The sequence below is a fragment of the Vibrio sp. St2 genome (genome assembly GCF_947311885.1).
In the GTDB taxonomy this organism is placed as follows: domain Bacteria; phylum Pseudomonadota; class Gammaproteobacteria; order Enterobacterales; family Vibrionaceae; genus Vibrio; species Vibrio coralliilyticus.
The window spans coordinates 806,407-864,077 of the sequence record NZ_CAMZNA010000002.1; the positions used below are offsets into that span (position 1 = coordinate 806,407).

Sequence of the window (57,671 nt, forward strand, 5' to 3'; positions counted from 1 at the left end):
CACTTCAGAGACAAACTCATGAATGTCGTGTGCCTTGAGCTTCTGTGCTGGCAAAAGCTCACGCCAGAACAGGCTTTGTGTCGCTACTTGGTCATCCGTGCCACCTTTAACGTAGGCCGCTTGAATAGAGCAGCTATCTGGGAAGTTGCCTTTAAAGTGCGCTGTATCCACCACAACACGGTCAATGTTGCCAGCATGGCCCAGCGCAACGATCACCCAGTCATTCCCTGGAGTACGTCGACGTGCGGTTTCCCAGCCATCACCCATATTTTCGCCTCGGCCAGGGCCAAGAATGTTTGATTTATTACCATAGTGCTCGTCACTACATGCCAACGCACGACCACCATTTTCAACAGCGGCTAAGTCCACTTTCTGCTGAGCATCAATGCGGTCCCAATCCACGCTTGGTCGGCCGTAAACACGAAGACGTGCAACACCGCCATCTGGATAGATGTTAAGACGTAAGTGAGTGAACACTTCGTCGCTTTCAATTTGCTCAAGGTGATGATGGTCGCCTTGCAAGCTCATTGACGGCAGAATTTCTTGCCACTCAGTGGCATCCGTTGGGTCGCCATCTGGTGAGTAACACGCATCAATAGATGCCGATGGTGGGAAGTTGCCCGTAAAGAAAGAGGTATCGATATCAACGCCTGCAATTGTGCCAGCTAGGCCTAGACGAATCACACAATAGTCGTAGCCTTCACCACGTTTACGGCGGCTTTCCCAGCCATCCATCCATTTACCATTATCGTCATAAACACCCTCCTTCCACTCCGGCGCTTCACGGCGCAAAAGGCGGCTTTTATCAGCAAAGAAATCGTCGGTCGCGTAAATAGCTTGAGCGCCCAGTTTGTCATCAGCGAGGTTTATGTATTGTTCAAAATCTAAGGACATTTCCTTCATCCTTCCAATTAATCAAAAATAGGTTAAGTGAGTCAGTTATCTGCTCTCTAGAGAGCGTTATTACGGGATAGTCGCCAGCTCTGTGACTTACATATCTCGCAGGCGAAACAGCGCAATCTTGTTGATTTCCTGAATCGCAGTAGCAAACTCAGTTTCACTATCATTTCCTAATCGCATCTCGAACGACTCAAGAATTTGGTAACGATTGGCCCCTTTCACAGCCATAATGAAGGGAAAATTGAAGCGACTTTTGTAGCTGTTGTTATAAGTGGTAAATTTCTCGAACTCGTCCGCAGAGCATTGGTCAATGCCCGCCCCCGCTTGTTCAGCAGTCGAGGCTGCGGTCAGTTCCCCATTAACGGCAGCACGTCCGGCTAAATCCGGGTGAGCGTTAATCAGATCCAGTTGTTGATCTTTCTCTGCACCCAGCAAGGTTTTAGCCATACGCAGGTGCAAGTTTTCAATTTTGTTGTCTTCGGTATTAAGCCCTTGATCGAATACCGATTCGGCCACCCATGGGCTGTGCTCATACACATCACCAAAATGCGAGACAAATTCCGCGCGAGCCATCTCTGATGGTTTACAAGTACGAAATTCAGTCATATTACTTCTCCTTTTTTGGTGTGTATGGGTGGTGCTCATGCCAGTGGTGAGCAATATCAATGCGGCGACATAGCCACACATCATCATGTTGTTTTACGTAATCGAGAAAACGCTTGAGTGAAGCAAGACGACCGGGTCGACCAATCAAGCGACAATGCAATCCGACCGACATCATCTTCGGGGCGGATTCCCCTTCTTCATAAAGAGTGTCAAACGTGTCTTTCAGATACTGGAAGAATTGCTCACCAGAGTTGAACCCCTGAGCGGTAGCAAAACGCATGTCATTAACATCCAAAGTGTATGGAATCACCAACTGAGGACGACCCGCTTCAGTGTGCCAATACGGCAAATCGTCATCATAGGCATCGGAGTCGTATAAGAATCCGCCTTCTTCCGCCACCAAACGACGGGTATTTGGCCCAGTGCGACCGGTATACCAACCGAGTGGTCTGCTACCTGTGATCTCTTTGATGATTTCAATCGCTTTTGCCATGTGGTCACGCTCTTGTGACTCATCCATGTACTGATAATCAATCCAACGATAACCGTGGCTACAAATTTCATGGCCTGCTTGCACCATGGCTTCTGCCACGTCAGGGTGTCGCTCAATCGCCATAGCCACCGCAAAAACGGTGAGTGGAATTTCGTATTCGTCAAACAGGCGTAAGACACGCCACACACCAGCACGACTACCGTATTCATAGATAGACTCCATGCTGATATGGCGCTCACCCTTAATAGGTTGAGCGGCTGGGATTTCAGATAGAAAGGCTTCGGACTCGTCATCTCCATGCAGAAGGCAACGCTCACCACCTTCTTCATAATTCAATACAAATGACACTGCGATACGAGCACCGCCCGGCCATTTGGGATGCGGAGGATTCGCCCCATAGCCAACCAGATCTCGTGAATAATCCTTATCCATTCAGGCTCTCCTTAAAAAGCTTGGCGCGATTGTAACGCCACATCAACTTCATGCATTCATTGTATACAATAAAATATCTTAATGTAAAGATTTTGTTGCTAAAGTTACTTTTTACAAACATAAGCATATTAATCAATTAGTTACAAATAAATGCACTTCAATACAGACGAAATTACACTTCACATAATTCATTTTTTAATTTATCCACTAGTAACATTTTTATAACAACGAGCTTTACTATATGAATATTTTGTGTACATATATAGGTATCCAACAAAGTTTAAAAACAACTTTGTATACAATTTAAAATAACCTCAAAGCTAAGGAGAGCGCGACGCGCGAACAGGAATTATGGGAAAACTAACCACACACGTATTGGATACAATGCATGGCCTGCCAGGTGCAGACATCGAAGTTGAACTGTTCCGAGTGGAAGGTGACAACCTAACCAAGATTAAAACCGTCACGACTAACTTTGATGGCCGCACTGACGCGCCTGTTTTAGAAGGCGAAGCTTTTGAACTTGGAAAGTATCAGCTTGTTTTTCACGTTGCCGATTATTTTCGCAACAAAGACGTCGACCTGGGCGACATTGCCTTTCTCGATGACGTCGTGATCCGTTTTGGATTGGGTGAGAAAGATTCGCACTATCACGTGCCGCTACTGGTTTCACCGTATAGCTTCTCGACTTATCGGGGCAGCTAACGCAATAACGATAAGCGTCACCTAACAGCGTCATATAACTATTCAATCGGGATAATTGAAGTTCGTCTGAGACAGAGACGTCCGGGCGAAGTGCGGTCTTCAATTGATGAAACACCAAAATAAAAGGACTTGCTGACATGAATGAAAGCAAAGCAGAAGTGCTTAATACCGAAGGTCAACCTAGTGGCTTTTTGGAGCGCTTTTTCAAACTGAAAGCACATGGAACCAGTGTCAAAAATGAAATGATTGGGGGCATCACCACCTTTGCCACAATGGCGTACATCATTTTCGTAAACCCTCAGATCATGGCCGCTTCTGGAATGGATTCAGGCGCCGTCTTTGTCGCAACCTGTATCGGTGCAGCCATCGGCTGTCTGTTAATGGGGCTGTTTGCTAACTGGCCTGTCGGTCTGGCACCGGGTATGGGCCTCAACGCGTTTTTCTCATTCACCGTTGTCAGCGAAATGGGTTACAGCTGGGAAGTGGCACTAGGTGCGGTGTTCCTCTCTGGCATCCTGTTTGTCGGGATGAGCTTCTATAAGATTCGTCAGTGGATCATCGAAAGTATTCCTGAAAGCTTGCGCTTCTCTATGACAGCCGGTGTCGGACTATTTCTTGGTCTGATTGGTCTTAAAACCGCAGGCATTGTAGTCGAAAACCCAGCAACTTTGGTCTCACTAGGCGATTTCACCAAGCCAGATGCCATGCTCGCTGCCATCGCATTCCTTATCATCGCTGTGCTCAGCGAACGTAAAATCTTCGGTGCTGTTCTTATCGGCATTCTGAGTGTGACTCTGATTGGCATGATGCTAGGGCTGGTGCATTACAACGGCTTCTTCTCTGCACCGCCAAGTATTGCTCCAACCTTTATGGCAATGGACATTTCTGGCGCATTTAATATCTCAATGGTGAGCGTGATTCTAGCCTTCTTGTTCGTCAATATGTTCGATACTGCAGGTACCCTGATGGGTGTGGCAGAGCGAGCACACTTGATCAACAAGGAAACAGGTAAGATTGAAGGCCTAAGCAAAGCGTTGAAAGCCGACAGTATCTCTAGTGTGGCAGGTGCGTGTGTAGGTTGTCCTCCGGTAACTAGCTATGTTGAAAGTGCCGCTGGTGTAGCTGCGGGCGCTCGTACAGGTCTGTCTGCCATTGTGGTTGCTGCGCTTTTCCTCGCGGCAATATTCCTATCGCCTCTGGCGGGGATGATCCCATCGTACGCAACCGCTGGCGCACTGATTTATGTAGCCTTTGTGATGATGAGCAGTATGCAGCACGTCGACTGGAAAGACTTCACTAATGGTGCTCCTGCTGCGATTACAGCACTGATGATGCCACTGACCTTCTCGATTGCTAACGGTATCGCGTTAGGCTTCATCACTTACACTGTGCTCAAAGTTGCCACGGGTAAAACCAAAGACGTCTCTATCTCGATGTACATCCTGACGGTCATCTTCGTTGCCAAGCTGATTTACATCTAATTCATCTCCACCACCTCGTCTGAGCTTCTGCTCAGGCGAGACTGTTACACGTAAAATCCATCGACCCTACGCAGTTTGTAGAAGTCTGCCACCTGTTTAGTGGGAGCACTCCCCACTCAACGAGAGATAACCAATTACGCCAACTCTCTCTGAGGTAAAACAAATGAAACTTCTGTACACGCTTGACCAAAAACCGCCTCATGGCATCACTTTACTCCTTGCACTCCAGCATATGCTGGCGTCGATTGGCGGCATTGTTGCCGTTCCCCTCATCGTCGGCGCCTCTATTGGGCTGCCCAACGAAGAAATTGTTTCTCTGATTAATGCAGCCTTGCTCGCATCAGGCATTGTCACCATTGCTCAGTGTCTCGGCTTAGGTCCGATTGGTATTCGCTTACCTGTGGTAATGGGTTCCAGCTTTGCATTTCTTGGCGTCGCCATTGCGATAGGCCGCGAAGGTGGTGTGGCCAGCATCATGGGGTCGGCGTTAATCGGCTCACTGGTGGTGATTCTCGCCAGCTTCTATATGGATAAGGTACGCAAGCTCTTCCCGACCGTGGTCAGCGGCGTGGTCGTCACCTTGATCGGTTTGACCATATTGCCAGTCGCAATGAACTGGGTCGGCGATGCGCCTGCCGCCAGTGAAAACTTCGCAACACTACCCAAGCTTTTCCTCGCCATAGTGTCATTGGGCATCGTGGTCGCTGTATCGGTTTACTGCAAAGGGGCCATAGCAGCGTCTGCCATCGTGATTGGTCTGGCAGGCGGTTATATCGTTGCCCTGTCCATGGGCATGGTTAATCTGGACGACGTATCGACCGCTGCTTGGGTCGGTGGCCCAGAACCGCTTAAATACGGTTTAAGTTTTCACGCCAGCGCGATTGTCAGTATGAGTTTGGTTTACATTGTCGTGATCGCAGAAGCTACAGGCGACTTCATGGCGCTCGCCAACAACTGTAACAAGCAAGTATCAGGTAAAGATTTGCAACGTGGCTTGCTGGGTGATGGCCTTGGCAGTACGCTTGCCGCAATTCTTACTGCGATGCCACTGGCCTCGTTCAGTCAAAACGTCGGTATTGTCGGCATTACGGGCGTTGCCAGCCGATTTGTCGTCGCTGCAACCGGTGGCTTGCTCATCCTAGGCGGACTCTTCCCGAAACTGGCTGCGATTGCCGTCACCATTCCTAAGCCGGTATTAGGCGGCGTCGGTTTTGTGATGTTCGGTATGATCGCTTATGCTGGGATTCGTATGCTGATCACAGCCGCAGACACCAAACGTAACGCTCTGGTGATTTGTGTTGGCCTTGCTTCAGGTTTGGCGGTCACGTTTGAGCCGCGTCTGCTACAGCACTTACCACATGATATTGCTAACTTCCTTCACTCAGGTATCACAACAGGCACCATCGCAACCGTTCTTCTGCATCAACTGCTACCTAAATCGAGCCGCAGAGAAGAGCGCGACGCACTCAAAGAGAGCCGCGATCAAGTGCAAGAGGAGCTGGCACAGTCTAAGAAAGAAGAGCAGACACCAGACGCACAAAGCCCGTTGAAAGCTCAGCAAGAATAACGACTGTTTCGGTTGCTCCTCTCTAGAAGCAACCGAAACACACTTAGCGTCAGACCAGTCTGGCAATAACTCAACCTAAAATCGATCAAGACCCTCTCCCCTGAAATGGCTGAGATGGCTAAGGATTACTATGAATGGAAACCATCTGGATTAAGAATCCACTGGCAATTTACACTGCAAATCATCAAGACGCGCAAGGCGGCTTGGTGGTGCAGGGAAACAAGATTGTCGAACTTATCGCAAAAAACGAGACGCCGTCTCATCAGATAGATTACGTCGTCGACGCCTCGCACCATGTGGTGACCCCCGGATTAATCAACGCTCATCATCACTTCTACCAGACTCTGACTCGCGCCTATCCTGATGCCTTGAACAAAGAATTGTTCCACTGGCTGCAAAGCCTGTACCCAGTGTGGGCGAATCTAGACGAAGAGATGATGAGTGTGGCGACTGAATTGGCACTGGTGGAACTGATGCTATCTGGCTGCACCACGGCATCCGATCATCACTACCTACTGCCAAACGGACTCGAACATGCGATTGATCTTCAGGTTGAAGCGGCGCAAAAACTCGGCGTACGAGCCATCTTTACCCGCGGTTCAATGAGCCTCGGCGAAGATGAAGGTGGCCTTCCGCCTCGTCACACCATTCAGACAGAACAAGCGATTGTCGATGACAGCCAACGCTTGATCCGCCAGTACCACCAGCATCACGATGGTGCCATGACGCAAATCGCCCTAGCGCCGTGTTCTCCCTTCTCTGTAACCACAGATCTGATGAAGGAAACTGCTTACATTGCCGCGCAGGAAAACGTCATGATGCACACGCATTTGTGTGAAACACTCGACGAAGAAGATTTCTGTCTGCAGAAATTCGGCCTGAGACCCGTCGACTATCTCGAAGACGTTGGTTGGCTGATTGATAGAACCTGGCTGGCACACGGTATTCATTTCAATCAAGAAGAGATTCGCCGTCTTGGCAAAGCAGGCGTGGGGATCAGCCATTGTCCGACATCGAACATGATGTTGGCATCGGGGATCTGCAAAAACAACGATTTGGAGGCCGCTGGCGTCAAAGTCGGTTTAGGTGTCGACGGTTCGGCATCCAACGACGGCTCTAACATGATTGCCGAAGTTCGTATGGCGATGTACTTGCAACGATTGCAATACGGCTCAGCCAATGTCACCCATTTCGACGCCCTTCGCTGGGCCACACAGGGCTCTGCTCGTGCCATGGGCCGTAGCGATATCGGTGAGCTGGCCGTCGGAAAACAAGCCGATCTTGCCATGTTCAAGCTCGATGAAATCCGTTTCTCTGGCAGTCACGACCCGTTAGCCGCTCTGATCTTATGTGGCGCACAGCAAGCAGACCGAGTTATGGTCGCGGGCCACTGGCGCGTGCTAAATAGTGAAGTGATTGGTGTCGACTTGCATCAGCTACTCGAGCGGCATAAGCACGCCGCCGCGCGTTTGGCGAAAAAAGCACTCGGTGAATAAACCTAATTCAGCCCTAGCATCACGCTAGGGCTTTTTATAAGATAGACTCAATTCCATTATCAGAAAATCCCCTAATGAAACTGATCCGTTGACGCTTTTTCCTCTTTCTATTTAAACAACCACTTTGTTAAATCTGAAGGGGTCGCTTGCGACCTGAAAAAGGAACAATATGTACAACAAGACGACAAGTTTTATTCAAACAGATGGGTTCAGACTAAAAGTCATTGAGCAAGGCCAAGGACCAACACTTCTGATTATCGGCAGTGCAGATTATTACTACCGCATTATGCCTGCCGATATCTATCAACATTTTTGCTGCGTATTTATTGATCACAGAGGTTTTGCGCACTGCGAAAGGCCTGTGAATTTAAATGACGTGTCATTGGAACAGATATCGCAGGATGTTGAACTAGCCTGCAGACAACTCCACGTAGAGCGTTGTTGGGTGATGGGACATTCTGGCCATGCCTATATGGCTCTCGACTTCGCCTACCGATTTCCAACTCGCGTAAAAGGGTGTGCTTTAATCGGCGCGGCGCCAAGCTTATCAGAGGAAATGCGAACTCTGCAGATGGCTAATTGGGAAAAACATGCCTGTCAGGATCGCAAAACGGCCTTTGAGAAAAGCATTGCGTTATTGGAAGGCGATATTCAGCTTGAGCCCCATCGAAAGTTTTCCCATCTCTGTCGGAGATTAGGTCCAATGCGCTGGTTTAATCCAGACTTCGATGAGCTCCCATTGTGGCGAGATATTCCAATGCATACCGCATTGCTCGATAAACTATGGGGCAATGAGTTCGCTTATTTGGACATCAGCGCCTACACGCAAGCGATTATGCTACCGACGCTGGTGCTAGGAGGTCTTCAAGATTTCAGCATCGCGCCACTTTCAGCGTGGTCAGACGTTCACCCTCCTTTCTGCAACGCAGACTTTATCAGTCTACCAGAGTGTGGTCACACCCCGATGTTGGAACAGCCAGACGCATTCATTTCCGTCTTAAGGGACTTTATCACTCACTAAAACTTGGCCTCGGGATACTTCCGAGGCTTATCTTTTGTTGATAACTCGATCTTCCCCTCCGAATGCTTCGAGCGCTTCCATTACACTGGTGCATCCAATTTACACTGCAAATCAGACTCTCACCCACCCGAGTAGGTAGATACAGGATTCACTCTCAGTATGGAAACACTCTCAATTGCACAGGCTCAGAAGCTCGCGCTACTCTCTCAAGGTTTGCCACAAAGCCCGAAATCAGGCGGCGCGTTACAAAACACGCTGTCAACATTTGAGCGTATCGGTTATGTGCAAATCGACACTATCTCGGTCGTCCAGCGCGCCCACCATCATACCTTGTGGAGCCGCAATTCGAAGTATCAACCCAATCACCTCGATAAGCTGGTAAAAAATCGTTCTGTGTTTGAATACTGGTCTCATGCCGCCGCTTATTTGCCCATGCGAGATTATCGCTTCACTCTGCCACGTAAAGAGGCCATAAAATCCGGAGACCAGAATCATTGGTATCGCCGCGATAACCAGTTGATGAATAACATCATCAGTCGAATTGAGCACGAAGGGCCATTAATGGCAAAAGACTTTGAGTCTGCGGGCGTCAAAAGGCAGGGCTGGGGAACCAAACCCACTAAGCAGGCGCTGGAGAATCTCTACATGCAAGGTGATTTAATGATCACTGAGAGGCGCAACTTTCATAAGGTTTATGACCTGACAGAACGAGTCCTACCGCAAGGAATAGATACCTCAATGCCGAGCGATGAAGAATATGGTCGCTATCTGGTAATGAATTACCTCAGAGCGCATGGTTTTGGTCATTTTTCGGAAATCAATTACCTGCTCAAAAACACTAAGCAGTTGGTCAGCAACACGATGAAGCAATTGTGCCAACAAGGTGAAATTTTCCCTTTTAAGGTCGACGGCCATACCTATTACACGTTCCACGGCGCGTTGGATTTGCTCGGTAAGCGCCTCAATCGCCAGAAGGCCAAAATACTCTCTCCGTTTGATAATCTACTGATCCAGAGAAAACGCGCTCAGAAGATTTTCAACTTCGATTACCTGCTTGAGTGCTATGTGCCAGCAGATAAACGCCAGTTTGGTTACTTCTGCCTACCTGTCATGTGGGATGGAAAGTTAGTCGCTCGTGTTGATTGCAAAGTAGACAAGCCAACCTCGACACTTCAGGCGCTAAGCTTACATATCGAACCCACACTGAGAAAGCGAGATGACTTTCACTCTGCCCTCGAACAAGAGCTGTCGGAGTTTGCCCAGTTCAACCAGTGTGAGCAGTTTAAAATCCAACAGATTCACGCTTAACCTTCAGATACAAACAAACCCCGACCAGTGTCTCTGGTCGGGGAATTGAGTTCACTCAAAGGCAGTGGTTAACTCAAATTAGAACACTTTTTTAATTGCGGCATCAGCGCATTGCACATCTAGGTGACCACCCGGTGCTCCACCTACACCAACTGCACCGATTAGGTTGCCATCAAGCTGAACAGGAACACCACCCGCTAAGAACAGCAAGTTGTCATCCATATTTTGCAAAGGCTGCATAATTGGCTTGTCAGCAATCAGCTTCATCAGGTTGCCTGACGGCTGTTTCATGCTGGTCACAGTAAAGGCTTTCTTACGTGAACTGTCTAAGGTGTGGATGCCTGCGCCGTCTGAACGAAGTTGAGCCAGTACATTGCCCGATAGGTCAACCACTGTCGCGGATACTTTGTAGCCTTTCGCTTCACATTGATTAACGGCTTCTTTTGCCAGACTGAAAGCGGACTGAGACGAAATTTGCGTCACTGATACGGTGTGGCCTTTATCTGCGGCTGACGCATTGAAAGACATTGAAAGGAAGCCAAGAGACGCTGCTAGTACGCTAAGTTTGATAGTTTTCATGTTCACTCCTGTAAGGTAGACCTTGTTTGATTCGACAGGTACATCCTAACTAAGGCTCTATTACTGAAGACTTTCCCAATCATTACAAAGCTGTAATGTTGGTTAAATTCATGAAAGGTTGTTGGTAGAGTATGAAGGACTGTTTAGGGAGAGTGAGGAAATGGACAGCTGATGAAAATACTTTTGATTGAAGATGACACCCACATAGCACGCTTTCTTATCAATGGCTTCCAGCAGGAAGGCTGTACAATAACACACGCCACCAACGGCGTTGACGGATTGCATGAAGCCATCAGTGAACCTTACGATGTGATTGTACTCGACATCATGCTGCCACAAAAAGACGGCTTTGAAGTTTTAGCTCAACTGAGAGGAGAAGGCCATGCAACACCAGTTCTCATCCTGAGCGCAAAACACTCTGTAGATGAAAGAGTCAAAGGGCTGCAATCTGGTGCGGATGATTATCTGGTCAAGCCGTTCGCCTTTCCGGAACTGCTCGCTCGTTGTCAATCACTGGCCCGCCGAGGTCAACAGAACCCTGCCCAAAGTTATCAATTGAGCTACAGTGAGTTATCGCTGGATCTGCTCAAACACTCACTTGAAAGAAATGGCGCCTCGATTCAACTCAATCAACGAGAGTTCATGTTGATCAAGCTGATGCTGGAAAACCCTGAAACCGTCATTTCAAAAACCGCCATTCTTGAGCAAGTCTGGGGGCATCAGTTTGATCCGCAGACTAATGTGGTGGATGTACTGGTATGTCGTTTACGCAGCAAAGTGGATAAAGGCTTTGATACCCCATTAATTCATACACTCAGAGGGGTTGGCTATGTCCTCAAGTCACAACATTGAGCAGGCACTGGCTAAGGCACGCAACACACTACTGATGCGGTTTATGGCGATCTTATTGCTGTGTCTGATACTGGTTGAAATAGTGGTGGGGGTGATGTTCTTCTTCGATTTATACCGCACCGAAAAGAAAATCCTCAACTCAATGGCCACTGAATACCAGCGTATTCTTACCTACGATTCAGCCGATCAACTGATTCACGTCATGACTGCCAATCCGCATCGCCTGATTGAAAACAATATCGCGGCCTTTTCTATTTCGAAAGAGCCTGCGGCCAGCCCCAACTTTGTCGCTGGTGATAACAACTTGCCAGCCGACATCCTACTCAATGATTACCTTACTGACGATAAATCTTGGTTTACGGCTTTCATTATTAACCCATATATGTCGCTGAAGATTGAAGGAGAAACGCTGGATTTTTGGTTAGTTCTCGACAATCAACCGCGTTACGCCATCGCCTACAAACAATGGCTGATGACTTTATACGCCTTAATAGTGTTGGTTGCTATCACTACTTTGTTCACTCACCGCATTATTCGCAGCGCGATGTCACCACTGGTTATGCTCGGAGATTCGCTGGATAAACTCAGCCAAGGCAAGTTAGAGATGACGGACAAACCAGCCGCCACACCGCAAGGTCTGAGCGTCATCAGTGCCAGTGTGCATGACGCTATCGCCCGACTGCACCATGTTACTACTACACTCAATACGACTGTGGATGCCATTGCTCATGATATCCGTACCCCCTTGTCACGGATTACGCTCTCTTCACAATCCGCGCTGTTAGACAGCAAAGACACCCAGCAGATGGAGCACGCTTTATCTGATTGCGCTGAATATGCAATGCAAGCCAGCAATATGCTTACCGCTCTAATGAAGCTCAACGATGAAGTCACTGGTAAACGTCAGCAACAAAGCACCTCAACCAATGTCTCTGAGGTTCTGAAAACCGTTGTGAGCTGGTATGAAGACGTAGCGGATGACAAACAGATTCAATTGCAGGCAATAGCTGACGACAATCTCATCATTCAATCAGACCCAGAAAAACTCACACAGGCGCTGGTGAACTTGGTCGATAATGCAATTAAATACACCGAAACAGGCGGAAAAGTTAGTCTAAAAGCCGATAAAACCAGTGATCATCACGTTCAGATTCTTGTCTCAGATACAGGTATTGGTATCGACAAACAGTATCAGGATTTGATTTTCGAGCGGCTCTACCGCGTTGATGCGAGTCGCAGCAATATTGAAGGCTATGGACTGGGCCTATCACTTGCCGCAGCCATGGTTGATAACTTAGGTGGCAATATTCAACTGGTGTCTGAACCGAATCAAGGCAGTACATTTACGATTACGTTGAGCGCGAACTCAAACAGTAATTGATAAAAAAGGGGACAAGCGTCCCCTTTTTAAATATCACACAGTTCATCGACTGTAGCGCCATAGGCGGAACTTCACCAACAAATTAAACATCTTATTGTCCCATGGGGCAGCAATCATACTCGCGAGATCGATTTTCCCTTTCTTCACCACACCTTTTGCTTTGCTGAAATTCAGAAAGCCCTCTTTACCGTGGTAGTGGCCCATTCCTGAAGCGCCTACACCGCCAAAAGGAATATCGTCTGCCATCACATGAATCATAGAATCGTTGATGCAAGCACCGCCAGAATGAGTCGTATCAAGGAGCTGATTTGCCCGGCGCTGATCATCATCGAAGTAATACAGTGCCAGTGGTCTCTCGCCCGCTTGAACGTACTCAATCACTTCCGACATATCCGAATAGGTGATGACCGGAAGAATCGGACCGAAGATCTCTTCCTGCAGCACCAACATGTCGGTAGTTGGATTAAGCACAAGCGTCATTGGCATTTTTCGAGTGCCCGAGAAGTCTTCATTTGCAGGGTTTATCTCAATTAAAGTGGCGCCTTTGTCCTCTGCATCTTGCAGATACTGCTGAAGTCGGTGTAGCTGGCGTTCATTAATGATCGCGGTGTAGTCCTGATTGTTTTTCATGCTTGGATAGCGGCTGGAGAACACTTCACTGAATGTCTCGCAAAACTCTTCCACTTGAGAGTGATGACAGAACACATAGTCAGGAGACACACATACCTGACCGGCATTAATCGCCTTACCAAATGCGAGACGTTTGGCCGCTTCTTTGGCAGAGTAGCTATCGTGAACAATAGCGGGCGACTTCCCTCCAAGCTCCAGTGTTACAGGCGTTAGGTTCTCTGCCGCAGACTTCATCACCAATTTACCCACGCTGGTTGCTCCCGTGAACACCAGATGGTCAAAAGGTAATTTGGTGAACGCGCTGCTGACCTCAACATCGCCTTCCACGACTGCTACTTCATTCTCATCAAAAATTGAACCCAACATCTCTTTCATTACCGTAGATGTCTTCGGAGCAAATTCTGAGGTTTTGATCATGGCTCGATTACCTGCCGCCAGAGCACCGATAAGAGGTGATAAGCCAAGAAAAATCGGGAAGTTCCAAGGGACAACGATGCCAATCACACCGAGTGGTTGATATCTCACCTCAACCCGAGACGGCTTGAGGGAAAGAGGCACATGGCGCTTTTGCGCTTTCATCCATTTGCGTAAATGCTTTTTGTTGTAAACAATACCTTCCAATGCAGCAAGAATCTCCACCATCATGGTTTCCGCCGAACTACGGTTACTGAAGTCGGCGCTGACAGCCTCAATAAGCTGATCTTTGTAGTCCAACACCGCGTAGTTCAGCTTCTTCAGCTTAGCGATACGCTCATCTGCATTTGGCATTGGATTTTCTGCAAATGCTTGTTTCTGAAGGTCAAGCACCTTGCTTAGGTTGTCAAATGAAGAGTGTGTGTGGTCTATCATTACGGCTGTCATAACTCTGTCCTCCAATCTGATTTACACAAATTATACGAAGAGAACGGTAACAAAATAATTGAATATTTTTCTTATCCGTTACAAAAAATTGGAATAACAAAGTTTATACTGGAGCTATGCGCAAAGTTTGTCGGTGTTAGAAAGATCCTTCATTAGCCAAACTGTACCAGTGGCATACAATCAATAGCCATGAAACCTGATATCGACCCACATTGACTGATTTCCTAATGTGCTATGTGGTAGACAATTAAAGAGAAGAACTATGCTTGATGTTTCGGATATAAAGCTACTACAGAAAGTGACAGAATTGGGCAGTATCAACAAGGCTGCTGACGAGCTTTATATGTCGCAGCCAACTTTGAGCAAACGTATTTCACGACTGGAACAGGCTCTGAATGTAAAGTTGTTTTTCCGTCATAGCTCAGGAATGCAGCCGACTGATGTGACTAACTACCTGATAAAAAACGGACAGTTGGTGCAGGCCAAATTGGATTCAATGTGCCGACACGTTGAACGACTTGCCTCTCTTGAAGGCGGTAAGCTGAATATCGGTGTTGGGCCTATCATTGAACAACTTTACTTTCCCAAAGTCCTATTGGACTTTGTCGAGCAAACCAGTCAGGTCAAGACGTTACTCAAAACCGCGAATGCGAGTGAACTGCTCACGATGACAATGGATGGTCACCTCGATGTCGCTGTAGGGCCATTTAACATTGATGACTTACCCAATGAGCTTATTTCAGCCCCTGTGCAAGGTGCGCCCATTGTGTTTGTCGCTCGCCCAGAGCATCCATTGTTTAGCGACAAGAAACTCAATTGGGATAAGCTTAAACAGTACCCAGTGATTGCTCCTGATGCTGGCAACACACTTAAAAGCTATCACTCAAGTCAGTTCAACAGCGATTTCGTCCAGATAACCTGCGACAACTACACCACATCGAAATCTCTGGTGAGGACATCAGACTTTCTCACCGCGGGTCCCAGATTGCTCTTTTCCCGCGAGATTCAAGAACAACAGTTAGCTGAGATCCCTCTAGAATCAAACATTTACTGGCAGTCATCGTGGATAGCACGGCGAGAAGCGGTCTACACCCCAACGGTCAACAAATTCATTAAGATTCTGGAAGCTAACGCGCTCGCTGGAGGCTAAGTTCAGCCATACCATAAATACTGGCCTGAGCGTAAATGCTTCAGGCCAAATCGTTACGCTGCAAAGTTAACGCATTGCTTCAAAGCTAAGTGGGTCCGCGTTACCATCACAATCAAACTTAGCGACATGCTCGTACCCCTCTAACGTCATCGGTACACCACTTTTCGCATTCCATTCAAAACCGCATTGCTTGCTCTCAATCAGGCTGTAAATGTAGCTGCTACTAATAGACAACGGGTCGCCGTCATTGCTGCAATCAAACTTAGCTATATGCTCATTACTGCCCATTGGGCTTGGCGTACCTTTGGCGGCATGCCATTGCAATCCGCAGGAAGAGCCATAAATATTGGCATAGATGTAACCGTCTTCTATCTGCACAGGATCAGCTGAGCCATTACAATCAAATTTTGCCACATGCTCGTAACTGGCTAGCGCTATCGGTGAGCCCTTGTCTGCATCCCACTCCAAACCACAACGCTTACTTTCAATCGTCGCGTAAACTTTTTGTGCCTCTATATCACCAACAAGAGGAAAACCATCAAGGCGTAATCGGTTTTGCTTGATACCGAGAAACTCTAAAATCGTTGGTACAATAAAGGTTTGAGCTGGCAGGTTATACAGGCCGTCAAAGTCTTGGTTCACCACGGAAACATAAGACTGATAGCGGCTGTGCAGAGGTTGGTTGGAAGCAATAAAAATGGTCTTTTCACTCGAGGTTTGGTTACCATGGCCACTGCCTGTTCTCGCATTGCGGCCATGATCGGTAGTGACCAGAACCAGCCACTCCTCGTCTTTCTCAGTCTGGCGTTTCTCAACCGCATCTAGCAGCTTACCCAGTCTAGCATCGCTGTCTGTAATTGATTTGTCGTACTCATCACCCCAGCCATGGCTATGACCTGCACCATCAGGCTCATCCAAGTGAACAAAGATGAAGTCAGGGCTTTGAGAGCCCAGGACTTCCAGGGTTCGATTCACACTGTAATCGTCACCGCCCCCTTCAGAATGGGCTGCTAACAAAGCCATATCTGCGGGGAAATAGAGTGTATTGATGGTCCCCCAGGTAGAAAATGAGTACATCTGAGCTTGGTCATTGGCATTGTGAACCTGACGAAAGATACTCGGCCAGTCGGCATCGGCGGGGCCGACACTATTACTCGAAATGCCGTGTTTGTTGGCCCAAACACCAGTAAGAATCGTTGTCCAACCCGGGCCACTACTAGTCTTCTGTTCACTAAATCGCCCTTTAACACCTCCAGCATAAGCTTTCGTGATCTGGAGACGATCAAAAGCAGGGGTCGGCAATTTAGCGATATGTTCAAACTGCATGCCATCAATGCCAACCAGCAATACCTTCTTATTGCTGGCCTGCGCAGTGGTGGCAAAGATGAAGAGTAGCGGTAGCAGCCAACGTAACGTTATTAGTCCTTTTGTCATGATTGTTGTTCCTGTGGAGTTAAACACGCGGACGATTTAACACAGCATTCATGACATCAATGTTATCTGGTGATGAATTTTAATAGGCAATAAAGTCAATAAGATGGAGGCAATTCCATCTACATATGTGGCCTCATCGCAGTAAGGTTATATTCTAACGCGGAGCTGATCAGTTTCGGGGTCGGCAGCTTTGGGTTTCCCGCGCTAGGCTGATGAACAGAGCCCTGATCGTGCAATTCATCACCAAGCGTCGTCTTATAAACCAACTCATCTGGGCTGCTTGGTTCGTTATGACACAGGTACACTTCGGTCGAGTCTTTGAGTTCATATATCTTAGATAATGACTCAAATGTCGGGTCGCTATCTTTAGCCGAATCCCCTTCTCCAGAATGAAGATGTGAATCACCCACGAATAATGCATCACCAATTTTAAAGGTAAGATCAGATGGTGGATGACCGGGAGTTTCTAATACTTCAATATGAGAATGACCAAAATCCAGTTGTTCATTTTCCAGCAGGAAATGCTCAAAATGATAAAGATCGGTAAGTGACAAATCATCCTTGCAGCTAGCGTATACCTCTTTGACATGATCAGAAATGTAGATTGGCGCTTGTAGTACTTTGCTGAGGTAGAACGAACCCGACAAATGATCAGCATGAATATGTGTTTCAAGAATCGCGGTGACATGAAGTTGATTTTGTTCAACGTGGTCAATGATTTGCTGCGCGGATTCAAAACTGATCTTACAGTTTTCCTCATCATAATCAGCAACAGGATCAATCACTATCGCCTCATTGGTGTCCGAATCTGCCACTACATAACTCAAGCTACCGGATTCAGGATGAAAAAAGTGCTGAATGTTCTGGGTTGTCATTATGCCCTCCCGCAAAGACCGCTTTTCATTGAACGTAACTTTGAGTTTAGTCGCGATTGGCGTTTAACGAGAGGTACATAGACCATAATTTAATCTCCTTTTTAGGGAGAAAAAATACACTGAGATTTTTTCTGTTTAAGAATCAGGCCAGTACCAATTTGGAGATGAAAGAGGGTCCAAACCCGGAATAATCGTCTGACCAAACTCCTTGTCTAGCTGAATAGCATTGCATTCTGGATGCTCGGCCAACGCCGCAATCAAACGTGGAGCATGAGACACAACCCAGACCTGAGTATTCTCGGCCGCGTGAGAAATTAGACGCGCTAAAGCAGGCAACAAATCTGGATGAAGACTGGTTTCTGGCTCATTAAGAATCATCAAGCTTGGTGGTCGAGGCGTAAGAAGAGCGGCCACCCACAGCAAGTAACGTAAAGTCCCATCTGACAACTCAGCACCACTCAATGGTCTGAGCAAACCATGCTGGGAAAATTCCAACGAGAATCGACCATCAGCCTGATTCACAATACGGATGCTGGCGCCGGGAAACGCATAGTCGATTGCTTTACAAAGTACCTCTTTGTCACCAATTTCGATAATGGTCTGTAAAGCAGCGGCCAGATCGCGGCCGTCATGGTGTAAAACCGGAGTACGAGTCCCAAGTTGAGGTTGTCTGGCGGGGGCATCTTTATCAGTTCTGAAATGATCGTAGAAGCGCCAGCCGCGAATCGTTTCCCGCAGCATAAATGCCTCTGGCGTTGCCATTGGGTCGGCAATTTGATCAAACAGGCTATGATAAGTGGCGATGTGGCTTGATATGACTTGCCATTTTCGTCCTTCACGCGCTTTAATCGCAGGCCCATTTCGGTCTATCAGTGCACTGGCAGGTCGATATAAAGGACCATTCCAAATACATTCACGTTTAATCTCTGGGTCAAAGCCAAACATTGACATCGTCGGCGCTGGTAAACCTAATGAAATCGCGTAGCTGAACTCTTCAGTGGCAAAGCCAAGTTTGAGGCGTTTGACCTTCTGCCTTACTGTCGCTTCAATGGCATGTTCGCCTCGCTTCATCGAGTTGGTTATCTTTTCCGGCCCCGCCCAGAAAGTTGAATCTAGGCCACCTTCAGTCGCGAGCGCAGACACCACACCACCTTGCGCTGTATCCGCCAACAAACGAAGTGCTTTATACAAGTTGGATTTACCGGTGCCATTGGCGCCCGTTATCACATTCAATCTGCCTAGTGGAATAACCAGATTTAGAATCGAACGATAATTATTGATCGCCAACGCTGTAATCATATTCACATCTCGTTTAAATAAAATAAAACATATATTGAAAAACTATTAATCGAACGTTAACATTCGATCGTCTACATGTCATGCGGCCCCCAGTATTGACGAGCTCCACAGTGTGGACCCTACCTTTTTGTGAGACATTCAGCCAAAACCTTTCAATTTAGTTATTTAGAACGGTAAACCATTCATTTTAACTAACCTTTTGGTTAGATTGATGTGCGCTTTATTTTATATCATTGCTTATCTTTTTTGTTGATTCAGGTTACATCATGGGTGTCACAGTTTGCGCAAATGGGCTGAGCGTGGTCCACAAGGGATCGGGAGGAGAAGCAAATGCGACTCTCCCCGACGTTTGTTTGACGACAGTAGGTAATTCCGTTGTACCAATTCCATATGGTAACAATGCGAAGTCGGCAGATCTTGTCGGCGGGACCACAACGGTATCTATGGATGGTGGTAATAGTATTGCCATCAAAGGCAGCAAATTTGCAGCAAGTACTGGTGACGCCGGTGGTGATAAAAAAGGCGTGTCATCTGGCACGATTGAGTCCGAAGCTGAATTTATCTCTGCTTCCCCAACCGTCACAATGGAAGGGATTGGTGTTTGTCGCCTGACGGACCAGATGACCATGAATATGGCTAACACCATGTGCCTTGGTGGTGTACAAAACCCTTCCGTCTCTGTCACTGAGGATCAGGAAGGCACCTACACACTCGAACTCACTTGCAAATACCCCAATGGACAGCCTTACGCGAATGCACCATTTGAACTGAGAGAGTCAGGCGGTGGCCCAATTGGCGCAGGTGTACTGGATGCAACAGGTTGTGGCACCGTCAGCGGCTTACCTCTAAAAGAGTGTATTTTGGTGCTAAAAGAGACCGCAGACACTTATACCCCGAACGCAACCTTGCCAGAAAACGCCCCAACAGAAACATACGAAGATTCTCATGACTTTTGTACTTTTGTTGCGGGAAGAAGAGCGCCGTTTTGGGAAGACAAAGTCGGTGTTGCCAATGACTGGGGCATCTTGCTCTCACCTTCTTTTAGCGATGATGATTTCAAAGCTATGGTCTACGAACAAAGCCGAATCTTGTCACCCCATGTCGTCAGCAAAAATCATTCTAACGATTTCTCCGAGTCTTTCGTTTCATCCCTTTTCCACATTCAGGAAGATCTTAAATCACTAGAAAAGTACGAATCACTACTTGAACTCCTTTTCGAGAAAGTGCATGAGAACGGCGATATCCTGCGCATCCTGTTCCAGGCGGATCTTCTGGACCCGCCTTCTGAACTGCTTGCCAAGCTACGTTTGTTGGGTACAGGTAATACCATACAGCACCTTCAACTGGTTCTTTGGACACTCATCAACCAACAGCTTTGTGGCTTTATTGATGACTTGATTGCCGCATTGGACATGCGATTAGAGTTTATTCAGGCGCAAGCTGAGGCTCGCTCTCTGACTGCAGTTCAAGAAGGCGTTCAAGGCTATCGAGATGGCATGAAAGTGATGTCTCGTGCACTTCCTGATGTCTTCAGTGAAATCCTCACCCAGACTAACGATAAGCTTTTGACCATTTCGGGCATGGCGATTGGCACCATAGTGAATGTCACGGGTCAATCAGGTTTCGCAACGAACTCAGGTGAAATCAACGCCGTTGTCTACACCAAAGCCAACAACCTCAACCGTCCTTCTTTCATTGTCTTTGACGACGTTTTCTCAGATTAAGGTATGACCTCATGGATGCAGTTTTTCCTATAACACAAAGAAATGGCGAGCCCTATCATACACTTAGTGATTTCACTAAACTGTTCGACCAAGTTAAGAGCGGCCGTTACCTCTTAGGGCAAGGTTATGGTTGGCACAGTGGTGTCCACTTGACGTCCAAGATGGTGCCTTGGGGTAAAGGATTAAGACCTATCCAGGCAATGATGGACGGGAAAATTGTCGCTTATCGTATTCACGCTGACTATCAAACCACCATATACAAAGACCAAGAGCTCAAATACAGTAACAACTTCGTTCTGCTGGAACATGAATACAAAAACCCAGAAAAGGATGGCGACGTCTTTAAACTGTACTCTCTCTACATGCATCTTGCTCCGCCATCCGATATCGGGGCTAATTCATCGCTGACGACTCGTTATAAGTTGGTTGACGATGGGTGGAACGTCCGAACGTTTAAACTTGGTGGTGATCCTAAAAAAGGGCAAGTGGAAAGCAAAGTCTCTATGTCAAGCGGTATGGTTTTGGAGTATTTGCATGCAGAAGAGCAAGAAACGGTAAAATTTGAAATTGGGGATCACACTTATAAGATGATTAAGTGCCGCGTTGTTCAATTGGGTGACTCCCCTTCATCTAGCGAAAAGAAAATGAAAGGCAAAATCGTCTGGTTTGCGGCGGGCAAAGACAGCGATTTCGATATTCTTAACGACACTTCTGTGATGGTCCCTGAGCCTGTCTCTGAACCAGAGTGGATGTCTAAAAATGCCGCCTCATTGCGCGATGGCAGCGTCGTAACACTGGGCCTCCCCTTACCACTCAACATCGACTTTGGCGCTATCGAAGTGAAAGCGGGGGATGAACTGGGCTATATGGGGCTTCACGAGTACAGTAACGATGCCCACGCCACCAAGAAAGAAGACAACCGAGTCCACATAGAGCTATTTTCCATAGAAAAACCGCCTGAGTTTTTCTTAAAAAAGATTGCCCCAAAAAATGCAGAAGAAAGCCCCCTTATCACCATTGACGGCAGTGGGAGTGATGGCGCTCTGAGCGTATCCAATGCGTTCTATAGCCAACTGCTCGAAGAGCTATCCAAAGGTGAAGAGGTTGATTTCTCGGCATTCAAACCAAGAGAAGCCAAAGTTTACTTAGAAAACAAACGTAAACACTTTGAGCGCGTTATCGCAAAGCACCCTTCTGACTGGTATACAGACGTCACTAAAGATAGCTATTCTATGATTCATCAACTCGCCAAAGAAGTGATGGATGAAAAGTACATGACAGGTTTTGTGTCTGAAAAGGACTACCTAGAGTCACCTTGGCGTAGTGAGGTCATGAACCATCACGACATGTTTTCACAGCATGAACGAGAAAGAGCGGATAAGTTTTCTTGGATGCAAGACACACAAAGCAAGATTACGCTCCCGGACGATAAAAGTGTCTGGCATTATTGGCCTTTTACAATGAATCAATCAGGCTTCTTGATTGATATAGAAAAGTTCATTATTTTATACAAATCTAAGTTTCCTCGCCTAATACAACCCTTTATTTTTGGTCCACATTCAGAGACTAACCTGAGGAACCTTCTAAAGTCTCTTAATAACTACTATTCAGATACCACGAATGATTATCGCTTCCACAAACAAAAGCTTGCTTACATGCTGGCAACAGCTCAACATGAATCTTATCACTATTTATCAATGGATTACTTTAGCTTAAAGCCAGAAATAGGGAGAAAGGAATATTTCAACCAATATGATCCTGTTTTAGCTGAAAGTGAATCCTTAAGAGAAAGAGCAAAAAAATATTGTAATACTAAGGAAGGGGATGGATACAAATATAGAGGAAGAGGTTATGTTCATTTAACATGGAAAATAAACTATCAAAAAGCCAAAGATAAATTTAATCTTGACTTTATTAACAATCCAGACTTAGCAATGACCTTGGAAAATGCAGTTAGTATAATGATATGGGGTATGGAAGAAGGTATTTTTACAGAAAAAAAACTAGATGACTACATTAACAAATCCACTGATTATATTAATGCAAGATATATAATAAACGGTCGACTTGATAAGGCTGAATTAATAGCTTCATACGCTAAAGAGTTTGAAATTATATTGAGTGAAACGATATGAAAAAAACAATTACACTTCTTATATTACTAGCATCATTTAAATCTTTATCATCAGATGAAATATATAAAAACATTGACGGCGAACTTTGGATTAATAATAATAAATTCCCAGGAATCTTACTTTCAAATCACGTTGAAAGTGTTAGCCTTATGACTTTCAACAACAAACCAGCTCTTGAGTTTAGTAATAGCAACAATAGAAACACAATTTTTACTTTTAGTAAAAAAAATCCAGAAAAAATAAGCTGCATGTACAATAACTCAAGATATATCATCAATGGTTTTACCAATAGAAATGCAATATGTGGTTTGAAACTAGGAGTCAGTGATGCAATAAAAAGCTATTCGAATTATATACCGAAAGTTAGTATTAAAGAAGAGAGATTCTTGTTATCAAGGGATGAAGAAGGTAACATAATAGAACCATTCCCATTAATATTAGAAAAATATAAAAATGAAAATGATTATATAAACATTAAATATAAAACCTTAGATGACTATATAAATTCACGTCCTTTATTAGAATTTAAAATAAAAAATAAAAAGTATCGAGAGAATAATTATTACATTGTATATAATAAAAAAGGGGAAATAGACCATTTATTGATTAAATCAAATACTGAAGAATCTTGGCGTAAGATTATAGTAGAACCGATAAAACAAGATAAATTTTCAATGTGTAGTAATAATAATAACACTGTATTTTCTTGTACTTTAGAAAACAATAAACAAGTATCATTATGTGCCCTTGGCTCTAGTTTTATTTATCGATATGGAACTCCAGATAATATTGAGCTTGAATATCCGAATGATGGTGAAAAACCTCTAGATTGGCGATTAATTCAAGGCCCTAGCCTGAAGCAAGAAGTATTTTTCAACAGAGGAAAATATAATTATGCTCTCAGCTACTCAATGGATGTTGTGGATTTACTTTCTGCTGAATTTCAAGATACCTATGCTTTGGACGTTGAGCATAATGGAAAATCAATATTTTCTAGAACATGTAAAGAAGTATCAAAGCCATTTCCTCCCCATTTTGGAGCGAGCTTTCAATAACAAACTTTTTATCACTTTAAGGATAAGTAAACTTTGGTCAGATCTTGGATAATAATCGGGAGCAGTCTTTTGCTAAGCTGCACTACAACCTATCGGTTGGAAGACGTAACCCAAAAAGAAGGGGTAACAATAGATAAGCAAGCTTTTTCTCAAGGAAAGATCCAACCGATATCCGGTAAGGTGCAGTCAATAAAAAATGATCAAATATCTACTAATTGGTTTAAAGATGGCAAGCTAACAAGAGAACAGCTTTACACTGGATCTGAGCAATTAATAAAGGATGCCAGCTATGATGATAACGGCTCACTCCATGGTTTCTTCTACTCTAAAACTGACTCAACTGGAGGTGGTAGTGAAGGAAAATATATACATGGTGTAAGGCACTATACTTGGAAAGATTGGAGTAATAGACGGACAACGGCCTCCAAATTAGATGTAGAATTCGAGTTTGGTGTCCAAAAATCAAGTATTGATATCATACGTAAAAAAATGGGGATAGATCTTCCATGGAAGTTTACATTTAACGAAAGCACCACATTCTCTAATCTATATTCTCAAGATATATTCCATCATACTTTTTCAGAGACCCTCAACGGATGGGCCGAAAGTAAAAGTAAATATGGTATTACTAGGGCTTTCTTCAATAATGGTAAGTTCATTGCTTACTGGAAGTTTGATCGAAAAGGCAGGGCTCAACGTTATACGGAGCTAGATGGTAATAATGGAAAAAAGGTTTGTAGCTTTAGTCTAGGAAAAATTTATAACTGTAAAAGTGAAAACTCAAAAGGAGTTATACAAGGGTTTCAGTTAAAGACTAATGGAACAAAACGTACATATACTACCTATCACCTTGATAATGGTGTATTAAATGGGCAGTTTCTCGAATGGTCAGAGCGAGATAAAAAACTAATCCGTGATGAATATATAGATGGTGTTTTTTCTTCATCAACTACAGCCATATCTAATAGTTTCTCTATAAATTATGACTGGCACGGCAAAAATCCCGCCAAGGAAAATATAAAAATATTCGAAGATAAACGCCAAATAGACAAAAAATTCAGCGGCTGGGCAGAGATATATAATATCTATGACTTACTATATTTTCGTGGGAAATACTTAAATGGGAAACAGGTAAAAACTTGGGAGTTTGACTATTACGGTAAATTACGTAACTACAACGAATATAGTGAAGATGGGAAAAAAACTAACTTTTACTTCAATAATGGAAAACTTGAACGTTACACCCAGTATGACTCTAACGGAAAAATGTATGGTACAAGGCTTACATTAATTGCATTGAGAGAACAAGAACCATACTACTTAAAAACTGATGTAGATTTACAACTCAAGAAACCAGAAAAATACTTCTGGAATGCGCCACTAAAACGCTACACATTACTTAGCGAGTTCCAGCAGCAATAAAAAAGCGCCCCGTCCTTTCTCTGCTTACACAAACATGCCGGTATCGGATATCTCAGGCATAAAACCGTTATCGGCTTAGCAGGTTCAGGAAGGAGCGCTTAACTCTTTAGATGGGTAGTGGAATCAGCTCCAGACCCAGTACACCACTGATGCTCATCACCACCAGCAGAGAGACTTTAAACACCGATTTCGACCATTGAATGTAATCGCTGTAGTCAACCTTGCGAAACGTCACCTGTGTCCACATAAAGCACACAACAGCGGCAACCGCTAGGTACTCATAGCCAGCCTCTCCCAATAGGAATAGAGACAGTGAGACAGCACCAAAAGCCACAACATACGCCTTCATATGGCGATGTGCTTTGTTGATACCTTCTTTCACTGGCAAAACCGGAATGCCCGCGTCACGGTAATCCTGCATACGGAACATCGCAATCGCGTACGAGTGCGGCATTTGCCATAAGCAGAACATGGTAAACAGCAGAATCGCCTCAAGGCTGATGTAGTTTGTTACCGCCAGATAGCCCACCAGAGGTGGCACTGCACCGGAAATGCTACCCACTAACGTGCCGTACACAGACGTACGCTTGTACCACATGGTGTAGAAAAATACGTAAAACACGTAGCCTAGTAGTACTACTACTGCTGACAGTGGATTGGCGAGCTGAAACAACAAGGCGGTCCCGCTGAGCAGCATCACCAAGGCGTAGACAAACGCAACATCGATATTGATGTTACCTTTGACTGTTTCACGATTCTGAGTGCGCTTCATCTTTTGGTCGATATCTCGGTCAAAGATGTTGTTCACTACGCAGCCTGAAGCAATCACAAGCCCGACACCAGCGAGTGTCGCCAGTAACAAGTTCAGACTCGCGTGCTCTGTTTTTGCGGCAAGGAAAAACCCCGCCGCAACAGATATCAGGTTGCCGAAAATGATGCCCGGTTTGGTAATAGACAAATAACTTTTCAGCATACTCTGGCCTACAGCTTCATGTTGACGTTCATGTTGTAGATGATCCACACCGAGCCAGCGATAAGAATCAAGACAACGATAGCTGTAAACATCAGTGACACTAGGTTCCAGCGGCCATCGGAAGTTTTTACTTCCATATGCAGGAAGTACTTAAAGTGCACAAAGATTTGCACCAGAGCACAGCCAAACAGAAGAACATATGTTGTCGTGTCAGGCAGCGATTGCGCCCACACAAAGTAGAACGGAATCACGGTCAAAATCAGAGATGCAACGAAACCTTTAACGTAATCCGACGCACCCGTTTCCAGATGTTGATCCATTACATAACCCCCAACAAGTAAACGATGGTGAAGACACAGATCCAAACAATGTCTAGGAAGTGCCAGAACAGGCTCAGGCAGTTAAAGCGCATCGCCATGTTGTCGTTAAGACCTTTCGTCGACAGTTGGTGATAGCACACCGCCAGCCAGATAAGACCAAACGTCACGTGCAGGCCGTGAGTACCCACCAGCGTGAAGAACGCAGAAAGAAATGCGCTCGCCTGTGGGCCGTAGCCCTCAGCAATCAAGTGATGGAACTCGTACACTTCCATGCCGATAAAGCCAAGCCCAAGCAAGAAAGTCACTTGCAACCAACGCTTTAAACCCGCGACATCTTTGCGTTTCATCGCAATCATGCCAAAGCCAAACGTGATACTACTGAACAGCAGCAGCATGGTTTCAACGAACACAAATGGCAGTTCGAAAATATCTTTACCTGTCGGCCCGCTAATCGAGCCGCTTTCTAGTACTGCGTAAGTCGCAAACAGGGTCGCAAACAGTACGCAGTCACTCATCAGGTAAACCCAGAAACCGAACAGCTTGTTGCCGCTGGTATCGTGGTGATCATGAGCGTGAGACGCGATGTTAGCTTGCATACGTCACCTCCAGATCGTCTTTCTTATTATCATCTTGCACAGGTTTTTTATTTGCTTCTTCAAACTGAGCACGGCGCTCAGCTTCAATCGCTTTTATCTCTTCGACTTCAACGTAGTAGTCCACGTCATCGTTGTAGCTGTGTTGGATACAAGTGACGATGATGCCGACGAAACTCGCTGCTGCCAGCCACCAGATGTACCAAATCATCGCAAAACCAAATACCAGTGCCCAAGCAGACACATAAATACCTGTCGGCGTGTTTTTCGGCATATGGATGCGTTCGTATTCCACTTCCTTGGTTGGGTCGAACTCACCGCTCTGCTTCTGATACCAGAATGCGTCCAGTTCGTCGCCTTTTGGTAAATGCGCGAAGTTGTAGAACGGCGGAGGTGACGACGTTGCCCACTCAAACGTACGGCCGCCCCATGGGTCACCTGTCAGATCACGGTTTTGTTCGCGATCACGGATACTGACGTAGATCTGGATGAACTGGCATACGACGCCCATCGCAATCACAGCAGTACCTGCCGCAGCAACAGCCAGCAGAGGGAAGTACTCTGGGCTAATGTCTTGGCTCAAGCGACGTGTCATGCCCATAAAGCCCAATGCATACAGTGGTAGGAAGGCCATCAGGAAGCCCACAATCCAAAGATAGAATGCACGCTTGCCCCATGCTTCGTTCATCGTGAAGCCAGTCGCTTTCGGGAACCAGTAAGTGATTGCCGCAAAGCAACCAAACACCACACCACCGATTATCACGTTATGGAAGTGCGCGATCAGGAATACTGAGTTGTGAAGAACAAAGTCAGCACCCGGAACCGCCATCAGTACGCCAGTCATACCACCGACTGAGAAGGTGATCAGGAAGCCCACCGTCCACATCATTGGTGTGGTAAAGCGAATGCGGCCTTTGTACATGGTGAACAACCAGTTGAAAATCTTCACCCCGGTTGGGATGGAAATGATCATGGTTGCGATACCAAAGAAGGCGTTAACGTTCGCACCCGACCCCATAGTGAAGAAGTGGTGCAGCCATACGACAAACGCCAGAATAGTAATCACAACCGTTGCCCATACCAGCGAGGTGTAACCAAACAATTTCTTGCGAGAGAAGGTCGCGGTCACTTCCGAGAACACACCAAAAATTGGCAGGATCAGGATGTACACCTCTGGGTGGCCCCATGCCCAAATCAAGTTGACGTACATCATCACGTTGCCGCCAAGATCATTGGTGAAGAAATGGAATCCGAGGTATCGATCCAGTGTCAGCAATGCAATCGTTACAGTCAGGATTGGGAACGAGATGATGATAAGGATGTTGGCACATAGAGACGCCCAAGTGAAAACTGGCATCTTCATCATTGGCATAGACGGGGTGCGCATACGCAGGATAGTGGCGAAGAAGTTCACACCCGTTAGCGTGGTACCAACACCGGATATCTGCAAGGCCCATATCCAATAATCGACCCCAACTCCTGGGCTAGCATCAATACCCGACAGAGGCGGATATGCTAGCCAGCCAGTACGACCAAATTCACCTAAGCCTAGCGACATATTGGTCAGGATGACACCAACAATAAACAACCAGAAACTGAGGTTGTTCAGATACGGGAAGGCAACATCACGAGCACCAATCTGCAACGGAACAATGATGTTCATCAGGCCGATAACCAGAGGCATCGCGACGAAGAAAATCATGATAACGCCGTGCGCGGTGAAAATCTGGTCATAGTGATGAGGCGGTAGGTAACCGGCTTCACCCGCAGAAGACAGCAACTGCTGACTGCGCATCATGACGGCGTCGGCAAATCCGCGCACAAGCATCACCATCGCAACTGCGATGTACATAAAGCCGAGTTTTTTGTGGTCTACTGATGTAAACCACTCGTTCCACAGGTACTGCCATTTCCCTGCTTTGGTCACCGCGACAACCACTGCCAAACCAACCAAAGCGACAATCGCTAAGGTGATGACGATGATGGGTTCGTGGTATGGAATTGAATCGAGAGTTAATCTTCCAAACATTACGATTGTCCTTGGTTTTCAGGCAAACAGTTCATTGAACCGGGATGCTGGGTCACGACATCAGTAAACAAAAACGGTGGCACACTGGAGAACAGCGTGACTGGCTCAGCGACACTTGGTTCTGCCAGCAAGCGGAATTGCTCCCAGTCTTCGATGCGATCTGGGCTGGCTTTCACCTTCTGCACCCAGTTCAGGAATGCCGCGCGATCAGGCATAGCGGACGCAGTAAACTTCATCTGCGAGAAACCTTTTCCGCTGTAGTTTGAAGCAAAGCCTTTGTAATCGCCTTCATGGTTAGCAATCAGGTTCAGCTTGGTCACCATGCCTGGCATCGCGTAGATCTGTGTCCCAAGGCGTGGGATAAAGAACGCGTTCATAATGTTGTCTGACGTCAGTTTGAAATTGACCGGGACATCTTTAGGAAACGCAACGTAGTTAACCGTTGCAATGTGTTCTTCCGGATAGATGAACAGCCATTTCCAGTCGAGTGACACCACTTCAATCGTCATGGGCTTCACATCACTCACCAGAGGCTTAGACGGCTCCAGTTCGTGCGTTGAACGCCATGTAATGGTGGCAAGAATCGCGATGATGATGATAGGAATCGTCCATACCACCACTTCGATCTTGGTCGAGTGAGCCCATTCAGGCGCGTACTCTTCGTCGGTGTTAGTTGCGCGGTATCGGTAGGCGAAGTAAATCGTCATCAGAATCACTGGGATCACAACGATCAACATCAGCAAAAGAGCGGTGATAATCAGCTCTTTTTCCTGGACACCAATAGCACCTTTCGGGTCAAGCAAAGCAGAATTACATCCTGAGAGCAGCAGAATGGCGGTCACCAAACTTCCCCTCGACAAGATGCGTTTATATCTTGAGGCTTCCATTAACTTTCTCGATGTTTGTCCGGTTGCAGGGCAATGCCTGAAGGCCGGTTGTTATAGTCATTAGAATGTTTATGTGTTGAGCATGTGCAGCATCGCAAAGCAAAGTGTGGGGTTATCAAATAAGCAATCCGGTTAAAAACCATGCTGCTAATATGGTTTAATTGTTACACTTCGAAATACAATGTTACATTCTGCGCATTATGCTTAGATCGAAATTGAAGCTCATCTGTCGAACTTGGAAACTAACCTTCCATTAATGAAATTGACGTATTGATGAACAGCCGCTTATCGCCCACAACGCCGTTGACGTGCCACATAAGAAAGCCATGAAAGATAAGGGATAGCTGCCGATTAGCAGTTCAATTGAGCAATAAGTCATTTGCTCACCTTTAACTGGCTAAACAGATCGATCTACATATAGATAAATGTGACATTTATCACATTAAGGAATTCACGTAGTTTTTGATGGGTATTCACAGCAAAAATCACCCGCAGCACCAATGCATTCATCAATGGAATCATTACGACCTTATCGACGCTATGATGAGCAAAGCGACTGCGCGCCAAGCAGAGAAGGTAAAAAAATCCCCATCATAGGACGGGGATTGGAGATGAAAATGAAGTGAGCGAAAAGCTACTGAAAGCGTTCTCCCGCCACAGCAACAAACGCCATTTCGACCAAGAGATTGGGATTCGCCAGTTCGACTTTTACACATGCACGGCTCGGTGCTGCTCCTGGCGGAAACCAGTTATCCCACTCTTGGTTTAACGCATCAAAATGAGAAAAATCAGTCACATATATGGTGACTGATAAGATGCGGGACTTATCACTGTCGACACTGCTGAGCATCTGCTCTGCCTGAGCGAAGATCTGTTGCACCTGACCTTGCATGTCAGCAGAAGTATCGCCCTCTGCGACTTCGACAAAATGCGCGATACCGTTAAATACGGTCACGTCGGACCAACGTTTGGTCGGGTTAATTCGGTGTACTTGTTTCATTTGATTCTCAATATTAGTGCTCAATCAGACAAACAGGCGCATCAATTTGGCACTGGTAATTTGCTGGGCTGAGGAGACCTGTTGATTGGCAACGTAGGTAACTAGCGAGATTATTAGAATGTTGATTGGCAACAATTAGCCAGTTGCCATCAGATGATAACGTAAAGTCTCGCGGAAATTGGCCCTGACAATCTTGCGCCGCTAACCACGAAGGTAACCCATCTACCAACTCGAAAATGCTAATCGCATTCTGCTGACGACAAGAAACGTAGATAAAGCGCTCATCACAAGACAGCTTGATCGCTGCGGCAGCCTCTCCTTTTGGCTGGCCGGGCAGTAAGTCACACTGGTCTACCATACGCCAGTGGCTACCTTCCTTAGTCAGCGTAATCAGCGTTTCCGCTAGCTCGCATACAACGTAAGCCATGTCTTCATCGCCATTCATCACCAGATGCCTAGGGCCACAGCCGGAGGGCAGTGAGATGGTTTGATGAAGTTGGAACTGGTCACTTTGTGTATCAATGTCATAGAGATGCAGCGAATCACTACCCAAATCGACCACAGCCAACTGAGGTGTGTGATTTAAAAACTGCACCTGATGAGCATGCGGCGATTGCTGACGCTCACTGTTCGCGCCTTTACCATCCACAAACAGGTCCGCGACGAGTTTGAGCGGCTTTCCATCGCCATCCAGCACGTAGACATTCACATTTCCGGAACCATAATTGGCCACCGCTACATATCGCTGCTGGCAATCCACATCAATATGACAAGGGTAGTCACCTTCAATGGCCAACACGCCAGAGCGAGCATCCGACTGAAACACCAAAGCAGCGCTGTCGGAGCGGGAAACTTCAGAAAATGTATAAAGGCCAGAGGAAGTATGAGTGAGGTAAGAGGGATTGCGTATCACCATGGCATCATCAAGTCGCGTCAGTTCCCCTGAAGAGGTGTTTAGACTCACTTGAGCAATACCCTGGCTCTGACTGGGATCGTCGGTATAGGTACCAACATAAAAATGTAAGTGATTACTTGCTTTCATTATTGACCAGATAAATAAAACATTAGACTCTTAATACATTGCCGCCAACATACGTCGACGGCAATGCCAAAAGTCAATTAGTTGGCCAGTTTGTGAAGTAACATCTCGGTCGGTTTAACAATCGCCACAATGGTTTCATCAAGAATAATGGCGTTATCATCGATGATGCGTTGATATTCAGCCACATCACTCACACGCAGTGTTTGTCCTTGCTTTGCTGCTTCTATCAAAGTCAGAGCTAACTCAGAAACTCGCACTGTCGCATCTGACACCACCACGGTATCCACTGATGCCACATTGGCAGCAAAAATCGGTTTTGCCTGCTGCGCCGCAAGCTTGGCAGTCTGGTAATGAAGCGCTAACTTATCCAGCGCAAGAGTGTCACCTTTAGCGAACGCTTCAACCAAATCGTTCATCTCGTACATCGTGAGGCTTTCCATCGGTAGCGCATCCGCAAAACGATTTAGACGCTCGTACTTGTTATACAAGTCACCTTTGTTTGGCGTGGAGATCCACTTCTCCCAATGACGTGCGTAGTACTGCGCGGGTTCGATGTAGTTCGACAACGTTTGCAACGGTGCAACATCAGCACCATTCGCCAGACGCTTGAGCATCATGTTGGCATCCGCGTGATGACGAAGGCCCAGCGAGATTTCAGACCAAGTATCCATCACTTTCATGCGCTGATACATGCTGCACTCATCGGTCAGCTCCTGACTAGACCAAAGACGCTCTGCAATCGCATAGCTACGAGGCCACAGTCGATGTTCGATGGTGGTTGAATCCAGATTCTCACCCCAGACGGTAATCTCACCACCTAAAATCAAATCCTTCTCATCACCTTCTAGTACTGCTGGATAACCACCGTTTGGAGCAGGAATCACGCTGCCTTTCACGTCGCTACTTGCCACTAGCTCACCCGTTGCAGGCCAGCGCACGTTACCAATCAACTGGTAGCTGCCCTCTTTAAGCTTGCCGCCTGCAAACTCATAGTTGAACTCGGTGTACGACATAAAGTTATCGAAGTGACCACGGAATTTCACACCCGGTACGTATTCAAGAATATGCACTTCCTGTCGTGATTTGCCGTTGTAGTCGGTAAAGGCTCTGAATGAACCGTCTGCCGCTTCAATAATGGTCAGGTTACCCTTACGCGGACCGCCCTTATTACGTGGTTTAACCCAGTCGTAGGTGGCAAACTTTTCACCTTGATGTAACTTGTCGTCAACGGTGATGCCGCTTGGCATTGGGTCATTGCGATAGTGGTAGCTGGTCGGTTGTGGTTGATCCAGATAGTAACCTGTCGAAAGCACACCCTGATAGCCCTGCTTCGCCGCGCGGCCAATGCTGTCGTGACCACGCCAGCTCTGGATGACAATCGATGTAGGCAGATCTTTATGCCAGATCTCATCCCAGCCCGTCATCTTCTTACCACGCTCTTCAAGCATCTTTTCAACTTTGGTGTTGAGGTAAGATTGCAGGCCACGCTCACCATCCAGCTCGTTATCAGTGATAAACTGCTGAATGCGTGGGTTTTCTTGCCACTGTTTATAATCCGGCTCATCACCACCGATGTGGAAATACTCGTCTGGGAACAGTTCAACCACTTCATCGAATACACTGGCCAACATCTTGTACAGCTCTGGGTTGGTTGGATCCATCAGCGGTTCAAACACACCCCAGCCACGTTGCTGCGGGTAGGATTGCTCACCAAGGCCAGACATAAGTTCAGGATAGGCATGCGCGACAGCAGAAGCATGACCCGGCAGGGAAATTTCAGGAATGACACGAATACCAAGGTTGCGCGCGTAATTCACCACATAACGGATTTCGTCTTTGGTGTAGTAATCACCGTCAGCCGTCTCTTGCCACAGTTTCTGGTAGTTATCGAGCTGAATACGAATTCCTTGGTCATCCCAAATGTGCCAGTGGAGTACGTTCATCTTCGCGGATGCCATTGCATCAAGTTGACGCAGAATCACATCTAACTCAATGAAATGACGCGCAGTGTCGTAAGAGACACCACGCCATTTGAAGCGCGGTTCATCCTCGATCTCCACATTCGGTACAAAGTAACCAGAGGCGTCTGTGGTCACCAGTTGTAGAAACGTCTCTAGACCATGCAAAGCGCCGTATGGGCGCTCGGAATCAATACGGATTTGGCCATCTTTGATCGACAGCTGATAAGACTCATCACTCTCAACGTTCTGTACTTCGTCTTTCGGTGCCTTACTGATATCGATCACTAAGGTAGCCTTGTCTTCCGATTCAGCTTGCCAGTGGAGCATTGGCAAACCCGTCTGACGATAGAGGCGATCCACCGTTCGTTTGGCGTTGAACTGAACACGTTCAGAATCATAGCCTTTGATGTAAATGCTGAAAGATTTGTCGATTGCGACCTTGCCCTCGCCCAATTCCACTGTTTGAGGATAAGGCATCAGATTAAGGTCTGTGTTTGGAGCCATAGCCATTGTCATAGGGGCCGCCATTAAACCAGAAATAACCAGTGCTAATGTAGCTTTCTTCATCCGTATTCACCCACTGTTTGCTTTTATTCGTTATTGTTTTCGATTCACATCACGCTACGTGCGCGACCGCTTCACGAACCAGTTGACCAATTTCTTCCCATTGTTCGTTCTCAATCAGCTTTGATGCGACCATCCAGGTGCCACCACAACAAACAACGCGATCGATCGCTAGGTAGTCGTTCACATTACCCTTTCCGATCCCACCTGTTGGCATCAGGCTGACATCCACATACGGCGCCAGTAACGACTTAACCATCGCGACACCGCCAGACGCTTCTGCTGGGAAGAACTTAAGGAAATTCAGACCAAGTTCTAACGCTTGCTCAACCTGACTCGGGCTGTTAACACCTGGTACGATTGGCATGCCAACTTCCTGACAGCGACGTACCGTATTAGGATTAAGACCCGGTGCTACGACAAATTCTGCCCCCGCTTGTTGCGCCTGTTCGATTTGCTCTGCATTCAGCACCGTGCCCGCGCCGATGCACATTTCAGGGTAAGCTTCGCGCATGGCTTTGATCGCATCTGCGGCCGCTTCTGTTCTGAAGGTTACTTCCGCCACTGGCAGGCCGTTTTCAACTAACACTTTGGCAAGCGGAATGGCTTGCTCAACGCTGTTGATTTGAATCACTGGGATTACTTTGAATTGTTTAAGTTTGTTGATCATTTCGATAGTCATGTTGCTTACCAAAAAATTTTATTGAGTCAGATGGGTCATCGCTTCGCGAGGAATGATGGCGCCAGAATATTGAATAACAGTCGCGGCCAGCTGATGACCTAAGGCCGCAGAGGCTTCGGGCGTTTGACCCGTTAACCGGCCTGCAAGATAGCCCGCGGCAAAAGAGTCGCCAGCGGCACAAGTATCGACGACATGAGCGACACGTTCAGCGCCGACCGTACAACGCTCAGGCTGCGCTGCATCAAAATGGATAATCTGGCAAGGCTCACTGCCTCGCTTGATCACCACTTCTCTGCAACCAAAACGCTGACAACGTTGCTCGACACTTTCTTCGTCGCCCCAGACACACTGATCGTCGTCTTCTGTGATGAAAGCAATATCAACCAATGGCAATAGCAGGCCATACCAATGCCTTGCCTGTTCCGCGTTCCACAGTTGAGGGCGGAAGTTGTTATCGAATATGACTTTGCCACCGCGCAGAGCAAAGCTCTTTAATTCCTGAATCAGGCGTTCTTTACTCTCGTCATCAAGAATGGCAAGGCTGATACCACTGAGATACACGTATTGCACCTCTCCCTGCATCATCGCCTGTTCAAGTTTGTTGGCAGGCTCAGTCGCGAAGTAACCTTTCACGGCAGCGCTATCGCGCCAATACATAAAGCTGCGTTCGCCCGTTGCATCAGTTTCCACCATGTACAGACCTGGCAATTTGTTCGCAAAGCACTCCACCAAATGGGTTTGAATGCCCTCTTGCTGCCAAGCCAATAACAGCTGCTGAGATAACTTGTCTTCACCCAGCCCGGTGGCGTACGAAACCGATAATCCAGCTTGCGCGGTTAAGCGCGCCAGATACAAAGCAGTATTGAGCGTATCGCCGCCAAACCCTTTGCGAAGAGGTTCGCCGCTCAGCTCAATCATGCACTCACCGAAAAAGGCGATATGGGGTTGAGAAACTTGTGTCATGAATACTCGACCTGTGAATTAGAGGCAGCAGTCAGAACAGACCGCCGCCGTTTAGAAAGGACTAGGCACTTTCCGCTGCTTTGCGGTTTTGTAGAGATTCGTCGTTTTGTAGTACGCCGTTTTCTGACAGTTCCATTTCCATCAGAGCGCGCTCGTCATCAAGAATCGCACGTGCCATTTCTGGAGATACCTTATTCGCTGGTGTCATCAGGCTAACAACCACACCAGCAAACAATGCAACTGCACAAGAAGGGATCACAGGGTTACCCCAGTAAGCGGTTAGGTCAGCGCTTAGCATCACAGTGAAAGACGCTACCGAAGCACCAATTAATGTTGCTAGTGCCCCCTGCCAGTTGTAACGCTTCCAGAAGCGACCCAACATACCGCACACAAACATGCCCGACATGACGGTAGAGATCATCTTAGTGATGTAGCCAATGATGTCGTTCGAGGTCAGGGCAAACAGCAGAGCGAAACCAATTACGATCACCAATGCCAGACGAGAGTAGTTCAGCATTGACTCTTTGTTTGGCACCCGACCCGTGAACATTACATAGACATCACGCAGCAGGATAGAGACACCCGCAATCGCGTCCGAACTTGCACTCGACATAGTCGCAGACAAACCCGCAATCAGAACAATCAGGCCAACACCAACAGGAAGCACAGTTGCTGCCACATAAGGGAAGGAGAAGTTCGGGTTATCCAGCGTCGGGTCAATCGCATGAGCGGCCATACCAATCACAGCTGGGATGATTGAGAAGAACAAGTACAGAATGCCTGAGCCGACGAATGAACGACGGATAGTCGACACATCTTTACCTGAGTAGATACGCTGACGGAACGATGGTGTTGCCAGTACGCCGACACCAATCACCACAGCCAGTGATAGCGCTGGCACCACGCCAAGCTTTTCTATCGCTAGGAAGCTGGTCGCTGCAGGGTCCATTGCTGAATACAGGTTCTCAAGACCACCAATGTGTTGTACAGACAGCACCGCCATCAGGATAAAGCCAACAAACAAAATGATTGCCTGAATGGTGTCGGTCCATACCACAGCGGTATAACCACCGATCACAACATAAATGGTAAAGGCAGCAGCAATGATGATCTTAGCGGTGTTAAGGTCAATATCCGCGATCCACGCTAGATACATACCGCCACCCAAGATGTGAGCGCCAAGCCAGCCGATTGAAGCGATGAAGATCAGCAGACCAACAACGTTCTTGACGATGCGATTTGCACCCACGTAATAAGCCAACTCTTCACTCATGGTCATGAAGTTCAGTTTACGCACTGGCGCAAACCAGAGTGCCAGTAACAAAATACCAATCGCACCACCGATACCATAGAGCGCACCCGCCCAGCCGTTAGCGTAACCAAAACCAACAGCCCCCATACTTGAGCCAGTACCCACCATAGTGGCAACGGTAGTACCTAATACTAAAAACAGAGGTAAGCCGCGTCCGCCTAACAAAAAGTCTTCACCTGATTTTTGGTTACGGGAAACAAACCATCCTAACCAAATCAGAAATACGACATATGCGCCGAAACCGGTAAGAAAAAGTGTGCTATTCATTGAACACCTCTCAATATCAAAGTCCATCTTTCAGAGTGATATAATTCCAGCAGTTTTTAATTAATAATAATAAATACAATTATTAACTTGTTATTTTATTTGCTTATTAAATGCAATTATTAGCACTGCGAATTAGAATTATATTTGTAGGGAGAGAGTGCCGAGAATATATTAACAGGGAACAAATATTTCCCGGCACTCTTAATAGAGTTTTGTGACGTTTATCGGCGGTCTTCGCGATAACAAGTCACATCTACTTCGACTTTCACATCTACCACCAAATCACACACCATACAGATGCGTGCTGGAGGATTTGCACCGAAGAACTCTTTAAATACTTTGTTAAAAGACTGGAAGTAACGCGAGTCCGTCAGCACGACCTTCACGTGTACAACGTCTTCTAGGCCATAACCCGCTTCTTCCATGATATCGACACAGTTCTGAATCGCTAGACGTGACTGGTCAACGATACCACCTTCAACCACTTCGCCATCAACCATAGGTGTCTGGCCTGAAACGTAAAGGAAACCGCCAGCTTCTGTTGCACGGGCAAATGGTAGATGTTGACCACCAGTACCGACTCCGCCTTCTACACCATATCGTTTAATTGACATAATATTCTCCAGTTTTAAATCTATTACTTCTGATTTATATATTTAGTTTGTTTTCAGGTATTTAATTTCTATAAATAAATACGCCATTTCTATTTTCAGTGACTTCGCCTTTTAAATAAGACAATTCACCATTAACAAATACCGATTCAATTCCTTCTGCCACTGAAATAGGATTTTCAAATGTAGCGGTATCTTTTATCGTGTCAGGGTTAAATAAAACCAAATCGGCAAATGCGCCTGGTTTTATTTCCCCGCGATTTTTTAGGTTATATCGGCGTGCCGACATGCCTGTCATTTTGTGGATCGCTTCCGCTAGCGAAAACAAAGCTTCTTCACGGCAATAATGGCCAAGAACTTTAGGGAACGTGCCCCACAACCTTGGGTGCGGGTGCGGATCGTTTGGCAAACCATCCGAACCGACCATAGTCAGCTTGTACTTAAGGACACGTTTAACATCCTCTTCATCCATGCAGTGATAAACCGCACCTGCTGGTTGAATCGCTTTAGCGGCTTCAAGTAACGGCAACGCCATTTCGTCAGCAATGTCTTTCAGCATTTTTCCCGCATGCTCGGGCTTGGCTTCAGACCAGGTAATAAAAATATCAATCTCATCAGTCACTTGTTTGAGATCCAGCGTGGAAGAGCTGGCGGAATACGGATAGCAGTCGCAAGACACATCTTGCTGCTGAGATACCTTGTCCATCAAATCCAGTACCTCAACAGTACGACCCCAGTTCCCAGCTCCGGCACACTTAAGGTGGGAGATAACCACTGGCACTTTAGCGTACTGACCTGTCTCGAACGCTTCTTCCATCGCACTGAGAATTTCTTCAAACTCAGTACGCATATGTGTGGTGTAAATACCGCCATGCTGACCGAGAATCTGAGCCAATCTCATCACTTCATCTGCAGTAGATTCTTTGGCGCTGGCATATGCCAGACCTGAGCTCAGACCGAGTGCACCTTCTGCCATTGCCTGATCTAACGCAGCACGCATCTGAGCAATTTCGCTATCGGTTGCGGTGCGCTGCAAATCATCCATCACGTTGTTACGTAATGTCGTATGACCAACCAAGGCAGCAACGTTGACCGCTGGGTGAGCATCTTGCACTGCCTTGGCATAAGTGGCGAAAGTCGGATACTGAAAGTCTTCTTGCTTACCCAACAAATTCATTGGGTCAGGTGGATCATCTGCCAACACGGTCGGGCTCGCACTAATACCACAATTGCCAACAATCACCGTCGTTACACCTTGGCTGATCTTTGGCAAGCAGTCCGGGTAGCGAATCACATTGGTATCATCATGAGTATGGACATCAATAAACCCCGGAGCCAGAGCAAGGCCTGAACCATCGACGAAACTGCGAGCCGTACTGCTATCGAGCTGACCGACTTGTTCAATTCGATCCTGACGAATAGCCACATCGGCAATAAATGGCTTGGCGCCCGTACCGTCAAAGACTTCTACACTTTTGATAATGGTATCGAACAACTTTTCACTCTCTTCGTCCGTCGTTTTCATAACCTCCATATTAATAATTCACACACTAGAATCAGTGACAAAACACACAAACAATCTCAATTTGTTTGATAGTTTCTAACATTTAATTTATTCTTGACAACATCAAACATTAAATATCAATAACTTAAGTCATGTTAGAAGTGAGCTCCCCATGATAACGGATAATCAAAAGTGTGATAAAAACTATCAAAAACAAGAAATGGTAACGCCAGGTTACGGCGAAAAAGCCCAGCCCGTCGCCTGCAATGACGACGGTTTACACAGTTTGGTCAACGAAGAGATCACTCTGCCTGCAGCAGTGATCAAAGCCTCTTCACTGCAAAATAATATCGATTGGATGAAAGACTTTGCATTGCAGCACGGAGTCAAGTTGTGCCCACATGGGAAAACCACCATGACACCGGATTTCTTCTCTCAGCAGCTCAACAATGGTGCTTGGGGCATTACCGTGGCGACACCGGCTCAAGCAGAAATCGCCGTTGCAGCGGGCGCGAAGAATGTCATCATGGCCAATCAATTGGTGGGTAAAGCCAACATGGCCGTGATCGTTAGCTTGCTACAAAACAACGATGTCAACTTCTACTGCTGTGTGGACTCCACGCGTAATGTGCTGGCACTAGAAGCCTTCTTTTCAGAGCATCAGCAACCACTCAATGTGCTGATTGAATTTGGCGTAGAAGGAGGCCGATGTGGCTGTCGCAGTGAGCAGCAAGTTGCCGAGCTCGCTCAGTTGATTCACCAACAGTCACATCTTTCCCTGCGTGGTATTGAAGTCTATGAAGGCGTGATTCACGGCGACAATGCTGAGCAGGACATTCGAGATTTTCTCGGCCACACCCTTAATCTCACCAAGCAATTACAACAAGATCATCTAATCGATGGTAAACCTCTGGTCACTGGCGCAGGCTCCGCTTGGTATGACGTGGTATCCGAGTGCTTTTCCCACCTTAAAGAGTTTGATGCCGTGATTCGCCCAGGCTGCTACGTCATCCACGACACCGGTATCTACCTCGATGCTCAAAACAAAGTCATGCAACGCGCCCAAACCAATCAAGGCATGGCCTGCGAGCTGGGTGGTGATCTCGAGTCAGCGCTTGAAGTGTGGGCGTATGTTATTTCCCGACCTGAGCCAACCAAACTGGTGGCAGGCATTGGCAAACGGGATGTCGCTTTTGATGCTGGTTTACCGATTCCTGAACGTGCCTATCGTGATAGACAAGCAATTTCGGTTTCAGGCGCGGTAACGACGGCGGTCATGGATCAGCATGCCTTTATCGAAGTCGATGCCAGCAGTGAACTGGACGTGGGTGATGTGATTGCCTTTTCTACTTCTCATCCATGTCTGACGTTCGACAAATGGCGTGCTATCGCGGTGTGTGATGATGAGTTCAACGTGACACATTGGGTCAACACACGCTTTTAACCCTATTTCAGGTATACTGTGGCACAAATCAAATGGCGGCTAACAGACTCGCCGCCATCATTGAACAGGAAGACGTTTTGAGCTTAGAAGTCGATATTATTTCTCGAATTACAGAACGATTTAGCGCCCTTCGTGACGCTGAAAAAAAAGTCGCCAAACTGATTATGGATGATATCCAGAGCGCAGCTAATGCCAGCATTACAGAATTGGCAGAAAATGCACAAGTCAGTGAAGCGACCATTACCCGCTTTGCCAAAGCAGTGGGCTGCAAAAACGTTCGTGATATGAAGATCAAGTTGGCTCAGACTCTGACCGTCGGACAACGGTTTATTCTTGAGCCGCCGGATCAAAGTGGTTATCAGGGTATTTACGAGTCGATCAAGCAATCACTGGACGTCAACCGCAACCTAATCAATGAGCAGGATATCGACACTGCGGTTGGCTGGCTGCACAACGCACGCCAAGTGATTACCATTGGTATGGGCGGCGGCTCTACGATTGCGTCGCAGGAGATGCAGCACAGGCTGTTCCGGTTAGGCTACCCTGTAGTTGCTTACAATGACGGCCTGCTATCACGTATGATTGCCGCCACCGCAGATAATAACGATGTGTTGGTTATGCTCTCAGCAACAGGCTACACGCCAACCATTATTGAAACGGCAGAACTGGCCAAAGAATATGGCGTCAAAGTCATTGCGATTACACCCGCTGACTCGCCACTGTCCGAGATTGCCGATCTGACGCTCCCTATTGAGCACAAAGAAACTGACTTTATCTACAAACCTTCAGCATCACGCTACGCCATGCTGGCACTGGTTGATGTGATTTCTATGGCTTTGGCTGTCAATCATAAACGCCGCTCACGAGACAAACTGCGCCGCCTAAAACTGGCGCTTGATTCTTATCGTGGTGGCCTTGATAGACAACCACTGGGTGACTAAAACAAAAAAACCTCAGCAAATGCTGAGGTTTTTTGTTCGCGAAGCGCTATTTGATCCCATACTTCGCCAGAATCTTATCAAACGTGCCGTTAGACTTAATTTCCGCCAACCCCTTATTGAAGGCATCTATGTACTCCGCATTGTTTGGGTTAGCCAAACCTGATGTAACATGCAGCGGGTTCACAGAAAGGGCGTTACTGGTAAACTCAAAATCATCGAGATTCATACCTGCACCTGACAAAGTCGACTTCGCGACGAGTTCGTCTTCCAATGTCAGATCGATTCGTTTCGCCATCAATTTTTTAGCATTCGCCACTAAATCATTCGCTTCTGGTTTTTTGAAGTTAGAAGCGCCAAGAAAATCATCGCCATAGCCGTAGTTACGAATGATACCAACGGTTTTGCCAGATAAACTGTCCATTCCGTTGTACTCGAATCCGTCACCTTTTCGCTTAATGAATTTCAATGAGTTCTCTAGATAAGGCTCGCTGTAATTCAGATAAGACGTTCTCTCGTTCGTGAACCATGTGGCAACTAACACATCGACACGGCCACCTTTCACTTCATTCAATGCGCGCGTCCAAGGCATGATCTTAAAGTCCACGTCATGACCTTGAGATTTGAAGGCTTCAGTAATAATTTCAACTGACACCCCGGGATTGGCACTATCTTTTTGCACAAAAGGTGCCCAAGGGTCCTGTGCAGCCGTAATCGTGGCAGTATAACCAGTGATTGAAAATAGGGCCGTGAAAGCCAGTAGTACGAAATTTCTCATAACATATCCTCTATGAATTACCTAAGTGCGGAATTTCGCCATATGACTGGCGATACTCTGGCTTAAGCCCAGCACTTCTTGTGTCCTTTGTGCATTTTGTGTCGCACCTGAAGACACTTCGTTGGTTGCTTCCGATGCTTCTACTATCGCTTGACTGATTTCCTCAACTGCCATCCTTTGCTCATCCGTTGCCTGAGAAATTTGGCCACTGCGGTCTGAAATAATGGTGATTAAGGACTGCACCTCTCCGACTGAAGCTTGAGATTCACTGACGCGCGATGCCGTCGCCTCTAACAGGGTCGCAATACGGGTAAGTTCATCTTCAACGGATTTGGTTGCTACTCCGAGCGCGGTGATATTTTTCTGAATCTGCTCTGTCGACTCGCTGGTCTTCACAGCAAGGTTACGCACTTCATCGGCCACGACTGCGAAACCTCTACCTTGCTCACCTGCTCGAGCAGCCTCAATAGCGGCATTGAGCGCCAGTAGGTTGGTTTGCTCTGAAATATCATTAATCACGTTCAGTACAGTGGTGATTTTCTCGCCTTCTTCAATCAATATGTGCATCTCTGCATTCACGTGATTCATCTCTTCACGCATATTGATGATATCGTTCGCAGAACTTTCAATGGCATCATTAACGCTCGATGCCAGACCTGTGGCGGTTTGAGCCTGATCGGCCGTTTCTGAGGCAGTATCAGCCACCGTTGATACCGATTGATTCAGCTCGGTAGCGGCAGCTGCCACTGTGGTGAGCTGCTGCTTTTGGGATTCTAGTTTCTCAGCATTGGTTCGCGCTGTTGCGCCATTCGCCTGTGCTTTCTCACCCAAAGCTTCAGAGGATTGATTTACGTCCTGAACAATGACTCTTAACGACTCGGTAAAGCTATTGATGCCGTTAGTGATTTCGTCGAACTCTCGATATTTCGCAGGAGCAAGTTTGTTGGTTAAATCGCCATCTCCTGAAGCTAAATCTTTTATAACATCAGTCAGTTCAGAAATCGGCCTTAGTACCGTAATCGACAACACAACGATAATGACGATAGAAATGATGATGTCGAGAACGATTAACTCAATGATATTCGTCCGCAATGAGTCTGCCAGCTTGGCATCCATCGCATGAGTATCAAAATAAACGACTACTTTACCGACCTTGTTTTCTTCACCATAATCGACAAACGTCAGCTCTGTACTCATGCTGTTTTCAGCTAGATAGGCGTCTTTGTTTGTCACATCAACCAGTTGTTTCTCGTCCCCTTCCCCAGTCTGAGTCAAGAACAATAATTCACTTTCCTGCGCGTCAATTAACTGAATCGCGGATATTTCAGCTAGATCGAGTTCAGCAGCCATAGCAACCTTGGCTGTGTCTAAATCAAAATCCCAAACGGCTTTGGGCAAACTGATCGACATCCTCTGACTGGTGTTTTGCACGTTAACCAACAGCTCTTGATGCAAATTATCTTTAAAATTCTGATACTTAATAAATGCTGAGACCAGTAATACCAGCGTCAATGCCACAATTACTTGGGCCAAAAATACTACCTTTAATCTTTTCAAAACTTGCCCCTTCTGATTTTCGGCAGTTATCTAAAAAAGTAGTAAGTGATTAATCAATTATCAAATTGAAATAAAAATGAGACAAACATCACACCAAAGTGAGTTTATAGCACTCCACCTTATAAAAAGTGTGGAATTAGGAAGGAAGCGATGAGGAGCCTGATTATGCCTAGACTTACACGTCAATTATGGAGTTCATATGATGGGTAACTTATGGGTAGACACTGACTTCAATCAGGTTACTATCCGGGTCGAGAAAATAGACCGAGCTAATAGCTCCAGTCGCACCCGATTTTTCGACTGGCCCCTCAACAACCCTAATGTTTTGCTGCTGTAAGTGAGTAATCACATCTTCCAGTGACCAGTTTGTGATTAAGCACAGGTCACCTGAACCGACCTGAGCATGATTACGGGGTTCTTGGCCTAAGAGCTGAAGATTGATTTTCTGATTACCGAACCTCAATGCTTTACGACCACCAGCAAAAGTTACCTCTTCCATTTTTAATACACGACGATAAAACTCAACCGAAGCTTTAATATCCGAAACGGTAAGAACAATGTGATCAATATGGCTAATCATGAAACCCTCCTTATCTAGTTGTACCCTAACCTAATACAATGACTTAGCTATACCAATGAACGGTATACACAAACCTCACGTTTTTCGCCGTGTACCTCAACCGTCCGGTCTTCCTGATACTCAATCCCCAGTTTTTCAATCACTGATTTTGAACGCTGGTTGTGGACCAAATGCTGAACTTCAATCTCGACCAGATTCAGGTGTTGTTTGGCATACTCAATTAAGGCTTGAGATGCTTCAAACGCGATACCTTTCCCCCAATACGGAGTCCCTAACCAATAACCAAGAATACCAACACCTTCTTTCAGTGATGGAAGGCTGACGGCGCCGATGATGTCGTCACAACCTTTAATTGTGATGGCAAAAACAACCGCCGTTTTCTCACTAAAATGATGAATATGTGTCTTGATCCACTCCACAGCCATATTCGATTCGTACGGGTGAGGTATATTCGCCGTCATCTCCGCGATAACCTTTTCTCCCGCTAAATGGGCCACTCTCTCGCTGTCTGATAAACGAAAGGGTCTCAGGACTAATCTGTTTGTTTCTATATTGGGTTGCATTGCATACCTTGGTTTACAGTGTAAAAGTGACAAGCTCTGAAGCCTTAATGGCAAAGCTCTGCCTCAGTATTGATAGACATTGTGAGTTCTGAAATAGACTCATCATCAACTCGATAATAATCTGTCATTTCCCCAACAATTCGAAATCCATGTTTGAGATAAAGATTTTTAGCGGCAAGATTGACTGATAACACATTTAAGTCGAGCCACACGATCTGCTCATTGCGTTGACAAAACTCGATCACGGTTTGGATTAGCCGACTGCCTAATCCCATTTTCCGGCACTCTCGCTCTACGCCCATCCCTAGCCAAACGCGATGAGAGCAATAATCTTCCATATGATGTCGAAGGTCAATGTGGCCACAAATCTTCCCCTGTACGTCTTTTGCTAGCCAGAGTTGTCTCCATGCAACGTCAGAAAACTCAACGCTCACCCCGTCTATAAACTTTTGCTGTGTTTGAGTCGGAATGGCCCTGTTTGTACGTGATAGTGGCTGAAAAAGTGGTGTGCCATCGACACCATTTTCCGCAAGTTGATTTTCAAGGTAAACAAAAAACTGAGGTAAATCACTCTGCTCAGCTTGAACAATAGATATCTGCATCTGAGTATTCTTCAAAAGTAAATCGATTACAGCTTCAGTTTGAAGCCCTCATGGCTGGGTATAAAGCCCAGTTTTTCGTAAAAACGCAGCGCATCGGGTCTTTGTTTATCGCTGGTCAATTGCACCATGGAGCAATCTCTTTCCTTTGCAAGCTCGATGGCATGCTGAAACAAACGCTCACCTAACCCCTGACCGCGAAAGTTTTCATCCACTCGTACACCTTCAATTAAGCAGCGCCAGCTTCCCTGATGCGTTAAGTACGGAATGTATGTCAGTTGTAGCATTCCAACCACGCGTTGCTCAAACACGGCAACGATCAGCTCATTGTTTGGGTCTCGGTTAATCTCAGCGAAAGCCATCTGGTATTTATCGAATTGCGTCTTATCTTCACGCTGCTGACCTAATGGATCGTTAGCCAGCATACCAACGAGAGCGCCTAAATCATCCTCAGTCGCCGATCTGAATATCAACTCCATGTGTTTCCTTATTTTTCTATTTCTTCAAGCAATTGTGTCGCAATGCGTTCTATCTTCTCCAACGAGTGGTCACTCTTGTCTAACAAGAGCAAATCCGCCAATTCTGGATTCTCCCATTGTTTACCTTTAATAAAACAGCGCTCCGACAACTTATCCAACTTAAGGTCTTTCAACTCGAAGCTCAGCTCAGTCCAGAGCAATGACAGCTCTCCTTCCGCATCGATATCACGAATAGGGTTCTGCTTTTGCTTTCTGATGTAAATGGCGGTTTTTCGACTCGAAATCACTACCTTACGCAGCGCAGCGGTCGATTCCATCTTTCGGGATTGCTTCGCGCGCTTCAGGTTAGACACCCAGGTTCCGGCGTGCTTCACTAACTCCCAAAGCGACACACTGGTGACCAGTTCGATCAAATCATCTTCCTCTCAACATGGATTAACTGACACGCTCAAGTTAAGCGACATTATCAGACGCTATGCAACAACACGAGTTTGTTGAATTAAAAACGTGCCTCAGGTAGGAAGTCTTAAAGATAAAAATGGGCACCCTAAGGTGCCCGACAGGAGCAGTACGTTCTTGGGGGAAGAACTGAACTAATTAGTTGCGAGGAGTGAGCATGCCTTGTGTGACAATAAAGTCGATGATGGTATTCAGACCATGGCTCTCTTTGAGGTTAGTGAAGACATAAGGCTTGGTTGGGCGCATGCGTTGCGTATCTTGCTCCATCACTTCCAATGAAGCACCGACATAAGGTGCGAGGTCGATTTTATTAATCACCAGTAAATCCGAACGCGTTATGCCCGGGCCACCTTTACGTGGAATTTTCTCGCCTTCGGCAACATCAATCACGTAGATAGTTAAGTCTGCCAATTCAGGGCTAAACGTCGCACTGAGGTTATCACCACCACTTTCGACAAACACGACATCGAGATTCTTATGTCGCTTTGCCAGCTCCTCTACCGCTGCCAGGTTCATGGAAGCGTCTTCCCTAATTGCCGTATGCGGACAGCCTCCGGTCTCAACACCAATAATTCGATCCGGTTCGAGTGCTTCCGCGCGGGTGAGAATTTTGGCGTCTTCCTGTGTGTAGATATCGTTGGTAACCACGGCGATATTCAGCTTGTCGCGAATCGCTTTACATAGCACTTCCAATAGCGCCGTTTTACCCGAACCCACAGGGCCACCGATACCCACTCGCAGTGGTTGTTTGTAACTTTCCATATTAAAACCTCTGATTAAACTCCGTTATGAACGAAACAGCCGCGTGTATTGCGTTTCGTGAAGGCTGCTTGCGATAGATACCGAAGGTGTAAAGCTGCCAATCATCCAGTCTTCCGTCTGCTCGGCTTGCAACAGTGCTTGGGGAAACAACTCGCTCAGGTGAATCAAAACACGCTGTCCGTCCGTCTGCCCCATGGGCACCAGTTTCACGCCTGCCATGACCAGATTTTCAGCCCAGCTCCACAGGTAACCTTGCTTCAAGGCCAACGGTTCAATGTTCCAGTGTTGCGCCGCAATACACAGCCCTAATAGCTGATTCATTTCCAACTCTTGATCGAGAAAGCAGACATGCTCAATATCCAATTGCTTGAGCAGTGTTTTCAGTGCCAGACCTCGCTGACGCTCTTCAGCTCTTAACTCACGGGTTTCCCGACTAGAGTAAAGTAGCTCACTGCAATGACGTATTTTCTCCATGTCATCGTCTCGAAGTGCCTGCATATACTGCTCGATTAAGGGCAACTCCAATGTCGCTACGCTGTTCAGCAACATGTTCGCTAGCCAATCCTCCATAGCGTGTCGTCCGTCGACCCACCCCGCTTCTACGGCCCACTCCAGACCTTGCGAGTAGGTAAAGCCGCCAATAGGTAAGGAAGGACTGATGAGCTGAAAAAGCCGGTATAACGCTAAATCGGATTTCGTTTTCGTTGGCTCCATATCATTCAATTAGATCAAGACCAATGCACTGACACCGGCAACCCCTGCCGCTAACCAAGGGCTGAACATCGCTCGGCCAAACTGCATGCCTAAAAGAATCAATGCACTTGCGCTGGCCACCATACCGGCAGCAAAAGCAGACACCACACCTTGCGCTTCCACACCATGAGCGTAGCCGTGGAAGAAAATTAGCCCAATACATAAGGTGACAGCCAATCGCATCACATTCTCAGAAGCGTGAAAGGCTTGCCAGATAGCACCACTAACCACAAACAGAGAAGCACCAATAGCAAGCTCCATGGCAGAAAATCCACCCATCACCTGCCCTGCTGCCAGCCCCACAACCAAAGACATTAACGCCGCAGCTACAAGACCGATTTGGCGCTTAACCGACGTACGCAGACAAGCAATCAAAATACCGAACGCAACGAGCATAATAAGGTGATCAAATCCTGTGACGGGATGCGTCAGGCCTGAAGAAAAAGAATGACTATCGTGCCCCGGATGAGCCAGTACAGGTGTTGAAATCAGAAGCAGAGGCAGCACTGACGTAAATGTTTTTTTCATAATAACTTCCTTGTCGTTTTTGTAGTAAGTAATCCGTTTTATTAGTGATTAATGGTGGTGATGGTGCCCACCCGAACGGCCACCATAAGCACCGCTTTCTGGTTCAAACGGCGCCTTTTCCGTTGTGACTTTTGCACCAAGCCCTTCCACCATCTCATCCAGAACATGGTCGTGCTGATAGCGCACCCAACCAAATTCGACTTGCAGTGGTACATGGCGATTACCAAGGTGATAAGCGACACGAGTCAGCAGATGCAGATCACTGCAATACACTGTCGATACCTTCTCAGGCGCGGCTTTGACTTCAACCACCATGCCGCACTGGCTTTTTAACTGCTCGCCACCGCGTAAAATATGCCCGCGAGGCAGAAACAGTCCCGCTTCCCGACCATCATCCAGTTCGACCTTAAGGCGACTTTTAATTCGACTGTCGATCGGCAGGCTGAGAAATGCGTTGGGTTGTATTGTGATTTCAGTATTGATTTCGGTTAGCTCAATCATCTCGCTCCCTCATTGATGGTGTTAAAACAAAAAATATCGTTGTGCCATAGGTAGCACGTCGGCAGGCTCACAAACCAACAGCTCACCATCAGCACGAACCTGATAAGTTTGGGAATCGACTTCGATCTTTGGCTGCCAATCATTGAGCCTCATGTCGGCTTTGCTGATATCGCGGCAATGGCTGACGACACCAATCTGACTGCCAAGCCCAAGCTGCTGCGCAATACCGGTACGTTGTGCCTCCTGAGAAACAAACAGCATGGACGTGTTCTGGCTCGCTTTGCCGTAACTGCCAAACATACTGCGATAGTGAACCGGTTGAGGGGTCGGAATCGACGCATTCGGGTCCCCCATTGGTGCCATGGCGATCATGCCACCTTTGAGAATCACGCTTGGTTTGACCCCAAAGAAAGCGGGCTTCCACAGAACCAAATCCGCTAACTTACCCACTTCGATAGAACCAATTTCATGGGCCATACCATGAGTAATCGCCGGATTTATTGTGTATTTAGCGATATAGCGGCGAAGACGGAAATTATCGCTGTAAGACGAGTCCTCAGCCAGACTGCCACGCTGGACTTTCATCTTGTGCGCCGTTTGCCATGTACGGGTGATCACTTCACCAACTCGGCCCATTGCTTGAGAGTCCGACGCAATCATAGAGAAAGCACCAAGATCATGAAGTATGTCTTCTGCGGCGATGGTCTCGCGGCGAATGCGAGATTCCGCAAACGCGACATCTTCAGCAATCGAAGGAGATAGGTGGTGGCACACCATCAACATATCGAGGTGTTCATCCACGGTATTAACCGTGTATGGGCGTGTCGGGTTGGTTGAGGATGGCAAGACGTTCGACTCACCCGCAGCGCGGATAATGTCAGGTGCATGGCCACCACCGGCACCTTCGGTGTGATAGGTATGGATCACGCGATCGCCAATCGCACCCAGCGTCGACTCAACAAAACCAGACTCGTTAAGCGTATCGGTATGGATCGCAACCTGCACATCCATTTCATCGGCGACCGTCAGACAAGTATCAATTGATGCGGGTGTTGTACCCCAATCTTCATGCAGTTTAAGCCCCACTGCACCTGCCGCGACTTGTTCACGCAGGGCTTCTGGTTGGCTGGCATTCCCTTTGCCGAGCAAGCCAAAGTTCATCGGAAACTCGTCAAGAGACTCAAGCATACGATGCATGTTCCACGGACCCGGAGTACAGGTCGTCGCATTGGTTCCGGTATTGGGGCCAGTGCCGCCACCTATCATGGTCGTCACACCAGACGCGAGCGCTTCTTCTATCTGTTGCGGGCAGATGAAATGGATGTGAGAGTCGATACCGCCTGCGGTCAAAATCGAGCCCTCTCCTGCCAGCACTTCTGTTCCGGGACCAATCACAATGGTCACTTCCGGCTGAACATCTGGGTTACCCGCTTTGCCTATCGCCTGAATTCGGCCGTTCTTAATCGCGACATCTGCTTTCACAATCCCCCAGTAATCAAGAATGACAGCATTGGTGATCACTAAGTCGGGTGTTTCGGCGCTGGGTCTCTGACTCTGGCCCATACCATCGCGAATCACTTTACCACCACCGAATTTGACCTCATCGCCGTATACGGTGAAATCCTTTTCTACTTCAAGCCATAACTCAGTGTCCGCGAGACGCATGCGGTCGCCCACTGTTGGCCCAAACATTTCGGCATACGCCTGTCGGGAAATGCTTGCCATTACCTATCCTTGTGTTTGCTTTTTCGTTGTTCAGGCGATCACTAATCCAGTTTGCCCATGACTTTGCCCTGAAAGCCGTATACGTGCTGGCTGCCTGCGTATTCGACGAGTTCGACGCTGCGAGATTGCCCAGGTTCAAAACGCGTTGCAGTGCCTGCTGGGATATTAAGTCGATAGCCACGACAAGGCGTTCGATCGAACACCAAGGCGTCATTGACTTCGTAGAAATGATAGTGGGAGCCGATCTGCACTGGACGATCGCCAATGTTCTCAACGCTCACCTGAATGGTTTTGCGTCCAACATTGAGCTCAATTTCGCCTGCTGCGGTTTCAATCTGACCGGGCACAAAGCCGGATGAATGAATGGTTGTTCCTGCCATAAATCCCTCTTAGACAATCGGCTCGTGGACCGTGACCAGCTTAGTGCCGTCAGGGAATGTCGCTTCTACCTGCACATCCGGAATCATTGAGGCCACTCCCTCCATTACGTCTTCTACCGTAAGTAAGGTGCGGCCAAAATCCATCAGTTCAGACACGCTTTTGCCTTCACGAGCACCTTCGAGAATGGCACTGCTGATGTAGGCAACAGATTCGGGGTAATTAAGTTTGAGACCTTTTTCTTTGCGACTTTGCGCCAGCATGCCGGCGCAAAATATCAGTAACTTATCTTTTTCTCGAGGTGATAATTCCATGTTTTTCCTTATGTCGCCCAAATCCTCGGCGGATGTGGGAGAGTGCCTGTCCATTGCTGACGTGCCTGCTGCCACACGAGCTGAAAACTGTTGAGGATCACTTCACTCCAGTGACCCAATGCTCGAATCACCACCAGCTCTTCTAACTGTGTCGCAGCGATGATGATTTTGTCTGTGCCCACTTGGCTTTGTATATTAGAGAGCAAGCTCTGTACCAAATGGAAAAAATCGTCATCCTGTGAGGAAATGTAAAGCGTTCCCGACATAGGAAATCCGAGAAGGCCTTTTTGTTTCATATACTTATCGCCACCTCGAATATTTAACCCCTCGGTCAGAATTTTTTTTCCTTGACGATAAATCTCTGTTTTTCCGACCAAATGTCCTGAGCAAAATCCCTCATTTAGTGCAGGACGTCCAAAACAGTGCATCTCCCAGCCCACAAATTGTGCATCCCTTTCTAAGTGGATCTGAGTGTCTAAACGCGCGTGCGCATTGGGGAAAAAGATGTTCTCCTGGGGCAGCCATTCGAGTAACCCACCACTTTCGACAGTCAGGACTTGTTGCTGGTGCGCGTAGCGCTGTTCCGAGCGATAAAACTTCGTTGCTCCCGGCGTCGTCACTAAAGCGTGTGCCCCTTGCGCAACTTGTGTATCAATGCGTAACGTGTCACCGCCCACGACACCACCGGGAGGATGCAATAGATAGGTGTGGCAAGCCTTACCTTCAGGGTAAAGCGGACGCTGAATCGCCAAAGGTCCTTGTTGCTGGCGGTCGCGAATCACGGTTTTGTCACCACGATCCGTAAACAGCAGTTTGAGTTTCGCTTTCCAGCCAGATTCAGTGTCAGATTGAATCAGCTTATCCAGTCGCTGATTGTTGTTTTCAATGGCGAACGCCACCGCAGGATCACACATCATACTGTCAGATACTCCTTTATCATTGTGTCATTGAGTTGGCCCATTTCACCCTGAGCAACATTCCGTCCTCGGTCGAGAATGCAGAATTGGTCACCCACTTTGCGTGCAAAAGGCAGTTTCTGCTCAACCAGCAACACCGTCAGGCCGAGCTTTTCGTTGAGCATGCGGATAATATCGCCAATTTCCTGCACAATATTGGGCTGTATCCCTTCCGTCGGCTCATCTAGGATCAAAAGTCGTGGGTTGATGACCAAAGCACGACCAATCGCAAGCTGTTGCTGCTGGCCTCCTGATAAGTCACCACCTCGTCGATGGCGCATCTCCTTGAGAACCGGAAACAACTCATAAATAAACTCAGGAATCTGCCGATCACCTTTGTCTCTAATGGGCAAACCAACCTGAAGATTCTCCTCAACCGTCAGCATCGGAAATATCTGCCTACCCTGAGGGACATAGCCGATTCCAAGCCTAGAACGCATTTCCGCATCCACATTGAGTAATGAATTACCTTCCAGAGTGATATCGCCACTCTTGCTCGCCACCAAGCCCATGATGCACTGCAATAGCGTTGTTTTTCCGACCCCATTTCGGCCCATCAACACCGTGCATTTTCCCTCAGGGATGGTCATATTCAGATCCCATAGCGTGTGACTTTCGCCATAGAACTGATTCAGTCCAGATATCGTCAGCATTCTATTCCCCTAAATAAACCTGTTTCACTTGTTGATGCGCCTGTACTTCATCCATGGTTCCTTCAGCCAGCACATGTCCCTGGTGGAGCACAGTGACATGGCTGGCGATGGAGCGGACAAAGTCCATATCGTGCTCGACCACAACGACGGAATGCTTACCTGCCAGAGAGTTAAGCAGTTCAGATGTGCGATCCATTTCTTGATGAGTCATTCCAGCGACAGGTTCATCAATCAATAGCAACTTAGGGTTTTGCATAAGCAGCATACCGATTTCCAGCCACTGCTTTTGCCCATGAGAAAGGTTTCCAGCCAGCGATTTCGCACTCTCTTGAAGGTGGATAAGGCTCAGTACCGACTCAATCTGATCCCTTTGCTCGCCAGTCAGGTTGGCGGCGTAGGTCCCCCAGACTGAGCGCACACCGGACATCGCCAGCTCAAGGTTTTGCCAGACGTTGAGACACTCTATGACGGTCGGCTTTTGGAATTTACGACCAATTCCAGCGTTGGCAATTTGTGCTTCGTTCATCTTTAACAAATTGATGTTTGCTCCCAGCCAGACAGAGCCTGAGTCGGGTTTGGTTTTACCAGTGATAATGTCCATCATGGTGGTCTTGCCTGCCCCATTCGGGCCAATAATGCAGCGCAACTCACCTTCACGAATGTATAAATTCAGATCATTGATTGCCTGAAAACCATCAAAACTCTTATTAACCCCTTCGACGTAGAGCAGGATGTTGTGGCGAGTATCAATCAAGGGGTGATTGTCGGGCTTTAGAAAAGGAAAAACTTGATCGCGGCGAGTCAGAGCACGCATTGATTCACTGATCTGCCCCGGTTGAGTATACGCATTCATACCAGCGCCTCCTTTTCAGTCTGCTGACTGGCCTTTTTGTTGGACGATGTAAAGAAAGCGGCTTTGTCGCTGATAAAACCCATCAAGCCTTTCGGGAAATACATGGTTGAAAGCACAAACAAGCCACCCAGCGCGAATAACCAGACTTCAGGAAATTCAACCGTAAACCAGCTTTTGGCGTAGTTGATCAGCAGCGCTCCAACAATCGCACCAAACAGTGTGGCTCGGCCTCCCAACGCAACCCACACCACGACTTCGATAGAGTTGAGTGGCGCAAATTCACCGGGGTTAATAATACCGACCTGAGGAACGTATAAAGCCCCAGCAATACCCGCAATCACAGCTGAAAGCACAAACACCCACAGCTTGATGCCATCAACGTCGTATCCCATAAATCGGGTGCGAGACTCGGTATCACGGATCGCCAGCGCAACACGGCCAAGACGACTGGCGACAATCGAACGGCACAGCAGGTAACTGAAAATCAGCGCAACACCTGTTGCGATAAACAACGCGATGCGAGTTGAGTCCTGTTGCAAGCTAAAGCCAAGGATATCTTTAAAGTCCGTTAGGCCATTATTGCCGCCAAAGCCCATTTCATTGCGGAAGAAAGCCAGCATCAGAGCGTAAGTCAGTGCCTGAGTGATGATCGACAAATACACACCAGATACCCGCGAACGAAACGCTAGATAACCAAACACATAAGCCAACAATCCTGGAACCAGCACCACCATCAGGCTGGCAAACCAGAATTGATCAAAGCCATACCAGAACCATGGCAACTCCTGCCAGTTAAGGAACACCATGAAATCCGGTAGTTCAGGATTGGCGTACACGCCGCGATCGCCGATCTGACGCATCAGATACATGCCCATCGCATAACCGCCCAGCGCAAAGAAAGCGCCGTGGCCTAAGCTGAGGATCCCGACGTAACCCCACACTAAATCTACCGCTAATGCCAACATGGCGTAGCTGAGATACTTACCTAGCAGTGAAATGGTAAAGGTTTCCACATGCAGAGGATGCCCAGCTGGAAGCAGCACATTCGCCAGTGGTATCAACACTACCGCAGCCAGAATCGCCAGCAGCGTCAGTTGCCCACCTTTGTCTCCAGCCAGAGAAGAGAGAAGAAACGATCGTGACAGACCAGTCTTAAGTACGTGATTCATAGTCTGGTTACCCCTCTGCTGCTCGACCGCGCTGCGGGAATAATCCGCGAGGGCGCTTTTGAATGAATAAGATGATGAACACCAGCACCAGAATTTTCGCCAGTACCGCACCTGCCCATGGTTCTAAGAGTTTGTTGAACAGGCCAAGGCTCAGGCCTGCGACCAGCGTGCCCCATAAGTTACCGACACCACCAAACACCACCACCATAAATGAGTCGATGATGTATGCTTGCCCCATATTCGGACCGACGTTGGTCAACTGTGAAAGCGCGACACCTGCAACGCCTGCCACACCAGCGCCTAGACCAAAGGTCATGGCGTCAACGCGCTCCGAACGAATGCCCATTGCTCTTGCCATCGAACGGTTCTGCGATACTGCACGCACTTGTAAACCTAGTGGCGTCTTCTTCAACACCATGACCAAGCCAATAAACACCATGGCGCAGAACAGAATGATGTAAAGGCGATTAAATGTCAGGGACAGCATTGGGTTGATTTCCAGCGCACCAGACATCCATTCTGGCGTACTAACAGAGCGGTTAAGTGGAGAAAACACCGAGCGAACCGCTTGCTGCAAAATCAGACTGATACCGAAAGTGGCTAACAAGGTTTCAAGCGGTCGGCCATAGAGGTGGCGAATTACCGAACGTTCAATGGCAATACCGACTAACCCCGAGACCAGAAACGCCATAGGAATCGATAGAATCAGCGCCAGCCCAGTTTGTTGAGGTAGTAACTGCTGCATGACGTAAGTGGTGTATGCACCAAGCATGATCAACTCACCATGCGCCATGTTGATCACCCCCATCACACCGAAAGTGATCGCCAGACCAATCCCAGCTAAAACCAGCACAGAGCCAAGACTCAAACCAAAAAACAAGGTTTCTACACCTGAGTAAAAGCGCTGGCTTTGCTGATAGTCATCCAGCGCTCTTTGCGCAGCAGCAATTACAGCCTGATCCTTCTCACGGCTTAACACCTTGTTTAGCGTTTTTAGCACTATGGGTTGCTGGTAATCCGCCAGAATCTCAATCGCCGCAATGCGTGCCTTGGTATCCGCATTCAAAGCGCTATCCACCGCCAACGCCAGATGCAAGGCTGCAATCACTGACTCATCGCTTTCAGCCTTAAGTTGCAGCTTAAGCAGTGCGACCGTGTCCTGATTCATCTTCGCCATTAAGGCATTCACGGCACTAACGCGTACCGAGGGATCTGGGTGGCTTAAATCAAGCGAAGCTATTTCAAGGCGCAGTATTCCGCGCAACTTGTTGTTCACTCGCACTTTTTTAAACTGACGTTTATTTTCAATCACATAAGTTTCATCACTCCAGACATTCATTGCCTCAGAGCTAGCAGCCGAAGACGATGTGATATACAGCGCCTGATCGCGGGACTCGCCCGGCGTCTTAAGATGGTAGAGCCGACCATTGAGCCAGGCAGAAAGAATGGGATGAGCGACATTGGCGGGCTGAGTGCGCACCAGCCAAAAGATGGCCTGCTGTTTTTTGGCGGTGCTTTTACCAGTCAGAATCTTTGAAAATTCCGATGGGTTTATTGCTGGCCCGTTA

55 protein-coding genes (2 of these 55 only partly in view) are annotated in these 57,671 nt (G+C 47.1%); 15 read left to right on the top strand and 40 right to left on the bottom strand.

Going from position 1 to position 57,671, the window contains the following annotated elements:
• The 3 genes from alc to puuE all read right to left on the bottom strand — a co-directional run.
• A protein-coding gene (gene alc / locus QMA41_RS10120) for an allantoicase (RefSeq protein ID WP_021455252.1) crosses the window boundary here: on the bottom strand, positions 1-894 show its 5' portion. Its footprint begins 93 nt before the window's first position; only the first 894 of its 987 coding nucleotides appear in the window; its start codon is at positions 892-894; the stop codon falls past the left edge of the window.
• A gap of 96 nt (positions 895-990) precedes the next feature.
• Positions 991-1,506, bottom strand: a complete 516-nt coding sequence (gene uraD, locus QMA41_RS10125; RefSeq protein ID WP_038156772.1) for a 2-oxo-4-hydroxy-4-carboxy-5-ureidoimidazoline decarboxylase — start codon at positions 1,504-1,506, stop codon at positions 991-993.
• Between the two features lies 1 nt (position 1,507).
• Complete coding sequence (gene puuE / locus QMA41_RS10130) at positions 1,508-2,431, bottom strand: allantoinase PuuE (RefSeq protein WP_006961856.1); 924 nt, start codon at positions 2,429-2,431, stop codon at positions 1,508-1,510.
• Positions 2,432-2,782: 351 nt separating this feature from the next.
• Here puuE and uraH point away from each other — a divergent pair, with 351 nt between their 5' ends.
• The 6 genes from uraH to QMA41_RS10160 all read left to right on the top strand — a co-directional run bounded on the left by uraH (position 2,783) and on the right by QMA41_RS10160 (position 10,009).
• On the top strand, positions 2,783-3,136 hold the full coding sequence (gene uraH, locus QMA41_RS10135) for a hydroxyisourate hydrolase (protein WP_281629550.1): 354 nt from the start codon (positions 2,783-2,785) through the stop codon (positions 3,134-3,136).
• A gap of 137 nt (positions 3,137-3,273) precedes the next feature.
• Positions 3,274-4,617, top strand: a complete 1,344-nt coding sequence (locus QMA41_RS10140) for an NCS2 family permease (protein ID WP_006961859.1) — start codon at positions 3,274-3,276, stop codon at positions 4,615-4,617.
• Between the two features lie 163 nt (positions 4,618-4,780).
• Positions 4,781-6,184 carry a nucleobase:cation symporter-2 family protein gene (locus QMA41_RS10145; RefSeq protein WP_281629551.1) on the top strand — a complete coding sequence of 468 codons (1,404 nt, stop codon included), beginning with the start codon at positions 4,781-4,783 and terminating at the stop codon, positions 6,182-6,184.
• Positions 6,185-6,318: 134 nt separating this feature from the next.
• Positions 6,319-7,680: an 8-oxoguanine deaminase gene (locus QMA41_RS10150; protein ID WP_281629552.1), complete on the top strand. Its 1,362-nt coding sequence runs from the start codon at positions 6,319-6,321 to the stop codon at positions 7,678-7,680.
• 169 nt (positions 7,681-7,849) lie between these two features.
• Positions 7,850-8,701 (top strand): alpha/beta hydrolase, encoded by an 852-nt coding sequence (locus QMA41_RS10155; protein ID WP_281629553.1) that lies wholly within the window; start codon positions 7,850-7,852, stop codon positions 8,699-8,701.
• A gap of 159 nt (positions 8,702-8,860) precedes the next feature.
• A complete protein-coding gene (locus QMA41_RS10160) occupies positions 8,861-10,009 on the top strand; it encodes a crosslink repair DNA glycosylase YcaQ family protein (protein WP_281629554.1) in 1,149 nt (382 codons plus the stop codon).
• Between the two features lie 78 nt (positions 10,010-10,087).
• On the opposite strand, the gene QMA41_RS10165 is transcribed toward QMA41_RS10160, so the two are convergent.
• Positions 10,088-10,588: a heme-binding protein gene (locus tag QMA41_RS10165; RefSeq protein WP_281629555.1), complete on the bottom strand. Its 501-nt coding sequence runs from the start codon at positions 10,586-10,588 to the stop codon at positions 10,088-10,090.
• A gap of 171 nt (positions 10,589-10,759) precedes the next feature.
• Here QMA41_RS10165 and QMA41_RS10170 point away from each other — a divergent pair, with 171 nt between their 5' ends.
• Together QMA41_RS10170 and QMA41_RS10175 are read left to right on the top strand one after the other, a co-directional pair.
• Positions 10,760-11,440, top strand: a complete 681-nt coding sequence (locus QMA41_RS10170) for a response regulator transcription factor (RefSeq protein ID WP_281629556.1) — start codon at positions 10,760-10,762, stop codon at positions 11,438-11,440.
• Positions 11,418-12,821, top strand: a complete 1,404-nt coding sequence (locus QMA41_RS10175; RefSeq protein WP_281629557.1) for a HAMP domain-containing sensor histidine kinase — start codon at positions 11,418-11,420, stop codon at positions 12,819-12,821. Before QMA41_RS10170 ends, QMA41_RS10175 begins: the two co-directional genes overlap by 23 nt.
• A gap of 42 nt (positions 12,822-12,863) precedes the next feature.
• Here the strand turns inward: QMA41_RS10175 and QMA41_RS10180 are convergent, their stop codons facing one another.
• A complete protein-coding gene (locus tag QMA41_RS10180; RefSeq protein WP_281629558.1) occupies positions 12,864-14,312 on the bottom strand; it encodes a coniferyl aldehyde dehydrogenase in 1,449 nt (482 codons plus the stop codon).
• A 262-nt stretch (positions 14,313-14,574) separates the two neighbouring features.
• On the opposite strand from QMA41_RS10180, the gene QMA41_RS10185 reads away from it, so the two are divergent.
• Complete coding sequence (locus tag QMA41_RS10185; RefSeq protein WP_281629559.1) at positions 14,575-15,462, top strand: LysR family transcriptional regulator; 888 nt, start codon at positions 14,575-14,577, stop codon at positions 15,460-15,462.
• Between the two features lie 66 nt (positions 15,463-15,528).
• Here QMA41_RS10185 and QMA41_RS10190 read toward each other — a convergent pair whose 3' ends face one another.
• The 3 genes from QMA41_RS10190 to QMA41_RS10200 all read right to left on the bottom strand — a co-directional run bounded on the left by QMA41_RS10190 (position 15,529) and on the right by QMA41_RS10200 (position 19,070).
• Positions 15,529-16,896, bottom strand: coding sequence for an alkaline phosphatase family protein (locus QMA41_RS10190; protein WP_281629560.1), 1,368 nt, complete (start codon positions 16,894-16,896; stop codon positions 15,529-15,531).
• A 119-nt stretch (positions 16,897-17,015) separates the two neighbouring features.
• A complete protein-coding gene (locus QMA41_RS10195) occupies positions 17,016-17,771 on the bottom strand; it encodes an MBL fold metallo-hydrolase (protein WP_021455242.1) in 756 nt (251 codons plus the stop codon).
• A 135-nt stretch (positions 17,772-17,906) separates the two neighbouring features.
• Entirely contained in the window at positions 17,907-19,070 is a 1,164-nt protein-coding gene (locus tag QMA41_RS10200; RefSeq protein WP_281629561.1) for an AAA family ATPase, read from the bottom strand.
• Positions 19,071-19,336: 266 nt separating this feature from the next.
• Between QMA41_RS10200 and QMA41_RS10205 the strand changes: the two genes are divergently transcribed.
• The 4 genes from QMA41_RS10205 to QMA41_RS10220 all read left to right on the top strand — a co-directional run bounded on the left by QMA41_RS10205 (position 19,337) and on the right by QMA41_RS10220 (position 25,406).
• Entirely contained in the window at positions 19,337-20,794 is a 1,458-nt protein-coding gene (locus QMA41_RS10205) for a DUF4150 domain-containing protein (protein WP_281629562.1), read from the top strand.
• An 11-nt stretch (positions 20,795-20,805) separates the two neighbouring features.
• The gene (locus QMA41_RS10210) at positions 20,806-22,929 is read left to right on the top strand and encodes a hypothetical protein (protein WP_281629563.1); all 2,124 of its coding nucleotides are present in this window, start codon (positions 20,806-20,808) and stop codon (positions 22,927-22,929) included.
• Complete coding sequence (locus QMA41_RS10215) at positions 22,926-23,984, top strand: hypothetical protein (RefSeq protein WP_281629564.1); 1,059 nt, start codon at positions 22,926-22,928, stop codon at positions 23,982-23,984. Before QMA41_RS10210 ends, QMA41_RS10215 begins: the two co-directional genes overlap by 4 nt.
• A gap of 69 nt (positions 23,985-24,053) precedes the next feature.
• A complete protein-coding gene (locus tag QMA41_RS10220) occupies positions 24,054-25,406 on the top strand; it encodes a hypothetical protein (protein ID WP_281629565.1) in 1,353 nt (450 codons plus the stop codon).
• 106 nt (positions 25,407-25,512) lie between these two features.
• On the opposite strand, the gene cyoE is transcribed toward QMA41_RS10220, so the two are convergent.
• The 13 genes from cyoE to QMA41_RS10285 all read right to left on the bottom strand — a co-directional run bounded on the left by cyoE (position 25,513) and on the right by QMA41_RS10285 (position 40,135).
• On the bottom strand, positions 25,513-26,379 hold the full coding sequence (gene cyoE, locus QMA41_RS10225; protein ID WP_281629566.1) for a heme o synthase: 867 nt from the start codon (positions 26,377-26,379) through the stop codon (positions 25,513-25,515).
• 8 nt (positions 26,380-26,387) lie between these two features.
• Positions 26,388-26,699, bottom strand: coding sequence for a cytochrome o ubiquinol oxidase subunit IV (gene cyoD / locus QMA41_RS10230; protein ID WP_281629567.1), 312 nt, complete (start codon positions 26,697-26,699; stop codon positions 26,388-26,390).
• Positions 26,699-27,295, bottom strand: coding sequence for a cytochrome o ubiquinol oxidase subunit III (gene cyoC / locus QMA41_RS10235; RefSeq protein WP_021455231.1), 597 nt, complete (start codon positions 27,293-27,295; stop codon positions 26,699-26,701). Before cyoC ends, cyoD begins: the two co-directional genes overlap by 1 nt.
• Positions 27,285-29,321, bottom strand: a complete 2,037-nt coding sequence (gene cyoB / locus QMA41_RS10240; RefSeq protein ID WP_281629568.1) for a cytochrome o ubiquinol oxidase subunit I — start codon at positions 29,319-29,321, stop codon at positions 27,285-27,287. Before cyoB ends, cyoC begins: the two co-directional genes overlap by 11 nt.
• Positions 29,321-30,208, bottom strand: a complete 888-nt coding sequence (cyoA, locus tag QMA41_RS10245; RefSeq protein ID WP_281629569.1) for a ubiquinol oxidase subunit II — start codon at positions 30,206-30,208, stop codon at positions 29,321-29,323. The genes cyoB and cyoA overlap by 1 nt, the downstream gene beginning before the upstream one ends.
• A 634-nt stretch (positions 30,209-30,842) precedes the next feature.
• Positions 30,843-31,208: a RidA family protein gene (locus QMA41_RS10250; RefSeq protein WP_281629570.1), complete on the bottom strand. Its 366-nt coding sequence runs from the start codon at positions 31,206-31,208 to the stop codon at positions 30,843-30,845.
• A 13-nt stretch (positions 31,209-31,221) separates the two neighbouring features.
• A complete protein-coding gene (locus tag QMA41_RS10255; protein ID WP_281629571.1) occupies positions 31,222-32,250 on the bottom strand; it encodes a lactonase family protein in 1,029 nt (342 codons plus the stop codon).
• A gap of 77 nt (positions 32,251-32,327) precedes the next feature.
• Positions 32,328-34,778, bottom strand: coding sequence for a beta-N-acetylhexosaminidase (locus QMA41_RS10260; RefSeq protein WP_281629572.1), 2,451 nt, complete (start codon positions 34,776-34,778; stop codon positions 32,328-32,330).
• A 49-nt stretch (positions 34,779-34,827) separates the two neighbouring features.
• A complete protein-coding gene (locus tag QMA41_RS10265) occupies positions 34,828-35,457 on the bottom strand; it encodes a bifunctional 4-hydroxy-2-oxoglutarate aldolase/2-dehydro-3-deoxy-phosphogluconate aldolase (RefSeq protein WP_281629573.1) in 630 nt (209 codons plus the stop codon).
• An 18-nt stretch (positions 35,458-35,475) separates the two neighbouring features.
• A complete protein-coding gene (locus QMA41_RS10270; protein WP_281629574.1) occupies positions 35,476-36,420 on the bottom strand; it encodes a sugar kinase in 945 nt (314 codons plus the stop codon).
• Positions 36,421-36,481: 61 nt separating this feature from the next.
• Positions 36,482-37,999, bottom strand: coding sequence for a sodium:solute symporter family protein (locus QMA41_RS10275; RefSeq protein WP_281629575.1), 1,518 nt, complete (start codon positions 37,997-37,999; stop codon positions 36,482-36,484).
• Positions 38,000-38,220: 221 nt separating this feature from the next.
• Positions 38,221-38,613 (bottom strand): RidA family protein, encoded by a 393-nt coding sequence (locus QMA41_RS10280; RefSeq protein ID WP_006961895.1) that lies wholly within the window; start codon positions 38,611-38,613, stop codon positions 38,221-38,223.
• Positions 38,614-38,674: 61 nt separating this feature from the next.
• Complete coding sequence (locus tag QMA41_RS10285; protein ID WP_281629576.1) at positions 38,675-40,135, bottom strand: D-aminoacylase; 1,461 nt, start codon at positions 40,133-40,135, stop codon at positions 38,675-38,677.
• A gap of 151 nt (positions 40,136-40,286) precedes the next feature.
• On the opposite strand from QMA41_RS10285, the gene QMA41_RS10290 reads away from it, so the two are divergent.
• Complete coding sequence (locus QMA41_RS10290) at positions 40,287-41,558, top strand: amino acid deaminase (RefSeq protein WP_281629577.1); 1,272 nt, start codon at positions 40,287-40,289, stop codon at positions 41,556-41,558.
• A 77-nt stretch (positions 41,559-41,635) separates the two neighbouring features.
• Complete coding sequence (locus QMA41_RS10295; protein ID WP_006961898.1) at positions 41,636-42,499, top strand: MurR/RpiR family transcriptional regulator; 864 nt, start codon at positions 41,636-41,638, stop codon at positions 42,497-42,499.
• A 46-nt stretch (positions 42,500-42,545) separates the two neighbouring features.
• On the opposite strand, the gene QMA41_RS10300 is transcribed toward QMA41_RS10295, so the two are convergent.
• The 19 genes from QMA41_RS10300 to urtB form a co-directional block, all read right to left on the bottom strand.
• Positions 42,546-43,274, bottom strand: a complete 729-nt coding sequence (locus tag QMA41_RS10300) for a transporter substrate-binding domain-containing protein (protein WP_006961899.1) — start codon at positions 43,272-43,274, stop codon at positions 42,546-42,548.
• A 21-nt stretch (positions 43,275-43,295) separates the two neighbouring features.
• Positions 43,296-44,831 carry a methyl-accepting chemotaxis protein gene (locus QMA41_RS10305; RefSeq protein WP_029236049.1) on the bottom strand — a complete coding sequence of 512 codons (1,536 nt, stop codon included), beginning with the start codon at positions 44,829-44,831 and terminating at the stop codon, positions 43,296-43,298.
• A gap of 211 nt (positions 44,832-45,042) precedes the next feature.
• Entirely contained in the window at positions 45,043-45,411 is a 369-nt protein-coding gene (locus QMA41_RS10310) for a VOC family protein (RefSeq protein WP_281629578.1), read from the bottom strand.
• A gap of 47 nt (positions 45,412-45,458) precedes the next feature.
• Positions 45,459-45,974 (bottom strand): GNAT family N-acetyltransferase, encoded by a 516-nt coding sequence (locus tag QMA41_RS10315; protein ID WP_281629579.1) that lies wholly within the window; start codon positions 45,972-45,974, stop codon positions 45,459-45,461.
• Positions 45,975-46,018: 44 nt separating this feature from the next.
• Positions 46,019-46,570: a GNAT family N-acetyltransferase gene (locus QMA41_RS10320; protein ID WP_029236282.1), complete on the bottom strand. Its 552-nt coding sequence runs from the start codon at positions 46,568-46,570 to the stop codon at positions 46,019-46,021.
• A gap of 32 nt (positions 46,571-46,602) precedes the next feature.
• Positions 46,603-47,052 (bottom strand): GNAT family N-acetyltransferase, encoded by a 450-nt coding sequence (locus QMA41_RS10325; protein WP_281629580.1) that lies wholly within the window; start codon positions 47,050-47,052, stop codon positions 46,603-46,605.
• Between the two features lie 8 nt (positions 47,053-47,060).
• Complete coding sequence (locus QMA41_RS10330) at positions 47,061-47,465, bottom strand: hypothetical protein (RefSeq protein WP_019277455.1); 405 nt, start codon at positions 47,463-47,465, stop codon at positions 47,061-47,063.
• Between the two features lie 184 nt (positions 47,466-47,649).
• Positions 47,650-48,273 carry an urease accessory protein UreG gene (gene ureG, locus QMA41_RS10335; protein ID WP_019277454.1) on the bottom strand — a complete coding sequence of 208 codons (624 nt, stop codon included), beginning with the start codon at positions 48,271-48,273 and terminating at the stop codon, positions 47,650-47,652.
• A gap of 24 nt (positions 48,274-48,297) precedes the next feature.
• Entirely contained in the window at positions 48,298-48,987 is a 690-nt protein-coding gene (locus tag QMA41_RS10340; RefSeq protein WP_281629581.1) for an urease accessory UreF family protein, read from the bottom strand.
• Positions 48,988-48,996: 9 nt separating this feature from the next.
• Positions 48,997-49,554, bottom strand: coding sequence for a HupE/UreJ family protein (locus QMA41_RS10345; protein ID WP_043009716.1), 558 nt, complete (start codon positions 49,552-49,554; stop codon positions 48,997-48,999).
• A 48-nt stretch (positions 49,555-49,602) separates the two neighbouring features.
• Positions 49,603-50,055 carry an urease accessory protein UreE gene (gene ureE / locus QMA41_RS10350; protein WP_019277451.1) on the bottom strand — a complete coding sequence of 151 codons (453 nt, stop codon included), beginning with the start codon at positions 50,053-50,055 and terminating at the stop codon, positions 49,603-49,605.
• A gap of 21 nt (positions 50,056-50,076) precedes the next feature.
• Positions 50,077-51,780: an urease subunit alpha gene (gene ureC / locus QMA41_RS10355; RefSeq protein WP_281629582.1), complete on the bottom strand. Its 1,704-nt coding sequence runs from the start codon at positions 51,778-51,780 to the stop codon at positions 50,077-50,079.
• A gap of 41 nt (positions 51,781-51,821) precedes the next feature.
• Entirely contained in the window at positions 51,822-52,160 is a 339-nt protein-coding gene (locus QMA41_RS10360; protein WP_065742432.1) for an urease subunit beta, read from the bottom strand.
• Positions 52,161-52,169: 9 nt separating this feature from the next.
• Positions 52,170-52,472: an urease subunit gamma gene (gene ureA, locus QMA41_RS10365; protein WP_006961912.1), complete on the bottom strand. Its 303-nt coding sequence runs from the start codon at positions 52,470-52,472 to the stop codon at positions 52,170-52,172.
• Positions 52,473-52,480: 8 nt separating this feature from the next.
• Entirely contained in the window at positions 52,481-53,389 is a 909-nt protein-coding gene (locus tag QMA41_RS10370; RefSeq protein ID WP_281629583.1) for an urease accessory protein UreD, read from the bottom strand.
• Entirely contained in the window at positions 53,386-54,081 is a 696-nt protein-coding gene (gene urtE, locus QMA41_RS10375) for an urea ABC transporter ATP-binding subunit UrtE (RefSeq protein ID WP_281629584.1), read from the bottom strand. Before urtE ends, QMA41_RS10370 begins: the two co-directional genes overlap by 4 nt.
• Before the next feature lies 1 nt (position 54,082).
• The gene (urtD, locus tag QMA41_RS10380) at positions 54,083-54,934 is read right to left on the bottom strand and encodes an urea ABC transporter ATP-binding protein UrtD (RefSeq protein ID WP_281629585.1); all 852 of its coding nucleotides are present in this window, start codon (positions 54,932-54,934) and stop codon (positions 54,083-54,085) included.
• A complete protein-coding gene (urtC, locus tag QMA41_RS10385) occupies positions 54,931-56,103 on the bottom strand; it encodes an urea ABC transporter permease subunit UrtC (protein ID WP_281629586.1) in 1,173 nt (390 codons plus the stop codon). Before urtC ends, urtD begins: the two co-directional genes overlap by 4 nt.
• Positions 56,104-56,110: 7 nt before the next feature.
• Positions 56,111-57,671, bottom strand: the 3' portion of a protein-coding gene (gene urtB / locus QMA41_RS10390; protein WP_281629587.1) for an urea ABC transporter permease subunit UrtB. 89 nt of this gene lie beyond the right edge of the window; only the last 1,561 of its 1,650 coding nucleotides appear in the window; the start codon falls outside the window, past its right edge; its stop codon occupies positions 56,111-56,113.

Excerpts from the sequence above, each read along its gene's own strand:
- QMA41_RS10345 (WP_043009716.1), bottom strand. The coding sequence starts at position 49,554 with ATGAAAAAAACATTTACGTCAGTGCTGCCTCTGCTTCTGATTTCAACA.
- cyoC (WP_021455231.1), bottom strand. The coding sequence starts at position 27,295 with ATGCAAGCTAACATCGCGTCTCACGCTCATGATCACCACGATACCAGC.
- QMA41_RS10285 (WP_281629576.1), bottom strand. The coding sequence starts at position 40,135 with ATGAAAACGACGGACGAAGAGAGTGAAAAGTTGTTCGATACCATTATC.
- QMA41_RS10260 (WP_281629572.1), bottom strand. The coding sequence starts at position 34,778 with ATGAAGAAAGCTACATTAGCACTGGTTATTTCTGGTTTAATGGCGGCC.
- QMA41_RS10180 (WP_281629558.1), bottom strand. The coding sequence starts at position 14,312 with ATGACAGCCGTAATGATAGACCACACACACTCTTCATTTGACAACCTA.
- uraD (WP_038156772.1), bottom strand. The coding sequence starts at position 1,506 with ATGACTGAATTTCGTACTTGTAAACCATCAGAGATGGCTCGCGCGGAA.
- QMA41_RS10165 (WP_281629555.1), bottom strand. The coding sequence starts at position 10,588 with ATGAAAACTATCAAACTTAGCGTACTAGCAGCGTCTCTTGGCTTCCTT.
- QMA41_RS10360 (WP_065742432.1), bottom strand. The coding sequence starts at position 52,160 with ATGGCAGGAACAACCATTCATTCATCCGGCTTTGTGCCCGGTCAGATT.
- cyoE (WP_281629566.1), bottom strand. The coding sequence starts at position 26,379 with ATGCTGAAAAGTTATTTGTCTATTACCAAACCGGGCATCATTTTCGGC.
- QMA41_RS10170 (WP_281629556.1), top strand. The coding sequence starts at position 10,760 with ATGAAAATACTTTTGATTGAAGATGACACCCACATAGCACGCTTTCTT.
- puuE (WP_006961856.1), bottom strand. The coding sequence starts at position 2,431 with ATGGATAAGGATTATTCACGAGATCTGGTTGGCTATGGGGCGAATCCT.
- ureA (WP_006961912.1), bottom strand. The coding sequence starts at position 52,472 with ATGGAATTATCACCTCGAGAAAAAGATAAGTTACTGATATTTTGCGCC.
- QMA41_RS10205 (WP_281629562.1), top strand. The coding sequence starts at position 19,337 with ATGGGTGTCACAGTTTGCGCAAATGGGCTGAGCGTGGTCCACAAGGGA.
- QMA41_RS10265 (WP_281629573.1), bottom strand. The coding sequence starts at position 35,457 with ATGACTATCGAAATGATCAACAAACTTAAACAATTCAAAGTAATCCCA.
- QMA41_RS10370 (WP_281629583.1), bottom strand. The coding sequence starts at position 53,389 with ATGATGTGTGATCCTGCGGTGGCGTTCGCCATTGAAAACAACAATCAG.
- QMA41_RS10340 (WP_281629581.1), bottom strand. The coding sequence starts at position 48,987 with ATGGAGCCAACGAAAACGAAATCCGATTTAGCGTTATACCGGCTTTTT.
- ureC (WP_281629582.1), bottom strand. The coding sequence starts at position 51,780 with ATGGCAAGCATTTCCCGACAGGCGTATGCCGAAATGTTTGGGCCAACA.
- QMA41_RS10145 (WP_281629551.1), top strand. The coding sequence starts at position 4,781 with ATGAAACTTCTGTACACGCTTGACCAAAAACCGCCTCATGGCATCACT.
- QMA41_RS10290 (WP_281629577.1), top strand. The coding sequence starts at position 40,287 with ATGATAACGGATAATCAAAAGTGTGATAAAAACTATCAAAAACAAGAA.
- QMA41_RS10190 (WP_281629560.1), bottom strand. The coding sequence starts at position 16,896 with ATGACAAAAGGACTAATAACGTTACGTTGGCTGCTACCGCTACTCTTC.
- QMA41_RS10315 (WP_281629579.1), bottom strand. The coding sequence starts at position 45,974 with ATGCAACCCAATATAGAAACAAACAGATTAGTCCTGAGACCCTTTCGT.
- ureE (WP_019277451.1), bottom strand. The coding sequence starts at position 50,055 with ATGATTGAGCTAACCGAAATCAATACTGAAATCACAATACAACCCAAC.
- uraH (WP_281629550.1), top strand. The coding sequence starts at position 2,783 with ATGGGAAAACTAACCACACACGTATTGGATACAATGCATGGCCTGCCA.
- QMA41_RS10195 (WP_021455242.1), bottom strand. The coding sequence starts at position 17,771 with ATGACAACCCAGAACATTCAGCACTTTTTTCATCCTGAATCCGGTAGC.
- urtE (WP_281629584.1), bottom strand. The coding sequence starts at position 54,081 with ATGCTGACGATATCTGGACTGAATCAGTTCTATGGCGAAAGTCACACG.
- QMA41_RS10310 (WP_281629578.1), bottom strand. The coding sequence starts at position 45,411 with ATGATTAGCCATATTGATCACATTGTTCTTACCGTTTCGGATATTAAA.
- QMA41_RS10210 (WP_281629563.1), top strand. The coding sequence starts at position 20,806 with ATGGATGCAGTTTTTCCTATAACACAAAGAAATGGCGAGCCCTATCAT.
- QMA41_RS10160 (WP_281629554.1), top strand. The coding sequence starts at position 8,861 with ATGGAAACACTCTCAATTGCACAGGCTCAGAAGCTCGCGCTACTCTCT.
- QMA41_RS10150 (WP_281629552.1), top strand. The coding sequence starts at position 6,319 with ATGGAAACCATCTGGATTAAGAATCCACTGGCAATTTACACTGCAAAT.
- QMA41_RS10140 (WP_006961859.1), top strand. The coding sequence starts at position 3,274 with ATGAATGAAAGCAAAGCAGAAGTGCTTAATACCGAAGGTCAACCTAGT.
- QMA41_RS10175 (WP_281629557.1), top strand. The coding sequence starts at position 11,418 with ATGTCCTCAAGTCACAACATTGAGCAGGCACTGGCTAAGGCACGCAAC.
- QMA41_RS10300 (WP_006961899.1), bottom strand. The coding sequence starts at position 43,274 with ATGAGAAATTTCGTACTACTGGCTTTCACGGCCCTATTTTCAATCACT.
- QMA41_RS10155 (WP_281629553.1), top strand. The coding sequence starts at position 7,850 with ATGTACAACAAGACGACAAGTTTTATTCAAACAGATGGGTTCAGACTA.
- QMA41_RS10275 (WP_281629575.1), bottom strand. The coding sequence starts at position 37,999 with ATGAATAGCACACTTTTTCTTACCGGTTTCGGCGCATATGTCGTATTT.
- QMA41_RS10215 (WP_281629564.1), top strand. The coding sequence starts at position 22,926 with ATGAAAAAAACAATTACACTTCTTATATTACTAGCATCATTTAAATCT.
- cyoB (WP_281629568.1), bottom strand. The coding sequence starts at position 29,321 with ATGTTTGGAAGATTAACTCTCGATTCAATTCCATACCACGAACCCATC.
- QMA41_RS10325 (WP_281629580.1), bottom strand. The coding sequence starts at position 47,052 with ATGGAGTTGATATTCAGATCGGCGACTGAGGATGATTTAGGCGCTCTC.
- QMA41_RS10270 (WP_281629574.1), bottom strand. The coding sequence starts at position 36,420 with ATGACACAAGTTTCTCAACCCCATATCGCCTTTTTCGGTGAGTGCATG.
- ureG (WP_019277454.1), bottom strand. The coding sequence starts at position 48,273 with ATGGAAAGTTACAAACAACCACTGCGAGTGGGTATCGGTGGCCCTGTG.
- QMA41_RS10250 (WP_281629570.1), bottom strand. The coding sequence starts at position 31,208 with ATGAAACAAGTACACCGAATTAACCCGACCAAACGTTGGTCCGACGTG.
- QMA41_RS10185 (WP_281629559.1), top strand. The coding sequence starts at position 14,575 with ATGCTTGATGTTTCGGATATAAAGCTACTACAGAAAGTGACAGAATTG.
- QMA41_RS10255 (WP_281629571.1), bottom strand. The coding sequence starts at position 32,250 with ATGAAAGCAAGTAATCACTTACATTTTTATGTTGGTACCTATACCGAC.
- urtD (WP_281629585.1), bottom strand. The coding sequence starts at position 54,934 with ATGAATGCGTATACTCAACCGGGGCAGATCAGTGAATCAATGCGTGCT.
- urtC (WP_281629586.1), bottom strand. The coding sequence starts at position 56,103 with ATGAATCACGTACTTAAGACTGGTCTGTCACGATCGTTTCTTCTCTCT.
- QMA41_RS10200 (WP_281629561.1), bottom strand. The coding sequence starts at position 19,070 with ATGATTACAGCGTTGGCGATCAATAATTATCGTTCGATTCTAAATCTG.
- cyoD (WP_281629567.1), bottom strand. The coding sequence starts at position 26,699 with ATGGATCAACATCTGGAAACGGGTGCGTCGGATTACGTTAAAGGTTTC.
- QMA41_RS10280 (WP_006961895.1), bottom strand. The coding sequence starts at position 38,613 with ATGTCAATTAAACGATATGGTGTAGAAGGCGGAGTCGGTACTGGTGGT.
- cyoA (WP_281629569.1), bottom strand. The coding sequence starts at position 30,208 with ATGGAAGCCTCAAGATATAAACGCATCTTGTCGAGGGGAAGTTTGGTG.